Source organism: Collinsella tanakaei (assembly GCF_030373545.1).
Classification (GTDB): domain Bacteria; phylum Actinomycetota; class Coriobacteriia; order Coriobacteriales; family Coriobacteriaceae; genus Collinsella; species Collinsella tanakaei_C.
Window position 1 is genome coordinate 112106 of record NZ_JAUDCO010000005.1, and the last position, 57671, is coordinate 169776.

General features: G+C 58.3%; 37 protein-coding genes (2 of these 37 running past the window's edge). 29 read left to right on the forward strand and 8 right to left on the reverse strand.

Annotated elements, in window-relative coordinates:
* Nucleotides 1-153, forward strand: the 3' end of a protein-coding gene (locus tag QUW00_RS05860; protein ID WP_289613450.1) for a zinc ribbon domain-containing protein. The gene continues 1185 nt to the left of window position 1, outside the view; the window shows 153 of its 1338 coding nt (coding positions 1186-1338); the start codon falls outside the window, past its left edge; the stop codon is at nucleotides 151-153.
* A 139-nt stretch (nucleotides 154-292) separates the two neighbouring features.
* Here the strand turns inward: QUW00_RS05860 and QUW00_RS05865 are convergent, their stop codons facing one another.
* Nucleotides 293-1249: a lactate/malate family dehydrogenase gene (locus tag QUW00_RS05865; protein ID WP_289613451.1), complete on the reverse strand. Its 957-nt coding sequence runs from the start codon at nucleotides 1247-1249 to the stop codon at nucleotides 293-295.
* 130 nt (nucleotides 1250-1379) lie between these two features.
* Between QUW00_RS05865 and metA the strand changes: the two genes are divergently transcribed.
* Nucleotides 1380-2303, forward strand: coding sequence for a homoserine O-acetyltransferase MetA (gene metA / locus QUW00_RS05870; protein ID WP_289613452.1), 924 nt, complete (start codon nucleotides 1380-1382; stop codon nucleotides 2301-2303).
* 309 nt (nucleotides 2304-2612) lie between these two features.
* On the opposite strand, the gene QUW00_RS09370 is transcribed toward metA, so the two are convergent.
* Nucleotides 2613-3725, reverse strand: coding sequence for a 5-formyltetrahydrofolate cyclo-ligase (locus QUW00_RS09370; protein ID WP_354003407.1), 1113 nt, complete (start codon nucleotides 3723-3725; stop codon nucleotides 2613-2615).
* A gap of 99 nt (nucleotides 3726-3824) precedes the next feature.
* A complete protein-coding gene (locus QUW00_RS05885) occupies nucleotides 3825-6854 on the reverse strand; it encodes an insulinase family protein (RefSeq protein WP_289613453.1) in 3030 nt (1009 codons plus the stop codon).
* 558 nt (nucleotides 6855-7412) lie between these two features.
* Here QUW00_RS05885 and QUW00_RS05890 point away from each other — a divergent pair.
* From QUW00_RS05890 to wecB, 17 genes are all read left to right on the forward strand, one after another.
* The gene (locus QUW00_RS05890; RefSeq protein WP_289613454.1) at nucleotides 7413-8396 is read left to right on the forward strand and encodes a DMT family transporter; all 984 of its coding nucleotides are present in this window, start codon (nucleotides 7413-7415) and stop codon (nucleotides 8394-8396) included.
* Nucleotides 8397-9055: 659 nt separating this feature from the next.
* Nucleotides 9056-9562, forward strand: coding sequence for an antiterminator LoaP (gene loaP, locus QUW00_RS05895; protein WP_289613525.1), 507 nt, complete (start codon nucleotides 9056-9058; stop codon nucleotides 9560-9562).
* A gap of 54 nt (nucleotides 9563-9616) precedes the next feature.
* Nucleotides 9617-11965 carry a glycosyltransferase gene (locus QUW00_RS05900; protein WP_289613455.1) on the forward strand — a complete coding sequence of 783 codons (2349 nt, stop codon included), beginning with the start codon at nucleotides 9617-9619 and terminating at the stop codon, nucleotides 11963-11965.
* Nucleotides 11966-12015: 50 nt separating this feature from the next.
* Nucleotides 12016-13563 (forward strand): heparinase II/III family protein, encoded by a 1548-nt coding sequence (locus QUW00_RS05905; RefSeq protein WP_289613456.1) that lies wholly within the window; start codon nucleotides 12016-12018, stop codon nucleotides 13561-13563.
* A 46-nt stretch (nucleotides 13564-13609) separates the two neighbouring features.
* A complete protein-coding gene (locus QUW00_RS05910) occupies nucleotides 13610-14551 on the forward strand; it encodes a glycosyltransferase family 4 protein (protein ID WP_289613457.1) in 942 nt (313 codons plus the stop codon).
* Between the two features lie 72 nt (nucleotides 14552-14623).
* Complete coding sequence (locus QUW00_RS05915; RefSeq protein ID WP_289613458.1) at nucleotides 14624-15841, forward strand: nucleotide sugar dehydrogenase; 1218 nt, start codon at nucleotides 14624-14626, stop codon at nucleotides 15839-15841.
* A 41-nt stretch (nucleotides 15842-15882) separates the two neighbouring features.
* On the forward strand, nucleotides 15883-17055 hold the full coding sequence (locus QUW00_RS05920) for a glycosyltransferase (RefSeq protein WP_289613459.1): 1173 nt from the start codon (nucleotides 15883-15885) through the stop codon (nucleotides 17053-17055).
* Nucleotides 17056-17110: 55 nt separating this feature from the next.
* Entirely contained in the window at nucleotides 17111-18484 is a 1374-nt protein-coding gene (locus QUW00_RS05925) for a hypothetical protein (protein ID WP_289613460.1), read from the forward strand.
* A gap of 29 nt (nucleotides 18485-18513) precedes the next feature.
* Complete coding sequence (locus QUW00_RS05930) at nucleotides 18514-19614, forward strand: glycosyltransferase (RefSeq protein WP_289613461.1); 1101 nt, start codon at nucleotides 18514-18516, stop codon at nucleotides 19612-19614.
* A gap of 12 nt (nucleotides 19615-19626) precedes the next feature.
* On the forward strand, nucleotides 19627-20517 hold the full coding sequence (locus QUW00_RS05935) for an ATP-grasp fold amidoligase family protein (RefSeq protein ID WP_289613462.1): 891 nt from the start codon (nucleotides 19627-19629) through the stop codon (nucleotides 20515-20517).
* Between the two features lie 198 nt (nucleotides 20518-20715).
* Nucleotides 20716-20973, forward strand: coding sequence for an ATP-grasp fold amidoligase family protein (locus QUW00_RS09375; protein WP_354003411.1), 258 nt, complete (start codon nucleotides 20716-20718; stop codon nucleotides 20971-20973).
* On the forward strand, nucleotides 20958-22406 hold the full coding sequence (locus tag QUW00_RS05940; RefSeq protein WP_289613463.1) for a lipopolysaccharide biosynthesis protein: 1449 nt from the start codon (nucleotides 20958-20960) through the stop codon (nucleotides 22404-22406). Before QUW00_RS09375 ends, QUW00_RS05940 begins: the two co-directional genes overlap by 16 nt.
* A gap of 141 nt (nucleotides 22407-22547) precedes the next feature.
* The gene (locus QUW00_RS09380; RefSeq protein WP_354003412.1) at nucleotides 22548-22952 is read left to right on the forward strand and encodes a serine O-acetyltransferase; all 405 of its coding nucleotides are present in this window, start codon (nucleotides 22548-22550) and stop codon (nucleotides 22950-22952) included.
* Nucleotides 22953-23077: 125 nt separating this feature from the next.
* Nucleotides 23078-24103, forward strand: a complete 1026-nt coding sequence (locus QUW00_RS05945; RefSeq protein WP_289613464.1) for an NAD-dependent epimerase/dehydratase family protein — start codon at nucleotides 23078-23080, stop codon at nucleotides 24101-24103.
* Between the two features lie 40 nt (nucleotides 24104-24143).
* The gene (locus QUW00_RS05950) at nucleotides 24144-27206 is read left to right on the forward strand and encodes a metallophosphoesterase (RefSeq protein ID WP_289613465.1); all 3063 of its coding nucleotides are present in this window, start codon (nucleotides 24144-24146) and stop codon (nucleotides 27204-27206) included.
* 69 nt (nucleotides 27207-27275) lie between these two features.
* Nucleotides 27276-28535 carry a nucleotide sugar dehydrogenase gene (locus tag QUW00_RS05955; RefSeq protein ID WP_289613466.1) on the forward strand — a complete coding sequence of 420 codons (1260 nt, stop codon included), beginning with the start codon at nucleotides 27276-27278 and terminating at the stop codon, nucleotides 28533-28535.
* 29 nt (nucleotides 28536-28564) lie between these two features.
* Entirely contained in the window at nucleotides 28565-29665 is a 1101-nt protein-coding gene (gene wecB / locus QUW00_RS05960) for a non-hydrolyzing UDP-N-acetylglucosamine 2-epimerase (protein WP_354003408.1), read from the forward strand.
* 56 nt (nucleotides 29666-29721) lie between these two features.
* Here the strand turns inward: wecB and QUW00_RS05965 are convergent, their stop codons facing one another.
* The gene (locus tag QUW00_RS05965) at nucleotides 29722-30879 is read right to left on the reverse strand and encodes an AbiH family protein (RefSeq protein WP_289613467.1); all 1158 of its coding nucleotides are present in this window, start codon (nucleotides 30877-30879) and stop codon (nucleotides 29722-29724) included.
* Nucleotides 30880-31804: 925 nt separating this feature from the next.
* Here QUW00_RS05965 and rfbB point away from each other — a divergent pair.
* The 3 genes from rfbB to QUW00_RS05980 all read left to right on the forward strand — a co-directional run bounded on the left by rfbB (nucleotide 31805) and on the right by QUW00_RS05980 (nucleotide 33967).
* The gene (gene rfbB, locus QUW00_RS05970) at nucleotides 31805-32824 is read left to right on the forward strand and encodes a dTDP-glucose 4,6-dehydratase (RefSeq protein WP_289613468.1); all 1020 of its coding nucleotides are present in this window, start codon (nucleotides 31805-31807) and stop codon (nucleotides 32822-32824) included.
* Nucleotides 32825-32930: 106 nt separating this feature from the next.
* Nucleotides 32931-33443 (forward strand): Panacea domain-containing protein, encoded by a 513-nt coding sequence (locus tag QUW00_RS05975; RefSeq protein ID WP_289613469.1) that lies wholly within the window; start codon nucleotides 32931-32933, stop codon nucleotides 33441-33443.
* Nucleotides 33440-33967 (forward strand): Fic family protein, encoded by a 528-nt coding sequence (locus QUW00_RS05980; protein ID WP_289613470.1) that lies wholly within the window; start codon nucleotides 33440-33442, stop codon nucleotides 33965-33967. Before QUW00_RS05975 ends, QUW00_RS05980 begins: the two co-directional genes overlap by 4 nt.
* A 950-nt stretch (nucleotides 33968-34917) precedes the next feature.
* Here QUW00_RS05980 and QUW00_RS05990 read toward each other — a convergent pair.
* Nucleotides 34918-35964: a Fic family protein gene (locus tag QUW00_RS05990; protein WP_289613471.1), complete on the reverse strand. Its 1047-nt coding sequence runs from the start codon at nucleotides 35962-35964 to the stop codon at nucleotides 34918-34920.
* A gap of 447 nt (nucleotides 35965-36411) precedes the next feature.
* On the opposite strand from QUW00_RS05990, the gene glmM reads away from it, so the two are divergent.
* Complete coding sequence (gene glmM, locus QUW00_RS05995) at nucleotides 36412-37752, forward strand: phosphoglucosamine mutase (protein WP_289613472.1); 1341 nt, start codon at nucleotides 36412-36414, stop codon at nucleotides 37750-37752.
* A 213-nt stretch (nucleotides 37753-37965) separates the two neighbouring features.
* On the opposite strand, the gene QUW00_RS06000 is transcribed toward glmM, so the two are convergent.
* Nucleotides 37966-39498 carry a carboxypeptidase M32 gene (locus QUW00_RS06000; protein WP_289613473.1) on the reverse strand — a complete coding sequence of 511 codons (1533 nt, stop codon included), beginning with the start codon at nucleotides 39496-39498 and terminating at the stop codon, nucleotides 37966-37968.
* Nucleotides 39499-40173: 675 nt separating this feature from the next.
* Between QUW00_RS06000 and pheS the strand changes: the two genes are divergently transcribed.
* The 3 genes from pheS to QUW00_RS06015 all read left to right on the forward strand — a co-directional run bounded on the left by pheS (nucleotide 40174) and on the right by QUW00_RS06015 (nucleotide 44804).
* Nucleotides 40174-41250, forward strand: coding sequence for a phenylalanine--tRNA ligase subunit alpha (gene pheS / locus QUW00_RS06005; RefSeq protein WP_289613474.1), 1077 nt, complete (start codon nucleotides 40174-40176; stop codon nucleotides 41248-41250).
* Nucleotides 41251-41420: 170 nt separating this feature from the next.
* Nucleotides 41421-43877 (forward strand): phenylalanine--tRNA ligase subunit beta, encoded by a 2457-nt coding sequence (gene pheT, locus QUW00_RS06010; RefSeq protein WP_289613475.1) that lies wholly within the window; start codon nucleotides 41421-41423, stop codon nucleotides 43875-43877.
* 105 nt (nucleotides 43878-43982) lie between these two features.
* A complete protein-coding gene (locus QUW00_RS06015; protein ID WP_289613476.1) occupies nucleotides 43983-44804 on the forward strand; it encodes a hypothetical protein in 822 nt (273 codons plus the stop codon).
* A 470-nt stretch (nucleotides 44805-45274) separates the two neighbouring features.
* On the opposite strand, the gene QUW00_RS06020 is transcribed toward QUW00_RS06015, so the two are convergent.
* On the reverse strand, nucleotides 45275-46210 hold the full coding sequence (locus QUW00_RS06020; RefSeq protein WP_289613477.1) for a hypothetical protein: 936 nt from the start codon (nucleotides 46208-46210) through the stop codon (nucleotides 45275-45277).
* 163 nt (nucleotides 46211-46373) lie between these two features.
* On the reverse strand, nucleotides 46374-47834 hold the full coding sequence (gene pyk / locus QUW00_RS06025) for a pyruvate kinase (RefSeq protein WP_289613478.1): 1461 nt from the start codon (nucleotides 47832-47834) through the stop codon (nucleotides 46374-46376).
* Nucleotides 47835-48496: 662 nt separating this feature from the next.
* Between pyk and QUW00_RS06030 the strand changes: the two genes are divergently transcribed.
* The 3 genes from QUW00_RS06030 to QUW00_RS06040 all read left to right on the forward strand — a co-directional run.
* Nucleotides 48497-51178: a cation-translocating P-type ATPase gene (locus QUW00_RS06030; protein ID WP_289613479.1), complete on the forward strand. Its 2682-nt coding sequence runs from the start codon at nucleotides 48497-48499 to the stop codon at nucleotides 51176-51178.
* A gap of 475 nt (nucleotides 51179-51653) precedes the next feature.
* Nucleotides 51654-54920 carry a hypothetical protein gene (locus tag QUW00_RS06035; protein WP_289613480.1) on the forward strand — a complete coding sequence of 1089 codons (3267 nt, stop codon included), beginning with the start codon at nucleotides 51654-51656 and terminating at the stop codon, nucleotides 54918-54920.
* 479 nt (nucleotides 54921-55399) lie between these two features.
* Nucleotides 55400-57671, forward strand: partial view of a cation-translocating P-type ATPase gene (locus QUW00_RS06040; protein ID WP_289613481.1) — the 5' portion only. 416 nt of this gene lie beyond the right edge of the window; 2272 of the gene's 2688 nt are visible here — the first part of the coding sequence; its start codon is at nucleotides 55400-55402; its stop codon lies off the right edge, out of view.

Below are 57671 nucleotides of genomic sequence, written 5' to 3' on the forward strand. Positions count from 1 at the left end.
GTTTCCGGCACTATCACCGATGCGGGCGGCATGGAAAAGCTCGGGGTGACAAGCGACGGCAACGCGGTCATCGCCGTGCGCGGCAACGGGACCGTCGCCTACAACAGCATGGAGCTTATCGCGCAGACGCTCAAGACCATCGACATCGACTAGCTGCCGAGGATCGAACCGAAAAGCGGCGCGGGTGCATGAAGTCGCCCGCGCCGCGTGCTGTATGCAGCGTTGTGCTATCGCCGGCCGCCTTGCTTCGTCGTACTATCGCGGACCGCGCCCGCTCGCTGCATGTTCCGCCCTACCACCAGGTCAGGCGCGCGATGTTGTCGCGGATGTGCTCGCAGCTGGCGTGGAAGCCTGCGCGTTCGTCGTCGGACAGGTCCAGTTCGAGCACGCGCTCGACACCGTTGCGCCCGATGATGCACGGCAGCGACGAGAAGATCCCCTCTTCGCCGTATTGGCCGGTGAGCAGTGTGGACGCGGCAAGCACGGCGTGCTCGTCGTGGAAGATCGCCGCGACCAGCCGCGCAGCAGCGCCGGCAACGGCGTACTCGGTGCAGTGCTTGCCAGCCATGGTCACATAGCCGCCGCGCCGTGCGAGCTCCTCGACCTCAGCCAGGTCAAACCCGAAGTGCTCAGGATCGGCCGCCGCAAGCTCGGAGAGCAGCACGCCGGAGATGCTCGCGGACTTCCAAGCCGCAATCTGCGAAAAGCCGTGCTCGCCAATCATGTAGGTGTCGATGGACTTGGGGTCCAGTCCGCCGCAAGCAAGCGAGATCTGCGAGCGCAGGCGCGCCGAGTCAAGGCCCGTGCCGCTGCCGATAATGCGCGCAGGGTCGTAGCCGGTCAAATGCCAGATCTCGGTCGCCACTACGTCGCAGGGATTGGCGATAGTGACCCAGATGCCCTGGAAGCCCGCATCGACCACACGGTTAGCGAAGGTCCGGCAAGCGTCCGTGGTGTAGAACAGCTCGCCGTCGCGGTTGGTGGCAGACAGCGAGACGTCGCCCGCGGCGTTGACGATGATGTCGCAGCCGGCGAGCTTCTCGTAGGTGTCGCCGCAGTTCACGATCGCGGCGTTATAGGGGCAAAAGGCCAGCGAGTCGCGTAGGTCCTGGACCTCGGAGGCAAGCTTCTGCGCATCGATGTCGCACAGGTAGAGCTCGTCGACGAGCCCCTGCAACAGCAGGGTGTTAGCCACATGGGCCCCCACGTGCCCCAGTCCGATGATGCCGACCGTCCTCGCGTCGCTCATGATGCCGCCTTTCCTTCGAGTTCTACCTGCTCCCATTTTAGCGCGGTACAATGGACAAACCGAACGCTTCGTCCGTCCGACTCGTTCAGGCGACCGCTCGCCGCCGCGTCGGGCACAAGGAGATCCGCACATGCCGATTCGCATTCCCGACGCGCTGCCCGCCACCGAGACACTCAAAGGCGAGAACATCTTCGTCATGACGGAGTACCGGGCCATTCATCAGGATATTCGCCCGCTGCATGTGCTCATCTTGAACCTCATGCCCACCAAAATCGCCACCGAGACCCAGATCATGCGCAAGCTGTCCAACACGCCGCTGCAGATCGAGGTCGAGCTCATGCGCACCAAGAGCCACGAGGCCACGCACGTCGCGGCGAGCCACCTGGAGACGTTCTACCGCACCTTCGATGAGGTGCGCGACCGCCATTACGACGGCCTCATCATCACGGGCGCGCCGGTCGAGCAGATGCCGTTCGAGCAGGTCGACTACTGGCCCGAGCTGTGCGACATCATGGAGTGGTCGACGACCAACGTGCACTCCACGCTGCACATCTGCTGGGGTGCGCAGGCGGGATTGTACTACCACTACGGGATCGACAAGTACGACCTGCCGGCCAAGGCGTCCGGTGTGTTCGAGCATCGGCTGGTCAAGTCGTCGAGCCCGCTCGTGCGTGGACTGGATGACCGCTTCTGGGCGGTGCATTCGCGCAACACCGGCGTGCGTCGCGAGGACGTGGAGGCCGTGCCCGAACTCGAGGTCATCGCGGTGTCCGACGAGGTCGGGCTGTATATCGTCAAGTCGACGGACAGCCGGCGGTTCTTCATCTTCGGCCATCCCGAGTACGATGCCGACACGCTGCGGCTCGAGTACGAGCGCGACGTCAAGCGCGGCATCGACCCCGAGATCCCGGTCAACTATTTCCCCAACGACGACCCGGCACAACCGCCGCTCAACGTCTGGCGCGCGCAGGCGCAGCTGCTCTACACCAACTGGCTGAACTACTACGTCTACCAGACCACGCCCTACGACATCCGCCAGGCCGGCGGCGCGTAACGGCAGCGGCGGACGACGCCGCGAGCGCGTTTTGCGCGCCGGCGCGGCTCTAGGTGGACAATTTGTTCAGATATGAAGGTTTGGGCGGCCATAATCTGGCAGGATCAGGGCCTTCGAAAGCTGTCGCTTCAGGATGCTATCGTTTTGTGACGTGATGACAATATAAAATCTGTCCGGTGCCTGCGTTCGCCAGTCTGTCGGCGCTTCAGCATGTCTGGGCGCCCCGATTTCCGCGGCCCAAACCTTCATATCTGAACAAATTGTCCCGCTTGGGGTCGATACGATGCGTGGCGGGGCCCGAATCAGGCGTTACGCGCTGATGATGCGCAGGAGCGGGCGGTCGTGCGGCTCGGTGGGAACTTCGGGCACGCGTTGAGCCTCGAAGGCGACGCCGGCAACGATGCAATTGGTACGCAGCTGCGGCAGGTAGCGGTCGTAGTTCCCACCGCCGTAGCCAAGCCGGTTGCCCGAGTCGTCATAGGCGACGAGCGGCACGGCGACAAGGTCGATATCCTGCGGGGCAACCAACGGGAAGCGCTGGGCATCCGGGCCTGTGGGTACGAAGGAGGCGACGGGCCGGTTGATAAACGGGACGTTGCCTGCAAGGTGGTCGTCCTCGGTGACAGCGCGCATGACCATGGTCTGGCGTCCGTCGGCGGCGCGTTGCATGCAGGGGAACGCCACACGGCAGCCGCGTCCGTAAGCGGCGCGGACAAACTCGTCCAGATTGACCTCGGAGCGCATGGCAGCGTAGACGGCGACGGTTGCAGGAGAAGCCAGGCGTCCGAGTTCACAGGTCAGCTGCGTGCAGATTTCTGCTGAGCGGCGCGTGCGCTCGCCGGGATCGATGGCATCGCGAGCCGACAGCGCGGCCGCGCGGATTGCCTGTTTATCGTGTTGCAGCAGGTGGGCCTGACGCAACGGCGTAAACGCGGGAGCATATGCCGCAACCAGGTCGTCCAGACGCATGCGCGCGTTGGCAGGACTTGTAGACGGCAGGCCGACCAGCTCGATGCCCCGTTCATGCAAAAGCTTGCCGTTGAAGCGGCGGCACAGGCGCTCCGCGGTGCCCCCGGTGCAGATAACCCGCTCGATGGGCGCGGCGTCCAAGATGCGCGTCAGGTCGTTGGGCACAGGGTCGGAGATGCTCGCGTCCGACGCGCCCTCGATTGCACAGGAGGCCAGCACGTCCCACAGGGCGATATGCCGCTCCAGCAGAAACGCCGTGCGCGCGTCGTTATCCACCAGCGTGTGATCTTCCAGCCCGAACAGGCGCTCCATAACGCGCCAGAAGCGGTTTTGCGGGTGCCCGTAGTAAAACCCGACCTCGCGCGAGGCGGGCGAGGGCATCGTGCCCAGCACGAGCACGCGCGACGATGCGTCGAACACCGGCTCGATGGTATGGGTGACAACCTCGCTCATGGGGCGCCTTTCAGGAAAACGCAGATGGGGTCGGGCGACAAGTTTGTACCCGGCCCCATCTTGTCGGGCGACAGGTTTGAACCCGGCCCCATCTTGTCGCTATGCCAGCAGGTCGACGGGAGTCAGGCCGGCGCGGCTGCGATCGATGACCTCGCGGCCGCCGAAGACGCAGACCGGCGCCTCCTGCGCCACGCGCGAGATGTCGTCGCCAAGCGCCCGCAGCTTGTCGGGCGTGGCGGCGAGCATATCCGCGCGCAGCTGCTCGCGCCAGTGGACGGGACGCTTGGTGAAAAACTCCGCGTTCTGGCGACGGGTGAGCGCGTACGGCTTGAGCGGGGCATCGTGGCCGGCGACGCACGACACGATGAAGCCCTCGAAATCCTGAGGGTCGGGCTCAAAGCTGCTCAGCCAGCTTCCCGCCTCGGCAATCCGCTCGATCGAGGGATCGATCGCCGGGTCGCGATAGGTGTAAAAGCTCAGCTGGCGGTCGGCGACGGCGCGGAACCCGCAGCCGTAGGCGCCGCCCTTCACGCGGATCTCGTTCCACAGGTAGTCGTACGAAAGCACGGTCGAGGCGACGCCCCACGTGCCGTCCATGGAGATGCCCAAGGCGCGCGGGTCGGCCGCCTTCGCCACGAAGCAGATGTCGCTGGGGATGATGAATGCCTCGCGTTTGGGCTCGGGCATGGGAACGTAGAGCTCCTTGCCCGCGTCGCCGCGCTCGGCAAGCCCCATCGTGCCGGCGGCCGCCCAGAAGCGGTCGTAGTCCTCGTCCGATCCGGTGAAGCTCGCCACCGTGCGGGTGGAGGTGAAGATGCGCTGCTGCAGGTCGCGCAGCTTGGCGCACAGGTCGCCTGCGCGCTCGTCGAAGTGCTCGAGCAGGTCGCGCAGGAAACGGTAGAAGTCCACGCCGCCGAGCATCTCCTTCACCACGCCGGCGGGCGACACGTACGACCACGAGCGGGCAAGCGCCGCCTGGTGTCCCGCGTTCAGGAACGCCTGCTCCATGCCGATGCGCATCTGGGTGAGCACGTCGCGGATGCGGTCGGTGTCCTCAAAGACGGTCTCGCCCCACACCTCGGTGGGGATGGCGGCAAGCATGTCGATCTTCTCGGACAGGGCGCCGGCAGCCACGGTGAGCACGGGGTGGGCGAGCTTCCAGCCGGGCTGCGGCATGACCTCGGGGGCAAATGCCAAAAAGCCCAGGTTGGAGCCGATATAGCTGTCGAGCTCGGAGGCGGAGCGGCGCGCGGTGCCCAGCTGCTTCATGAGGCGGGCGAGCACCGTCACGTAGGGCAGCTCGGCGTAGCTCACGTGCGTCAGGTCGAAGTACACCATGAGGTAGGCGAGCCGATGCGTGGGGATGTCGTGCTTCAGGCACGGCAGCGGCGCAAGGGTGTCCAGCGTGAGCGCGGGCTCGGGGCGCGCCGGCCCGATGTCCGACACGTGCAGGCGCGGCAGGGTCGCCTTGGCCTCGGGCGTGTCGGGGGCCTCCTGCACGGCGCGCAGGGCGGCCACGTTGGCGGCCACCTCATCGCGGGAGGGCAGCTCGTCGGCGGGCAGGCGCACGATGCTCGGATCGTCGTCGGCACCGGCCTCGCGGGGCACGAGCTCCACCAGGGCGCGGTGCTCGCTGCAAAGCACGAGCTCGCGCAGCAGGTCCTCAAAGTAGGAGCCGCCGAGCTCCTCGCGCAGCTCGGCGTAGACCGGGCCGTACTTGAGCGCGAGCGTGGCGGCATCGTCGTCGTACAGCCAGGTGGTGAGCGCGTCGCAGGCGATGGCGACGCCGTCGGCCATGCCGTAGTCGCGCTGGCGCAGGTCGTACTCGTTGCTCGAGATCACGGCCTCCAGGCGGTCGCGGGGGATGCCCTCGTCGGCCAGGCGGCGGCATTCGTCCTCGATGACGCGGCGGAACTCGCGCGCGACCTCGGGCTTGGCGTTCTGCAGGATGATGAGCTCATAGGGCTGCAGGCACGACGCGTCGGTGTAGCTCACCACGTTGCCGCCAATGCCGGCGGCCATGATGGCCTTCTTGACAGGTGCCTCGTTGGAGCCGAGCAGGGCCTCGAACAGGATGTCCGCCGCGATGACGCGCTTGCGATCCAGGGCGCTGCCCAGCACGTAGGCCATGCCGACCAAAGCGTTCTCGGGCGTCGTCACCATGTCGACGCGCTTATAGTCGCAGATCACGGGCGCCTGAGCCGCGAGCGGGTTGGGCTCGCCGGGCGTCTCCACGAGCGTGCCGGCCCCGCGCTTGGCGGCAGCCGCGGCCGCGCGCGCCTCGTCGGACAGGTAGCGCTCGTCCAGAAACGCGAGCACGCGGTCGACGTCCATGTCGCCGTAGAGCACGATGTAGCTGTTGGCCAGGTTGTAGTGGCGCGCATGCGTGTCCAGGAACTGCTCGTAGGTGAGGTTGGGAATCGCACGCGGGTTGCCGCCCGACTCGCAGGCGTACGCGGTGTCGGGGAACAGCGCGCGGCCCATGGCGTTGTCAAGCACGTCCATGGGGTCGGACAGCGCGCCTTTCATCTCGTTGAACACGACGCCGTTGTAGCGCAGACCGGAGCCCGCGGCGGCGTTCGCGTTGCCGTCGGCCGCGTAGCCGTCGGCTGCCTCCTCGTCGAGCTCCATGTGCCATCCTTCCTGCTCAAAGATGGCACGCTTGAGGTAGATGGCGGGGTTGAGCACCGCGTCCATGTACACGTCCATGAGGTTGAGCAGGTCCTGCTCATTGGTGGACGCCACGGGGTAGACGGTCTTGTCCGGGTAGGTCATGGCGTTCAAAAACGTCTGCATGGAGGTCTTGATCAGGTCGACGAACGGCTCTTTGACCGGGAACTTCAGCGAGCCGTTGAGCACCGAGTGCTCCAGGATGTGGAACACGCCCGTGTCGTCGACCGGTGGGGTCTTGAAGCCGATCGCAAAGGCCTTGTTCTCGTCCTCGCAGGCCAGGTAGAGCAGACGCGCGCCGGACGCGGCGTGATGCATCACGTAGGCGTCGGCGTCGAGCTCGGGAACGTCCTCGCTGCGGGTAAGGTCAAAACCGTGCAGGTTCGCGCCGGGAACAAGGCGCTCGGCGGCGCGCTCGCGCGCGGAGGATGCGACGGATGGGGAGGCGGATTCGCTCATAGGGGTCCTTTCCGAAACAGTGCATGCACAAGGTTATACCCCTCGGGGCGGCGCGGAGTCGACACCGTCGGGCGAAAACGGGACGCTTGCCGGGTGTTTGCCGCGCGCGATGGGGGATGCGGGGGAGGGCGGAAGGGCCCGTCTGTCGCGCCCCGGATCGTGCTGCCTCGCGAAGTGTGTGCTAGAAATCGGAAGTGCTTTGTATATCTTGGTGGTAGCAATTTCTGTACCTGGGGTTCTGTGCATCGAGCATACGGCTCTACTCCGGAATTCCGAAGCGAAGCACTCACTTCGTGAGCTGAGGGGGTCAGGGACGAGCGGAGCGGTCCATTTGCCGCGCCCACAGACCGTCCGCGACGCGCGCGAAGCCCCGCATCGCCTCCGCCCCGAGCCCCGCCCCGTCCATGATTCGCCTACAAGTCCGCGCGTGCACCGCCGTTTGCCAAGGGCGTGCTCCGGCTTGCCGCAGTGACTTTGCTTTTATGCAAAAACACGCTACAACCAGCAAAAAGTATGCGCTAAGGTAGTCGGCGGAATCACGACGCACCAGGGGGATATATGTCCGAGGACATGGCCAAGATCATGCGCGAGAACGTGCCGCACGGCGCCGACGCCACCAGCCGCGCCAAGCGCCGCGCGTGGCGCGACCGCCTGAACAACCAGGCGACGCGCAGGCTGCTGATCGGCGCGTTGGCAGCGCTGCTCGGTGGCGCGTTCTGGGGCTTCTCGGGCACGGCGGCCAGCGCCCTGTTTGACGTGTACCACGTCGACACCATGTGGCTCATGAGCGTGCGTCAGCTGCTCGCGGGCGGGCTGTTCATGATCATCATCCTGCTGTTTGACCGCAAGCGCTTCGTCCAGCTGTGGACCACGCGCGAGCATCGCCGCATCCAGCTGGTGTTTACGTTTTTCGGACTGCTGGCCAACCAGTTTTTCTATCTCAGCGCGGTGCGCCTGACCAACGCGGGCACCGCGACGGTCCTGCAGTGCCTGCAGCTCGTGTTCATCATGGGGTACGCCTGCGTGAGCGGGCACCGTCGTCCGCGCAAGCGCGAAATTGCCGGCCTGCTCATGGCATTTGCAGGCACGGTGCTCATCTCGACGGGCGGCGACCTTACCAAGCTGTCCATTCCGCCTATGGGCCTGGCGATGGGCCTGCTCACCGCCCTGGGTGCGGCGCTTATCACCATTCTGCCTGTCAAGATCCTGCCGGTGTACGGCTCGACGATCGTGACGGGTTCGGCCATGTTCCTCTCGGGCATCGTGACGTCGATTTTCGTGCAGCCGTGGAACAACGCGCCTGCACTGGACATGGCGGGTATCGAGACCCTTGCCGTCTTCGTGCTGCTCGGTTCGTTTTTGGCCTACCTGCTGTACATGCAGGGCGTCAAGGACATCGGCAGCATGCGCGCCGGCCTCATCGGCACGGTGGAGCCCGTGTCGGCAACCATCACGAGCGCGCTCATGTTGGGCACCGCCTTTGCCCCGACCGACATCGCCGGCTTCGTGCTCATCATCGGGATGATGTTCCTCACGGTGTAGGTGAGTTCCGGGGGATGACGCTGGCAGGAGAGCGTTGGACGCTCATTTTCGTTGGTCCGCGGCGATAGCGCATTGGAAGTATTACCAACAGGGACAAACCGGCCCTTACTTCCTCCTTACAAACGTGTCTTATTTGTGATGCGGGGGGAGGGCGTCTTGGAATACCTTTACGAATCTTTTTCCTGCTTGGAATACATGCAGATAAAAGACGGTGGATTAAGGACACCCGGCGCTTTTCGGGTGCGCGCGACCCCTGTATGCCCAACCTTACGTCAACCTTAAGATGATATAGTGTTGATGCGTTTCGTCATGCGGGCACACGCTTGCCGCAGCATACGAAACATCCTGTTGAGACGCTAAAAAGCGCCTGAACAGGATGCACATATCCGAACGGACGGGCAATCGTCGCTGAGCGCGCGTTGGCTATGCCGTCGGAGGTTAAGCGGTCGGGCGTGCGGCCTTGGCAACGAGGCCGCACGATTTTCCGTACACAGGGCCAGATGCGCACGGGCGCGTCTGGGCTTTTGCGTGTTCCGACCCGGCGGTAGGCGTCACCCGCGCCGCGCCGACCCGATGGCAAGACCTCCGACGTGCACGATAAAGCCGAGCCCTGAGCGCCTCGTCCGCAGCATGAGCCAAGGACCGATGCTCGCGTGAACATGTACGTACTGCAGGTGCCCGGTGGGCGCGAGCGCGCGGCGTGCGAGCTGCTGCAAAGGTTGATGGGCGACATGGTGGGCGAGTGCTTCGTCCCGCTGTACGAGTCTATGAGGCGTGAGCAGGGTACGTGGTGCCGCGAGGTGCGCCGGCTCTTTCCGGGATATGTGTTTGTGAGTACGCCGAATATCGAGGGCATCGCCCAGCGTTTGGGCGAGTTGCCCTTTTTTGTTCGCGTGGTCGGCGGGCACGACGAGCAGTATGTGCCGCTTACGCGCGAGGAGGTTGCCTGGCTGCTGGCGCTCACCAACGCGGAGACCCACACGGTGGAGTTCTCCGAGGGTGTGATCGAAGGCGACGAGGTCAAGGTGACCAAGGGCCCACTGAAGGGCCAGGAGGCAAAGATCGTCAAGGTAGATCGCCACAAGCGTCTGGCTTGGCTTGAGATGCATATGTTTGGCCGCACCAAAGTCGTAAAGGTGGGGTTGGAGATTGTAAGCAAGTCGTAGGGGACTTGCTGGTCGGGGGATTGAAACTGTTGAAAAACACGAAGGACGGCTGTCGTGAGTAATTGGGTTGTCGTTGCGCTTGTTGCTATCGTAGCATGCCTCATCGCCTTGTTTTGCACTCCATTGAGTATGAAGCTGGCGCTTAAAGTCGGCGCGGTTGATGCTCCTGGCGGCAGGCATATCCATGAAAATCCGACTCCACGTATGGGCGGCGTGGCTATTTTTCTGGGGGTTATGATTCCCCTCTGCATAGCCTTTCTTTTGATGGGAAAACAGTCGTTCGGGGTAAGCAATAAGATTTCTCTTGTCGGACTTTTCCTTTCTTTGGTCGTTGTCTTCGTCGCGGGATGCATCGATGACACCAGGCAGCTCAATCCCAAAGTCAAGCTTGCCTTTCAGGTGATTGCAGCCATCATTGCGGCGGCATCGGGTGCCCTTGTGGATGATATTCGGTCGTACGGCGGCCAGGTGGTTTTTGAGATGGGCGCCTTGTCATGGCCGGCAACGGTTGTCTACTTGGTTGCGTTCTGCAACATCATCAATCTCATTGACGGCCTCGACGGCCTTTCTGCTGGAATCGTCTGCATTGCCTCGTTGGGCCTAATTGGCGTGTCGTGGCAGACCGGCAATTTGGCTTCTGCCCTCATTTGTGCAGGCCTTGCAGGTTCGACGCTCGGTTTCCTTCGCTGGAACTTTCATCCCGCCAAAACGTTTATGGGCGATTCCGGTTCGCTGTTCTTGGGATTTGCCCTTGGCCTTGCATCCCTTGTGGGAACGATGAAAGTCTCAACCATTACTTCTATCGCCGTCCCGATTATCATCGCCGGTGTTCCCGTGTTGGACACCCTTGCGGCGATTATCAGGCGCCTGCGCGGCCATGTCTCATTTGACACTCCGGATGCGGGGCATATTCATCACAGCCTACTGAAGTTGGGGTATGATCAAAAGCACGTGGTGCTTACCATCTATGCTGTGAGCTCTATCTTCGCGTTTACCGGAGTGCTAATCGCGAATTCCGGGTTTGCTCTTAGACTTGCATGCGTCGCCGCCGATTTTGTTGTGGCGCTATGGCTTGTTTGGAAGCTGGAACTGTTCGAGCCAGTGCTCATGAGGTTGTATCCTCAGGGGCACGGAAAATTGTTCGGCAGACCTTTGCCTGGTTCTGGCCAGGTTCCTCAGCGTGTTCTGATCGTTTGCGAGCATTTTCCTCCTGCGCTCGACGCATGCGCGAAGCGCATGGGGGTCATGGCCAAAGAACTGTTGAAGCGCGGGTATGATGTACATGTCCTTGCTTCAGAGACCAGTCTCGATAATGCGAAGGAATACTCCGAGCTTCCGTCGTATTTGCATCTGTATCCCGCTTTTCGCATGGGGAAGAAAACGGTTATCAACCGTTTGCGTAATAACTTGAGCGAAAAGAACGGCTCGCTTCGCATTGCTGCGACGCTTGGTCGATTTGACGTCGTTGTAGTCACATCGCCACCGCTGCTGCTTGCGCTCAGTGGAATGACCATCGCTCGCAAAGCGCATGCTCGTTTAGTTTTTGATGTTCGCGACATTTGGCCTGAAGTTGCATATCAGATGGGTAGTTTCACGGAAGGGAGCATTTACGGAAAAGTGTTCCGCGCCATTGCGGATAGGGCATATAAAGCTGCAAGCTTGATTACGACTGTCACTCCCACTAAGGTTGCAGCGATCAAATCGTTGCTTCCGACAGCAAGTGCTGACAAGGTCGTTCTTGCTCAAAACGGGCTCGATCTCGATTTTCTCGATCTTGCTGAGCGAGAAGAGCTGGTTGCGCAGTATGAGCTCGATCAAGATCCGCCATGTGTCTATATCGGAAATCTTGGACTTGCGCAGGGCTTATCCTCACTTCTCGACATGGCTTCTCGTTTTCCGCACATTCGCTTCCTGTTGTTTGGAAGCGGCGCAGAAGAGCAGCTTCTTCGTGACCGTATAGGCAAGAAAGGTTTGACTAACGTGTGCCTATGCGGTCGTGTCGACGACCGGGGTGCAAAAACGCTATTGCGCCATGCGCGTTGCGCGTTCGTGTCGCTTAAGAACTCGGATATGGTGGATAGCATTCCCACGAAGCTATATGAAGCATTGGGTTGCGGTTGTCCAGTTGTGCTTGCAGCGGCGGGGGATTCTGTTGACGTGCTTAACGATTGTGAGTTGGGCTTTGCTGCGGCACCGGAGAACCTTGACGCAATTGCACAGGCTTTCTCGGATGTTGTTTCCTGTGAGTGGACTCGGGAAGAGAGACTTCATTCCGAGTTGGTGGTTCGCGATCGTTACTCCCGACAGGCTGCTGCCATTTCTTTTGCGGATGCTATCGAAATGCTGTTTTCGGAAACTTCTGAGCGCGTTACTCCGCATATGGTCGAAAAGGGTATGGCATGAGAGCGTCCTTACTCTTATATGCTCGTACCATCCGGCGCATGAAGCCGAGCATGGTAATCGCGCGTCTTCGCAGGCGCCGCCGCGTATCCAAGGATGTTGTTAAACGGATAGGTGCTTTTCGGCATTTGGATATTGCTGTTCCGCAGCTCGATCTCGAAGAGGGATATGTGTCCCGTTTCGATGTCGACGCTCTGCTGCGAGATGAATTCCTACTGATCAATGAGCGTCATCATGTTGACCTCGAGGTCTGGAACGTTTCCGATGCATCGCATCTCTGGAACTTCAACCTTCACTACTTTGAGTATTGTGTTGCCCTCGCCGCTGCTTGGCGGCGTGCCGGCGATGCTAAGTATCTCGAGTGCTTTAAGAGGCTTGTGCGGTCCTGGCTGCACGCATGTCCTTATGCCGATGGGGATGCGTGGCATCCGTATACTATTTCGCTTCGCCTTGTAAACTGGCTGATCTGCATCGATTTGTTCGGTTCTGCGCTGAGCGAAGACGATGCCTTTATGGATGCCCTTACAAAGAGCATGTATGTTCAGTACAGGCATCTACTAATCAATCAGGAGACGCATCTTCGCGCTAACCATTACTGGGAGAATCTTAAAACGTTGCTCATCTGTGCGGCGGCATTCGATGAGCAAGATGTGTATCGACGCGTTATGCGTGGTTTTGAGCGTCAACTCGACGAGCAGATTCTTCCAGATGGGGTTCACTTCGAGCGAAGCCTTATGTACCACAAGCTCGTACTTGAGGGCATGCTGCGCGTTTGGCTTACTGCGAAACAGACTGGGTACCCGCTACCGAAGATCTTTTTGCCAAAGGTCCAGGCAATGCTCAATGCCATGGCATCTTTGGAAAAGGGGATGGGGAAAACCCCGTTTTTCAACGACGCGGCAGATGGCGTTGCGAAGACCTGCGGTCAGCTTGTCGTTGCTTGCAAACGTCTCCTTGGGATGAATGCAGATGATTCAATAACTGCCTTTCCTAATGCGGGCTACTACAAGCTGTACGATGGCGATATTGCCGTGATGTTTGACGCGGGGGAGCCGGGTCCGAGTTACATGCTTGGCCATGCACACTGCGACTGCCTATCCTTTGAGCTTTCCTACAAAGGCGAACCGGTGATTGTCAACTCGGGTACCTATGCGTACCAAAGCGAGCTGCGCCCTTACTTTCGCTCGACCGCTGCGCATAACACTGTGGTGGTTGACGGTGAAGAGCAGATGGAGTGCTGGGGAGAGCATCGGGTGGGAACGGCATACCGACATTCGAGCGCTAGGCGGCTCTCAGACAATTGCTTGATTGGCGAGATGGTTCTTCATGATGGCAAGAGTATACGCAGGAGCATATCTCTAAAAGAAGACGTGGTTACGATATCGGACGCTCTGCTCAGCGATGGGAAAGACGCCGTTACTGTCCTGTTCCACCTCTTTCCGGGCATCAACACCGTTGCCCTTTCAACTGATGGTGACCTGTCGACGGATGAATACCTCTATTCACCAGAATTTGGAGTTCTAAACAGTGCGCAGGTTTTCAAGGTTGCCGCGTTTGGAACCGTTACATCAAGGCTTGAGATCGGGCAGCTTGATGAATAGGTTGGCGTACATTGGTAGCTTCCCTCCGCCATATGGAGGCGTTACCGTGAAAAATTCCCTCTTATTTGACAGCATTTCTTCCAGGATGGGGATTACAAGAGTCGATCTTTCGATGGTGAAGCGCTTTCGGCTCGTCGATCTTTCTCGTTTCATAAAAGAGATGGCAAGCCCTTCAGGGGGTCTTGTTATCGGTACATCTGATTCGTGGCGCCGTCGAATCACGATGGCTCTTAACCGGACTAATCGTGGCAAAATGCGTCGGTCTGTCGTGTTCGTAATGGGCGGGTCAAGCTTGGATGATCCACGTTATGCTCATGCGCTTTCGAACTATAAGGCAGTTTATGTAGAGACGGAAGGCATGAAGCGCAACTACGAAGCCATGGGGCTGCTCAATGTACGCGTTTTTCCAAATTGTAGGAAGCGCCGAGAGGCAGATATTGTCATCGGTGGTCATCAAGGCAGGCTTTCCTGTGTCTACTTCTCTCTTATCAGTGAGGAAAAAGGTGCCCCGCTGATTCTCGATGTTGCGAGCATGCTGCCCAGCGTCGATTTCCATATGTACGGGAGAATCGACCCTGCAATCGAAGATGGCTTCCTGAAGTGTTGCGATGAGCTTGATAACGTGCATTATCACGGGGTTTTTGACTCCGTCGAAGGTTATGCCATCGCGGAGCTTTCTCAGTACGACATCCATCTATTCCCTTCGCTATGTCCTAACGAGGGAGTCCCAGGCGTTCTCGTGGAAACGAAAATGGCAGGCGTGCCGACAATCGCGTCTGATAGGTGTTTCAACGGTGAGCTCGTTCAAGATGGCGAGACGGGATTTGTTCTTACCGACATCTCAGCCGAATCATTTGCTTCTGCAATCCGCAAGTTTGATTCCGATAGGCAAATGCTTATGGGCATGAAATACGCCTCGCTGAGGTCTGCTGAACGGTTTTATATCGAAAAGTACATCGATGACATCGTAAGTACTCTTGCGGACTAAGCATGCGGAAGCTGTTGAATGCTGTGACGACATCACGATCCTAGATTAGCTTTGCGATAGTTTGGAGTATTGATGGTTAACGTAATCGGTCTTGGTTATATCGGTCTCCCCACCGCGCTCATGATGGCGTCCCATGGTGTGGAGGTGGTCGGTACCGACTATAACAAGGAACTCGTCGCCACGCTCAATGCTGGTAAGACGACGTTCAAAGAGGACGGTCTTGACGAGTTATTTGCTTCGGCGGTGGAAGCCGGCATTGTCTTTACCAGCGAGTACCAGGTCTGTGACACCTATATCGTGAGCGTTCCGACACCTTACGACAAGATTGATAAGAAGATCGATCCCTCCTACGTGGTTGCAGCATGCAAGACCGTGCTCGACATTGCTCCTCAAGACGCAACGCTCGTCGTTGAGTCGACGATTTCGCCGAATACGATCGACCGCTTTGTGAGGCCTTTGCTTGAAGAGGCGGGACGTCAGGATATCGCGCTCGTTCATGCTCCCGAGCGCATCATTCCTGGCAACATGGTTTACGAGTTGGTGCATAACAATCGCACCATTGGTGCCGATGATGCCGAAGTGGGGAAGCGCGTTGCCTCGCTTTATGCAAGCTTCTGCGAGGGAGAGATTTCGGTTACCGATATTCGTACGGCTGAGATGACCAAGGTTGTCGAGAATACGTTTCGTGCCGTGAATATCGCCTTTGCGAACGAGCTTGCGAAAGTTTGTCGCATCGGCGGTATGGATGTTTACGAGGTCATCCGCATCGCGAATAAGCATCCGCGTGTGAACATCCTGCAGCCCGGGCCTGGTGTCGGTGGACACTGCATTCCTGTCGATCCATGGTTCTTGGTGGGTGATTATCCCGAGACGGCGAACTTCATCCGCCTTGCTCTTCAGACAAACTTCTCGATGCCCGAGTATGTACTGCAGCGGGCTTATGGGGCGATGAAGGAGCACGGCATTACCGATACCGTTAAGGTGGGCATCTACGGTCTCACGTACAAGGAGGACGTCGACGACGTTCGCGAATCTCCGACTCTGCAGATGCTCGAAGCCCAGGCAGAGCATTTGGGCGGTGCCCAGATGAAGGTCTATGATCCGTGGGTCGAGGCCGATGTGGCCCCGAATCAGGTTCACTCCATGGAGGAGTTTCTTGAGGGGCTGGAGATGGTCATCGTGATGGTTGGCCATTCGCAGGTGAAGGGAAAGCCGGAGCTTTTTGGCAATCGGATCCTTATCGATCCTCGAAATGTCATGGGCGAGGGCAATAGCGTATATAAGCTGTAGAACGAGCCGAGAATCGCATGATATAAAGAAAGTACGCAAATATGGATGCACAGTATAACGACGGTTCCGCAGCGCATTGCTTACCTGAATGTAATAGCGTTTTACCAGCACACAATCGAATCAGGGTGGCCATCGTTCTGATGTATTTCGGAAACGGCGGTGCGGAGCGTATGGTTTCAGAACTTGTTTCCCACCTTGATTTGTCACGTTTTGAAGTAAGAGCGTTTTGTATATTTGGTGACCCGCTAAATAATAATATGGAGCAGGCAGTTCTTCGCCACGGAGTTCCAATCACCTTTATTCGTAAAAGACTTGGTTTTTCGCTGAGGCATTTTTTGAGGCTTTGGCGGGAGCTGTCGGCGTTTAAACCAGATGTAGTTCATACTCATCTGAACGCTTGCATGTATTGCGCCCCTTGGATACTAGCGCATAACGTTCCGATGCTACATACGATTCATGCGGAGCCAGCGTTCGAAGCCAAGTCAACGCTTCGAAGACATGTTATGGCGTTTTTGTACAGATCTGCCAAGGCGCTGCCGGTTGCCATCAGCGAGCTAAATCGTGAACTTATTTCCTCCTTTTATAAGATTCCAGCTAATGAAGTAGAGGTGATTGTAAATCCTGTTGATATTGATGCGTTTCGCATGGAATGTCCAACGCCCCTTCGTGAACGCGTCTATGACTATATTTGTGTTGCGAGGTTTGAGGAAGAAAAAAATCATCGTGTGCTGCTTTCAGCGTTTTCTAAAATCGTGCATGAGCAGCCCCATTCAGATCTCAGGCTTGCTCTTGTTGGAACGGGGTCTCTTCTCGATACGATAAAGGCGCAGTCTGCTGAATCTGGAATAACAGACAACGTTGTTTTTCTTGGCTGGAGGGACGACATTTCCGAACTCTTGCACAGGGCAAAGAGTTTCGTCCTGCCAAGCAACTACGAAGGCCTGCCGATGTCTGTACTTGAGGCAATGGCTGCTGGTTTGCCCGTAGTTGCTACCGATGTCGGGGGTATTCCTGAACTCATTGACGGCAACGGTATTCTGATCAAGCGTGGAAGTGTTGATGAGCTAAAACACGCCATGGAGACAGTGCTGCAAAGCGATCAAGTTTGGAGGGAAATGTCAAACCGCTCACTTGAACTGGTTCAAACATATGATGTTAAAACCGTTGCGAGAACATATGAGGCTTTATATGAGAGGGCTGCAAGCATAGCTTAGACGATTTGCAATCGCGCCCAACAACTACGGTCTTTCGGCGTAGGGGGAAATGACAATGCCATTTAAGGAGTGCTCAAGTGGGGCATCCGCCAGTCGGCTTGCATCGGTTGAGAGTTTTGAGTTTGGCGGTACGGGAAATACGGACATCATGCAGCGATTACTGCTCAAGGTGGTTCCAGTCTTTGTTTTCCTTAACCTATTGTTTGGAGACTATTGCGATTATTTCGACCGGATATACAATCCGTTTCCCGTTCCATTTGAGTTGTTAGCACCTGTGTTACTGGGGCTAAAGATCGTGATAGCAATTTGCCTGGCGATCTGTCTGACTCGAAGGGGGATGCGACAGGCGAAGATGCCTGCGTTCCTGATCCTATTCCTATCTTTCGCCGTCGTCCTATCAGTTGTCCATAGCCTGTATCCCGAACGGCTTATCGAGGGAAGCTATGTAGAGTTTGGTGCTCAGGGAATGGGAAATCAGGGGGTATTGCTGCATCCAAGCAATCTAGTCAATTATGTTTCTAGAAATGTTGATCTTTTAGTACTAGTGGCTGCGGGATCAGTTGTTTTCGATAGGGCAAATATGTTGCGTGCTGTTTGCTTAGCTACGTTATTTACGCTGCCCTTCCATCTGATTAACGGGGCGCTTCAATTCTCGGGATTCTTCATTACAAGTCTGGAAAGCAGCAAGGCGGTTTTCTTTTCTACCTCATCTGAATATGTTTCGATCGGTCAGAGAGTGACCGGGCTATTTGTCAGTCCGTTCTATTTTTCCATCTATCTAGCTCTTGTTCAGTATCTTTTATATCTAACTGATTTTAGATATAAGCACTATCTATCAGTCCTATTGCTTGTTTTCCATGTGATGAGCCTTACAAGAACGGGCATCGTATTATGGTTCGTTGTCGAATGCTTTTGTCTCACGGACTATTGGGAGCAACGGGATTGGCGATACATAGCGCTGTTCAGCTGTCTGGGAGCAATGATTCTGCTCTTTGTTTTTGCATTCTTTGATGTAAGGACGGGAATATTCCAGCGCCTCTTCCAGCCCCTCAATGCTGAACAAAACTTTTCTTTTTTATCTCGAACGACCGTTCCGTTCATAAATCTTGGGGAAATGCTGTTCCATGAGCCGCTTCTTCTGCTATTTGGCGTAGGGAATGTCACAACCATTGGTGCGGACAGCAATTTGGTCTCCAGCCTGTATCAAGAAGGTGCTCTGTATACCATCTCCTATTATGGGATGCTGATCGTTATGGCTAGGCGCTGCCCCAAACGTTCAAATCCGATATTAGCGATACTCATTATTTCTGCAGTCCTGTTTTCTGGGAGCAACCAAACCATCACCTTTGTAGCATACTTCCTTCTTTCGCTTTTCTTTTACGATGATTGCGAGCAGCCGGGTGTGAGCGTTGCGGCAGCACGGAGATAGGCTGCGGTGAGATTCATATGGAGCATGATATGAGGATAATAGTGTTAGTTGATGCCCCAACAGGAGGGGCAGGAAATATAGCCCAGCTATTAGCGGGGGAGCTTGCAAAGGAAGGTAATGAAGTAACCCTGTTGTTTACATCGCAGCATACGATGGATAAACGATACAGTATGCCAAATGTGACATGCGGTATTGTAAATCTGAGTGTCTCTGGTTTCGGGAAGCTTCGAAGAACCAAGATTCAGGTGGATAAGCTCAGAAAGTCTCTTCAAGAGTATCGACCAGAACTAGTTATTTGTTTTCTTGGCCAGCTTGTTGCCTTTGCCGGCATGGCGTCTATCGGCGCGCCATGGAGACTGATTGCTTGCGAAAGGAATGATCCGAAACGTGAACCTCTCCGTCTTTCTGCGAACATAATGCGTTTTATAGGATATTGCAGGTCGGATAGTGTTAGCGTCCAATTCAAGCACTACGGGGAAATATACGGCTCTCTGTTCAAGAAAAAGTGTTGCGTAACCCCAAATTACATCAACACGCCAACGCGTACAAAAAGCTATGAACCTAAAGAGTCATCGAGAAAGATTCGCTTTATCTCATTAGGGCGAATCGTTCCACAGAAGAATTTTGAGTCGATGGTTGATTTGTTCCAGAGGGTTCATTCCCTTAGGCGGGAAACAGAGCTCCATATTTATGGGGATGGATCACTTGGCGGCTCTACTGAGCGGAAGCTTGTCGATCTGATTAAGAAAAAGGCTATAGATGATGCAGTCGTTCTCCACGGTCCAACTAAGGCACCGTACGACGTGCTTGCAGATTCGGATATTTACCTTATGACTTCAAAGTATGAAGGTTTTCCGAATGCGCTTTGCGAGGCAATGGCCGTTGGTCTTCCTTGTGTCGCGTTTGAATGCCATAAGGGGTTACATGAGATTGTCGATAATCGAGTCAATGGGTTCCTAATTGATCGGAATGATCAGGAGGCGTTCGTCAACTGTTGTATCGAACTGATTGATGATGCGACGCTGCGGAAGACCATGGGCGAGCAGGCGAAGAATCTGCCCAATCGCTTTTCGAAGTCCGCTGTCACGCAAAGTTGGAAAGACTGCATCAGACATGCAATGGGCTATTGACGGGCGGATACCATGACGTTATTAGAGCGAGTTTACCTGGCGCTTTCTAGGCGAGGGCTATGCCATCTGGTTCCAGATAAGATTCACCTATCCATCAAGTATCATGCCCTTCTCGGGCAGAAACTAAATTGGAATAACCCAATTGGCTTTAATGAAAAGCTTCAGTGGCTTAAAGTCCACGATCGAAATCCCCTTTATAACGTGCTTGTTGATAAGTATGCGGTAAAGGAGTGGGTTGCCGAGCGAATCGGCTCTGAGTACGTAACTAAAACGTATGCTCGTTGGGATCAAGTTGATGATATCAACTTCGACCAGTTACCTGAGAAGTTTGTACTAAAAACTAACCATGATTGCGGTGGAATTGTAATCTGCCGCGATCGGACAACTTTCGATATGGATGCAGCAAAAGCGAAATTAGCCCATCATCTAAAGCGGAATTATTTCTGGGAGGGGCGGGAGTGGCCGTATAAAGCGGTGAAACCTTGCATTTTTGCAGAGGAGTACCTCGACTCTGGCGCATCGGGGTTGACTGATTATAAGTTTATGTGTTTTGACGGCAAGGCCCGCTGCGTATTTACGTGTACAGGCCGCAGCGATAATGATCTTCGGGTGGATTTCTTTGATCTTGAGTGGAAGCATCTGCCGTTTACGCGGCATTATCCAAACGCTGAAGTACCGCCCTCTGTTCCAGAGAAATTCAAGGAGATGGTCTTGCTTTCCGAGCGTCTGGCACAGGCGATTCCGTTTGTTCGTGTTGACTTCTATGAAATTGCGGGCAGCCTATACTTTGGTGAGCTGACGTTCTACCCCGGTTCCGGTTTTGAAGAGTTCGATCCGCGGGTATGGGATACGACGCTCGGCTCTTGGATTGAGCTTCCTCGGGGGCTTGCTTCTCGTGAATAGTTCTTGGGTAATCTGGGCGCATGAGCTCGAAAGACAGGCTGCTTCTACAGAGCTTATAGACTACAAGTTTCATTGTTTTAACGGGGAGTTTCGCTTCCTGTACGTCTCCCAGGGACTTGAGAATCACGACGCTGCTCGCATTAGCTTCCTAACTCTCGATTGGGAATTTGTTCCGTTTGCTCGTGATGATCACCCCGCATCGATGAGCTTCCGGAAAAGCCTGCAAGCTTTGAGAAAATGATCGATTTTGCGCGCAGCATATCTGAGGGCATACCGTTTGTACGGGTTGATTTCTATGACGTCGAAGGCAAGCCGCAGTTTTCTGAGATGACGCTTCATCCTTGTTTCGGCTTTATGCCATTTAATCCTAAGGAGTGGAATCGGTACGTTGGGGAGATGCTTTCTCTCAAAGGCATGTCTGCATCACGAAGGGGAGGGAAATGCCGAACAGCTTAAATCGTCGCGCAGCATCGGCTGCCAAGTGGTCTATTGCCACTGAAGTTCTTGTTAAAGTAGTTTCGCCGATAACGCAGCTTGTCCTCGCACGCATTCTTGCGCCCGAGGCATTCGGTATGGTTGCCACCGTCACCATGGTAACGAGCTTTGCTGACATGTTCTCTGATTCCGGTTTTCAGAAATATCTAGTCCAACACGAATTTGAAAACAATGATGATCTATACCATAGCGCTGATGTGGCTTTTTGGACTAACATCGGTATTTCTTTCGGTTTGTGGGCGGGTTTCGCTTTGTTTCGCGATGAAATCGCCGCTCTTGTGGGGAGTCCGGGTCTTGGTTTTCCTATAGCAGTGGCATGTGCATCTCTTCCGCTCACTTCGTTCTCTAGCATACAACTTGCGCTATATCGTCGTCGGCTTGATTTCAAGACCATCATGCCTGTTCGTGTGGCGACGGCGTTGGTGCCGTTTATCGTTACCGTGCCACTCGCTCTAGCGGGCGCTGGGTTTTGGTCGCTCATCTGCGGTACGATTGCGGGTAATGTTGTTACTGCGCTTGCATTAACCGCTTTGTCACCCTGGAAGCCTCGCTCATATTACTCCCGTGCTCTCTTGCAGGAGATGTTTGCTTTCAGTGGATGGTCGCTGCTTGAAGCGATAGCAATTTGGGCGACCTCTTGGGCTGGTACATTTGTCGTTGGAAACTTGCTAGACGCTTACCATTTAGGGCTATATCGACAGCCTATGACGCTTGTCAATTCGGCTTTTAATTTGATTACGAACGCCACGACACCTGTGCTTTTTTCATCGCTGTCGCGGCTTCAGGATTCTATGGAGGAGTTTCGATCGTTCTTTTATCGCTTCCAGTTTAACGTTGCCATGTTCGTTCTCCCTCTCGGTTTCGGAATATACTGTTTCAGAGATTTCTTAATCGACTTGCTGCTTGGTAGCCAATGGCATGATGCAGCCCTCATGCTTGGATGTTGGGGGCTGTCTACAGGTATTATGGTGGTGTTCGGGCATTATTGCAGCGAAGTATTTCGCGCTGTTGGCAAGCCTAGGACGTCTCTGCTGTGCCAGTGCGTTTATATGTGCGCCATGGTTCCGACCTTATATGTTTCTGCATCCGCTGGTTTTAACCAATTGGTCGTTGCTAATTCTGCGGTTAGGTTTGTGGGCGTATTGGTTGATCAAATCATGGTGGGGCGTATTGCAGATATTCGATTCAGCCGGATTCTCTTGGGCGTTCGCACTCCTTTGATTGGGTCGTTCATAATGGGTGCTGTCGGTCTTTTGTTTGTTGCGTGGGCGGGTGGTTCTTGGCTCTTCAATTCGATGGCGATTATCGCTTGCGTCATTGTTTACGTTTTGGTGACCCTGCTTTTTCCGGAGGGAAGGGCTTTCTTGAAAAAAAACGTACTGGGTAGGCTATAACGGCTTTTGTCCTGCGCAACCTAGGCTTTGTGGGAGATATATATGAACGATGAGGAAGCTGTTGCAATGTATTTTGATGCCCGGGAGGTTCTTTTGGCATCCGGAAGTGGCTTGATAGCGAGGCTTTCCGCACGCGTGCGAATGAGATGGGTTTTAAATAAATATCCCTGTTGCAGCATTCCTTTGTCTGTGTCTATCTCTCCGTTTACAGCGCCGCATGGGTTTCACGGTGTCTTTATTTCTTCCGGTGCCTCAGTTGGAGGGAGGTGCGTTATTTTTCAGGATGTAACCATCGGTTCCGTAACGACGAATGGAAGCCGTCATCCCGGTGCGCCTCGTATAGGCGATAACTGCGTGATTGGTTCAGGAGCAAGGGTTATCGGCGGCATTACTGTTGGAGACGGATGCAGAATTGGTGCTAACTGCGTTGTGTGCGAGGACGTGCCTCCTAATTCGACAGTCGTTCTCGAAAAGCCACGGGTTTTAGTCCGAAATAATCCGATGCGAAACGGACACTCAAGTTGGAGTGAGTATGAATCTCGGTAATCAGTTTGCGCGACGGATAAATCGACTTCTTCGTTTTTCTGTCGATAAGCCATCGGCCCGCGTTTTTGCAGGTCGAAGTTCAATACTAATGCAATGGATCAATAATGAATTGTTGAAGGGAAGCCATGTATAAGAACGTCCTTGTGACTGGGGCTGCGGGTTTCATCGGAGCGTTTCTGTCACAAAAACTAGCTTGCGAAGGCGTTTGCGTTGTTGGGCTTGATAACTTGAATGCTTACTATGACCCCGATATCAAAGAGAATCGGTTGCATATGCTCGGTGAGGCTGATGCGTGTGGACATTTCAAATTTGTTCGAGGCGACCTTACTGATGCTGCTCTCGTCGAGCGCCTCTTTGCGGAGAACGAGTTTGATGTTGTTGTAAATCTTGCCGCTCAGGCGGGCGTGCGCTACTCGATCGACAACCCCAAGGCGTACATCGACTCCAATCTCATCGGCTTCTACAACATTCTCGAAGCATGCCGCCACCATCCGGTGAAGCATCTTGTTTTTGCCTCGTCTTCTTCGGTCTACGGTGGCAACGAGAAGGTTCCGTTTTCGGAGGCAGATCAGGTAGACCACCCCGTGTCGTTGTACGCTGCTACTAAGAAGGCTAACGAGCTCATGGCCCATGCATACTCCAAGCTCTACGGCATACCTTGTACGGGTTTGCGCTTCTTCACGGTTTACGGCCCTATGGGCCGTCCTGACATGGCTTATTTCAAGTTTGCCAACACGCTTCGTGCGGGAGGAACAATCCAGATCTACAACATGGGCGATTGTCGGCGCGACTTTACCTACATAGACGATATCGTCGAGGGCGTCGCGCGCGTCATGGACCGCGCTCCTGAGGATTGCGGTACGGGCGCGAGGTACAAGGTCTATAACATCGGCAATTCAGAGCCGGTGCAGCTTCTCGAGTTCGTTGATACGCTTCAGCATGTGCTCGTGGAGGAGGGCATTCTTCCGGAGGACTATAACTTTGACGCCCATAAGGAGCTCGTTCCCATGCAGCCGGGCGATGTGGTGGAGACATACGCTGACTGCTCAGTACTTCAGCGAGATTTTGGATACAAGCCTGCTACAAAGCTCGAGGATGGCCTCCGCGCCTTTGCCAAGTGGTATCGGGAGTATTACCTCGCTAGGCTGTAGGGGTTTGTAGAAGCATTTGCCCGCAAGGGAGGAGGGACGCTTGAAGTCGGTTTTCAGCATATTACATATTACTGATTTCCACATTTCCGATCAGCTGCCCAACAGTTACGAGCAAAGAATAGTACACGCTGTTGAAGCCGCGATGACAGCGGTCGATAGTGGGCTATTATTCATCGTCGTCTCTGGGGATATCGCATTTTCTGGCGCTGCAGCAGAATACGATGAGGCGGCAAAACTCTTCTCATGTCTCCGCGATACCATCGGAGGTCAATATAAGGGCAGCGTTGAGCTAGTCATAGTCCCTGGGAATCACGACGTTGACAATCCTCCTGAGTCCATTCCTACAAAGCGGGGGGCGGCAGGGTGGGAGGAGCAGCTCTCGAAGATGGATAGCTTCTTCTGCTTTGCCTGCTGTATGGATATGGACTGGGAGGATAGGGGCGCTCTGGCCGTCAGATTCTCTCTTCCGACTGAATCCGGCTTTTCTGGAGTCCGCTTTTGTTGCCTGAATACCGCCCCCTTCTCAACTAGGACTTTTGACAAGGGTATTCATATCCTTTCACAAAGCGCGTTTTCATCACTGAGGAAGGACTCTCCCTTGGAACTGTCCGTCGTAGTTGCGCACCACGGACCAGAGTGGCTCGATGACGCACCAAGACTTGAGTTTATTGCCGAAGCATCAAAATCCACTGATTTGCTTTTGTTCGGCCACGAGCACCGTGGCGATACGATTGTTGAGTGCGGACTTTCTGGGAACAAACTGCCCATGTTCAAAGGCGGTACGTTTTCGCTTGGTGAGGAGGGGGAATGCACGTTCACTGTGCTCAATGTGGGCCGTTTGAAAAATGGGAAATACCCGGTCGACGAAACCAGGTTCCAGTGGGACTCCTCCTCTCGGAGCTTTAATAAGCGTTTGAGCGGGAGTTTGAACGCTAGGCTAAAGACACAGGTTCCGAGGCCAAAGGAGGAGTATCTAGAAGGTCTTTCCAACGATATGGAAAGAGGAGATTTCTTTAATGAGTCGTTCTCGTTTCCGAGGCTCAGGAGCGAGGGACTGTTATTACCGGAGGGTGACGGCCTGGCAGCGAGCCGGTCCGTTGAGATACAGTCTGCAGAGGACTTCTTCTCCTATCTTGAAGAGTGGGATTTCGTGGAGGTTGCTGGTCCTGCCGGGTCGGGAAAGAGCTGCCTTGCGAAGGACATCTATATCGAATGTACGCGTCGTGGTCTCATCCCCGTGCTGATTCATCCGAACAATTCAACTCATGCATTTAAGACGACTCTCACCGCCTTGGTGGCAGAACAATATGGCGAGGAGCCAACGACAGTCGCAGCGTTTCGGCAGGCGCCCAGGGAGAAGCGGATTATAATCGCGGACGATTTCCATAGGATAAAAAAGCAAAAACAAAACAATCCTGAACGACTTGTATTGGAGATGCTCGAATCGTTTGGCAAGGTTGTCATCACGGTGCCTGATGATAACGATACGGTCGTGCGAGCTTTGCTGGAAGGTGATGCGAGCGAATACGTGGCATGCGGAAGGGTCCGACTTTGCGCATGCACCAAGCAGGTACGCGAGCCGTTAGTGACGAGGCTCTGTCACGCCGCTGGGCTCGATGGTAAGGATACAAAGAGGATGATTAAGGCCGTGGACAGGGCCGTCAGCGCTCACGCTGGACTTTTTATGCTTACTCCTGCTTTTGTGACGCAATACGTGAACTATTTCTTGGCGCATCGGATTGAGATGCTCTCGCAGGAGGAGCTTCCCTTCAAATATATCTTTGATGCCAATATTCGCGAGGAGATGGGCAGGAAGGCAAAATCTAGCAGCAAAAAGCGTTGGGACGCTCAAACTATTGACGCTGCGATTGCGGCGCTTCAGGACGTTGCGCTGCGGATGCATCGCGGTCGAAGGTCCGTGATGGATGTCAATGAGTTGAGTGCTGCGATAGTCTCCTATGCGGAATCGCACGAAGTCAATATCGTGCCCCGCGATGTCATCGAAGCGGCCAAGGAGGCAAGAATCCTGACGCTTCTCGAGGACGGTAGCAGCTATATGTTCTCGAGCCTGTACATGCACGCGTACTTCGTTGCTAAGCGCATCGATGACGCCCTCGATTTGGGCGAGCCTGATACTGATGGTCAAATCGATCGACTGCTGGATGAAATCTGTTTCCCAGTAAATCGGGAAATAATCGTATTCCTTGCCCATCTTAGGCTGAGTTCTGATTTTCCGACGAGGCTTATTGAACGTGCACGGCGTATTGTGGGGGATGGGGCGCCACAGGATTTGCTCGATCCCGGAAAGCATCTATCCCTGCAACCGCTCCTTGGATTAAAGGTTTCCATGATGAACAGGGAGAGATCGCAGAAGGTAGCCCTGTTCGAGGATTGCATCGAGGATGATGGGAACGCGAGGATTGGGAGCATTGAGTACGCTGATTACTACGACAACGACCTTAGGGAGCTGAAGATACCAATTGTGCGCGCGCTCATGGCGGTGAAGTATGCCGAATTGGCAGCTGGATACTTGGTCAAGCATTTTGCGCGGATGCCGGGGGAGGCGAAGAGGGAAATCAGGAAAGCCGTTTTTCAGATTCCTCAGGGTGCTGCCGCTCTCGCAATTACGGATATAGATGATCGATTTGATGGATTGGTCAGTGGCATCAATAAATCTATATCGGACGGAATAAAGAGTCGTTCGGATGCAATGACGCGGTCCCGTAGATTTGTCTCTGCTGTTTCGATAAGTATAATATACGGCTTCATGGGCTCTGTTGTCTCGCATGCCGCTGATGGTCGGGCAACCGTGGATTATCTATTTGGTATCGAGGACGAATCGTTCGGATGCTGCTTGGGCGAGTTGTTTGCCCTGCTCGCTATTGGTGAGTCTGAAAGTTTCGTCGATCTTGCGGTCAAACTGGCTGGTCGAGAGCGCAGGGCAAATCATCAAATAGAGCTCATTTTGATTAAGGTACTGGTAAATCAATATCTACATGAGAATGATAGTATTGGCGTGGGTGCCAAACACAGGCTATTGCGCGAGGTCTTTGGCTTGCCTGGAGACTCATCGAATGCGCTCCTGGGTCTTCGGAGTCCCTAGTTGAGTTGGTGCGCATTCAGCGAACATCAGGAGAGATAGATTCAAGTTCTTTGAAAATTGGAGACTGAGATGAAGATTGCCGTTGCCGGAACTGGTTATGTAGGTCTTTCGCTTGCTGTTCTGCTTGCGCAGCATAACGAAGTGCACGCGTTGGATATTGTGCCTGAAAAAGTTGAGATGCTCAACCGTTTTGTGTCACCTATTCGCGACGCAGAAATTGAGCGTTTTTTTGCAGAAACCAAGGCGGGTGACCGGACGCTTGATATTAAGGCAACAACTGATGTGGCAACGACATATGCCGATGCGGAATTCGTTGTGGTTGCAACGCCGACCAATTACGATTCCGCGCGGAACTTTTTCGATACCTCTTCCGTTGAGTCGGCAATCGATGCGGTCCGTTCTGTGAATCTCCATGCATGGGTGGTGATCAAGTCGACCATCCCTGTAGGATACACTTCGCGTCTCCGCGAGGAGAGGGGAGATGGTAGAATCATCTTCTCGCCGGAGTTCTTACGCGAGGGACATGCGCTCTATGACAATCTTCATCCTAGCCGTATAGTAGTGGGGGCCCCCACGGATGACGACGAGGCTCGCGCTGCCGCGGAGCGCTTCGCGGCTCTGCTTGCCGAGGGTGCCGATCCTGCAGAGCATGATCGCGTGAACGAGGATGGTTCGACTGGTATTCCCAAGCTCGTACTCGGTCTCACGGAGGCCGAGGCGGTCAAGCTCTTCGCTAACACTTATCTGGCGCTGCGCGTCTCCTACTTCAACGAGCTCGATACCTATTGCGAGGTGCGTGGACTTTCCACCACTGATGTCATCCGCGGCGTGTGCCTCGAACCGCGTATTGGGTCGTTCTACAACAATCCGTCCTTCGGCTACGGTGGCTACTGCTTGCCCAAGGACACCAAGCAGCTACTCGCCAACTACAAGGACGTGCCCCAGAACCTCATCGAGGCGATTGTGGACTCCAACCGTACGCGCAAAGACCACGTGGCAGACGAGGTGCTCACGCGTGTGAACGAGCTTGTGTACGCGGGCGTTTCCGCGCCGACCGTGGGTGTGTACCGTCTCACCATGAAGAGCGGATCGGACAACTTCCGTGCGTCTTCTGTCCAGGGCATTATGAAGCGCGTGAAGGCCAAGGGCGTTCCCGTGGTGGTCTATGAACCGACGCTGGACGATGCGACGTTCTTTGGTTCTGAGGTGATGCACGATCTCGCAAAGTTTAAGGAGCGCTGCGACTTGATTATCGCTAACCGCTGGAGCGATGAGCTTTCGGACGTGGCGGAGAAGGTGTATACCCGCGATCTGTTCCGTAGGGACTGAGTTAGTTTGATCGTGCGAATGGAGAGCCGATGTCTGTTATGAAAATACTGCTTGTCTTTGGCACTCGCCCAGAGGCAATCAAGATGTGCCCACTTGTAAACGAGCTCAAGCGGCGTCCTGAGCAGTTCGAAACTGTCGTTTGCGTAACCGGTCAGCATCGCGAGATGCTCGATCAGGTGCTTCGCGTCTTTGACGTTAAACCGGATCATGATCTCGCGATTATGAAGCCCGGCCAGACGCTTTTTGATGTGACGAGCGATGTATTGCTCAAGATCAAAGAGGTCTTAGAACTTGAGAAGCCCGATCTAGTGCTGGTTCACGGCGATACGACGACCTCGTTTGCGGCGGCGTTGGCAGCGTTTTATTTGCAGATCCCTGTCGGCCATGTCGAAGCTGGCTTGCGTACAAACAACCTGTATTCACCTTGGCCGGAGGAGTTTAACCGTCAGGCCGTGGACGTCATCTCGCATTGGTACTTTGCTCCGACGGATACTGCCAAGGAAAACTTGTTGTCCGAGGGCAAAGACGCTGCGCGTATTTTTGTGACGGGTAACACGGGTATCGATGCGCTTGGTACTACGGTCGATGAGGGTTATCAGAATCCGGAACTCGATTGGGCGGGAGATTCCCGTCTGATCCTTATCACCGCCCATCGCCGTGAGAATCTGGGTGAGCCCATGCACCGGATGTTCCGGGCGATCCGTCGCGTTATGGAGGAGCATCCGGACACAAAGGCGATCTATCCCATTCACATGAATCCCCAGGTTAGGAAAGCTGCACACGAGGAGCTTGATGGTTTTGACCGTTTGCGCATCATCGATCCTCTTGAAGTCGTAGATTTTCACAACTTCATGGCTGTGTCCCATCTTATTCTCACCGATTCCGGCGGTATCCAAGAGGAGGCACCCTCGCTGGGAAAGCCCGTACTGGTGATGCGTGATACGACCGAGCGCCCCGAGGGCGTGGCTGCCGGAACGCTTAGACTTGTGGGGACCGAAGAAGAGACGATTTATCGCGAATTCACGCGCTTGCTCGACGACCCGGCTGAGTACGAGGCGATGTCGCATGCGTCCAATCCGTACGGTGACGGCCACGCAAGCGAGCGGATCGCGGACGTGTTGGCTCAGTAATTTGACTGACTCATTTCGCCGGTTTGACAAAGCCCACGTCTCCGATGGACGTGGGCTTATTCTTGACTACGACGTCCGTGATCAAGGTGCCACCAGGAATTGCTGTCGGAATCCTTGGAATTCTCCGAAAGATCTATGCCAAGATCGAAAACCTTAGAGTTCCTAGAAATGGCGATTCGCGACTCAAGGCGCGACCTTATATCGTTGTCGGAAATGCCAGCTCCGTTAAAGAAGCGAGCAAGTGCGGCGGCGTTCGCCCGTTGATTGTCACGAGGCAGGATGTCCGCATTGTTGCCCCATGCGTTAATCGCGAGGATGCGCTCCTCCTTGTCACTGTCGAGCCATTCCGCAATTGCCTTCCACCACGTAGCATCTGTTTTGCCCATTGCCATGCCGTAGATGCAAATGATGTCCGATTGAGCGATGAGCTGCAGCGTCTCGTTTTCAACGAGATCCCCACGTTCCAAGTTGAGGCGTGGCTTCACAATCGTATCGAGCGCCTCGGGGTTATCTCGGTATTCCGGAACAACAATTTGCGATGCATCGTCAACGCCGGTGATGATGCCATGGCTATCGGCTAAATTGCCGTGAATATGCAGAACGCTGGAATCCAGTCTGCGCCCAAAGCTGCTGTATCCGAATGAAACAGAGTGCGAAAACTTGCCTGACTTGGATGCAGCAAGGAGCGCGCGATCGAGCAGTGTGGTGTAGTTGAAATTGACATAGCGTATAGACCAATTGTCCTTGGCGTGGGCGGCAAGAACCTTCTGCATCTTTGCGCGCTGATCGCCGCGCATGCCATCTCGCATGCAGTTGATGGCCGAACGGTAGAATCGCTCTTCAAGCGCTGGCGTGATTTGAAGTGCGTCGATACGCTGGTTGATCTTAGTGATATATACGTGTAAATGGCGCGTGAAGTGCTCAATGGCCCACGCATACTGCTCAGAGTCGATGCCTGCGTTCGCACAAGCTTCTGCGAGTTTGCTGCCAAGCGCTGTCTCGAAATCGCCCCATGACTCGTAATCACTCGTGATGGCGGACTGAATGGTCGAGAGAAGTTTTGCCAAAACAGAATTGGGACCATTTTTGAGCGTTTCGGCCGACAGCTCTTTACTGACTTCCTGTAGGTAGCTATCAATAATGCTAAGCGGTTTTGTTGGGAGTTTGGCTTGCAGGTCAAAACCGTTGCCAACAAGATAAGTGATTCTAAGCATACAGACATCACGCTCCATACGTCGAAGTTTTCCGGAGCCACTATACACAAGTACATCTGTTCGGTGTCAAGATATCTTGTATTTCTCTGCGAACGGTAACACTATATATTGTGTTAGTTAAGATATGCCAGCTGCGCAAAAATGGAATACGGAGTAAACAAGAGCGCTATATGTTGTATGGGTTATTTAAGAAAGTCCGCTTACCGAGTAGTCGCCAATATGGAGGGCGTCGATCGATCGGATTTGATTTCTAGCCGATGGGTTTTGGATGCCCTGTAGCGATGACCCCTGCATCGTGCTACGGCGCCTCTAAAGCGTTTCGCATCCCTGCCATGGGCACCTAAACCAGATATCTGGTTTAGGTGCCCATGGCAGGGATGCGAAAGGATAGCAAAAACGCTGCATAGCTGTGCTTTTTGCAACTTTATCCCTTTGCAAAGGATGACCAATTTTGGCCAACTGCACCAGAAAACCGTGTTAGCAATTGATATCCGGGAGGCTTTAACGTTCGTTTCCGGCGGACGAATGCTCAAAACATCGTTCCCATTGGCGAAGGCGTGGGGGATAGGTCGGGCATCGCGGCTGCTTCCAAGCGTTGTTCTTCCCAATTTGCCCACAAAGATATATGCCCACGAAGCCGTATTATCCTATTATTTTCGGCAAATACACAGCATGAATTCGGTGCTTTTCATTGCATGCAGGTGCCCGCTCTCTGTCCCCTCACTCACTTCTCTCGCTTGCAGTGATAGAGAGAAGCGAGAGATAGGGATAAGTGATAACAGAAGGAGAGTCTAGAGCTGCCTTCGAGCATTTGCAGAAAGGGGCGAGGGCGACTGCGCATCTAAACAGATCGCCGAGATCAGCGTTCACCCGCCCCAGGCAGTACAATGGCCACAGGTTTCAACATCCGAGGCAGGAATTCGCCATGACGAGCACCTTCAACCCTAGCCGTATTCTCGTCACCGGCGGCTGCGGCTTCATCGGGTCCAACTTCGTGCGCTGGGTTGCCCGGGAGCACCCCGGCGTGCACGTGACCGTGCTCGACAAGCTCACCTACGCCGGCAATCCCGCCAACATCGCCGGCCTGCCCGCCGACCGCGTGGAGCTCGTCGTGGGCGACGTCTGCGACGTCGCGCTTGTCGACCGGCTGGTTGCCAGCACCGACGCCGTGGTGCACTTCGCCGCGGAGTCGCACAACGACAATTCCATCGCCGACCCGGAGCCCTTCGTGCGCACCAACGTGCACGGCACCTTCGCCCTTATCGAGGCGTGCCGAAAGCACGGCGTGCGCTACCACCACATCTCGACCGACGAGGTCTACGGCGACCTCGCGCTCGACGACCCCGTCCGCTTCACCGAGGAGACGCCGTACCGGCCGAGCTCGCCCTACTCGAGCACCAAGGCGGCGTCTGACATGCTTGTGCGCGCTTGGGTGCGCACCTACGGTCTCGCCGCCACCATCTCCAACTGCTCCAACAATTACGGGCCCTACCAGCACGTGGAGAAGTTCATCCCCCGGCAGGTCACCAATGTCTTGTGCGGCATCCGGCCTGTGCTCTACGGCGACGGCCGCAACGTGCGCGACTGGATCCACGTGGACGACCACAGCTCCGCGGTGTGGGGGATCCTCACGCGCGGCCGCATCGGCGAGACCTACCTTATCGGCGCCGACGGCGAGCGCTCGAACATCGACGTGCTCCGCGCGATCCTGCGGGCAATGGGTCGCGCCGAGGACGACTTCGACCGGGTGCGCGACCGCCCCGGCCACGACCGCCGCTACGCAATCGACCCCACGAAGCTCCGGCGCGAGCTGGGCTGGAGGCCCGTCCACACCGACTTCGAAGCGGGCCTCGCCGAGACGATCCGGTGGTACCGCGACCACGAGTCCTGGTGGCGGCCCGCCAAGGAAGCGACCGAGGCCCGGTACCGCGCACAGGGGCAATAGAGCATATGTCTCTCTGCGTTTGCTGCGCATGTTGAAAGAGAGGGGAATAGCCGGCCGGCACCGGGTATACTCGAATCACTATTGAGCGAAGATGGGGAGGGGCGAAATGGTCAAGTCATTTGATGTAGCATATGCTTTCATTATTTGTCATGGCGATCTCGCCTTGACAAATCTAAAACTCAACAAGCTGGTTTACTTCGCACAGGTCGAGTCGCTCCGGCAAAGAGGCGTTGAGCTTTTCGACGATACGGTTGAGGCGTGGGAATACGGCCCTGTCGAGCCTGCGGTCTATCACGAGTTCAAGCGCTTTGGAAAAAGCGTGATTCGCGACTGCGGGCGTGGGGCACAGCTCACTGATGAGGAGATGCAGGTCGTCGACTATGTTGCCCGGAGCTACGGCACGATGACCGCATTCGATCTCGTCTCCCTGTCCCATCGTGACGGCGGCGCCTGGAGCCGGGTGTTCGATCCTCATGCCGACCGGATAATTAGCTCGAAGGACATCATCGATTCTGTTGACTTTAAGGGCATCGGCGGGGTATCCGGGACATTCGAGGCCGGAATGAGGGGCGTGATGCGGGCGATACCGAACGCGCTCAAGATGCTGGAGAACTCGTGACAGAGGAAGAGGCGCGGTCGCTCGGTTGCATCACACTTGGCGGTGAAGACATCATCGCCGCCATGGCGGAAACCATCTTCGTCACCCATAAGGTGGTTGCCGGGATGAGCAAGTGCTTCGACCCGCCTTCCAACGCTTCTCAGGAGACGGTGGATGTTGCTATCGGGAGGATTGCGAGTGCCGTCAATGCCTGTTTCGGCGTAATCTTTGGCGTCGGCCCCAGCGAGCGATACGAAGGAGATCTTTTTCTTCAGGTCACTTCGTTTTGTGAAATGCTGGCGCGGGACCACATATTCCCCGATGGGAACAAGCGCACCGCTTTGGTCGTATCGCTTGCGATCATGAACACGAAAGGGGTTGTCGTCGAGCTTCCCGACCCGAGAGATCCATCCAAAAACGAAGCGTACCGATGGATTCAGGATGTTGTTTCGGGAAAAAGGGGGAGGAATGAGATGGCCGTCGCCCTGAGAGCGATGGCGTCGTTTGGTTCGTACGAGCTTCGTTCCAATGCTCCGGATGAATAGATGTACGGCGAGCCCCGGTTTTACCTGGGCTCGCCGTTTTGGGATTGCGACCGAGCAGTGCAATGGTCATAGGATTTAACGCCCGAGGCGGGTATTCGTCACGACGAGTGCCTTCAGCCCCGGTCACGACCACCGCTACGCGATCGACCCCACGAAGCTCCGGCGCGAGCTGGGCTGGAGGCCCGCCCACACCGACTTCGACGCGGGCCTCGCCCAGACGATCCGGTGGTACCGCGACCACGAGTCCTGGTGGCGCCCCGCCAAGGAAGCGACCGAGGCCCGGTACCGCGAGCAGGGGCAGTAGGCTGTTTCTGGGAATTCATTCGGCTTAATTCGACAATAGGCAATGAGTGCCTACCGGTATGAAGGGCCTCCATTCCGCGTTCGCTGTTAAGGGCCTGCTTGCAGGGCGATGCCCTTGACGGTACTTCATGCGCAAAGATGTTGCGCATGAAGTAAAAGCGCAATAATAGTGCGCTTTTGCGTGAGGTGCATGCGATGCGAATCGAACGATTCAGGCGTTCTCAGTACAGTGTGTGTGACCGTCCATCGAACGCCCGCCGCCCCGAGGAATGCCCCGGCAAATAGGGACGCCATAGGGGTATATTCAGCACAAGCAGAAGGTTTATACCCCTCCTGTGGATATGCTGAAGTGGGCAACGCCCACATCGAACAGTCGTCTCCCCAAAGGCGGCTGTTCTCCTATGCAGGCATTACCCGCCGTATATTAGCCGATTACGAGAATCAGAATAACGGCGAACGCGAGAAGCGTTGCTGCTGCAAGAAGCAGCGCGGTGAGCCTGGCCATGAGATCCCTCCTGTTCTCTCTGTTGGACTCGGAGGGCACCGCCCGCTCGCTAGAGATATCGTAGCATAGTATAGGAACATATGTTCGATATAGAATCATCAGAAATGATCCTCTTTCTTGCGTAGGAAGCTTCGTTCAGGTTCTACTGCTTTCGTCTATATCGCGTTGCCCGGGCTGCTCCTAGTTTTTCGATATAGTCTTCTATCTGCAGCTTCAGTAAAACGCGTTCTACGGTTTTCTGGCTTAATGTCGGGTTTGCGTCCATGATGTCTCGCTTGCTCGCCCCGCCGATCAAGGAGTCAAAGTAGCTCTTGAGGACATCTTCGCTCGAGGTGCCGGACAGGAGGGCGGAGGCTCTTTCGTCCAGCGTTTTGTAGCAAGCTTCAATTACTCCGAGCATATAGGTTACAAACGGCGCATAGTCGTTCAGTCCGTCCACCCAGCCAGCTGAGCTCGCACGAAGCGCTTCGTAGTACGTTCGTTTCGTTCTCTCAATTTCCGCTTCAATGGACACGTATTTTCCGACTGTATAGCCGTTGCGATAAAGCAAGAGAAGGGTTATGAGTCGGCTCATTCTGCCGTTTCCATCGTTGAAGGGATGGATGCTCACGAAGTCAAAGACGAAAACAAGGCTTATGAGCAGGGGGTCATGCACACCGCTTTCGATTTCGCGGTTATATTCCTCACAGATCCGTTGCATGGCATCGGGCGCCAACGCGGCTGGCGTCGGTTTGAATCGGGTGACAAGCTCACCGGAAGGCAGCCTTTCCGCAATCGTGTTGTCGGCATCTTTCCACTTGCCAGCAAATGAAGTGTCAAGATAACGATAGAGGTCTCGATGAAGCTGGAGTATGACTCCAGGGGTCACGGGTATGTCATCGTGTCGTTCGTGGATCATATCGAGCACAAAGCGATATCCGGCGATTTCGCGCTCATTGCGGTTTCTGGGCTCAGCATCTTGTTCTACGAGCTCGCGAAGGCGCTTGTCGGAGGTCGAAATGTTCTCGATGCGATTGGACGCACCCGTACTTTGGATTTTTGCCACTTCGCAGAGCTTGTTGAAGACATCGGGTTTTGTGGCGGTATAAAGCGATTGCCGTCCCTTATGCTCGCGCACGCCGCCCAACGCGGATACGATTTCCGGTTTCATGAGACCGTTGAGTTTTGTGCGGTAGTCGAGCGGAATCATGGACGTCTCCAAGGTATCTTAGTCATTTGCCGAATAATGACTAAGATGCTATCAAAGTGACTAGGATACGCAAGTAATTGCGATGGCTGCATGATGGAACAAGCAGTGCGCGCATTCGATAGGACGGTGCCTTAACGGCTGCTGCAACGAGAAGGTCTCGATGCTTTTCAGGCAGATGTCCTGGCATGGCTTTTCGATCGGTGCATATGCGCTATCATCCCAATACAACGAAAAACGGCTTGCCGTTTTGCAAAGGGGGGTCTCTCAAAGAGGGAAACCCCTTATTTTTTGATTGTCTGCGCGCCGCCCCCCAATTGCACGGATACTGTCCCTTTTTGATGCCCTGCGCCCCTAGAAGGTACAATAGTGCTCGCCGGCTGGCGCAGACCAGCCCGCGGGGGCGGCAGGGGGCCGCCCGGGGTGCAAACTGTGTCCGAAAGGATTCCCATGAAATACTTTGGTACCGACGGCTTCCGTGGCGAGGCGAACAAGGGCCTTACCGTCGACCACGCCTTCAAGATCGGCCGCTACGTGGGCTGGTACTACGGCGCGCGTCAGGACCGCAAGGCGCGCGTGGTGGTGGGCAAGGACACCCGCCGCTCCAGCTACATGTTCGAGTCCGCGCTCGTGGCGGGTCTCGTCGCTTCCGGCGCCGATGCCTACATGCTGCACGTCATCCCCACGCCGGGCGTTGCCTACGAGACGGTTGACGGCCGCTTCGACTGCGGCATCATGATCTCCGCCTCGCACAACCCGTACACCGACAACGGCATCAAGCTTGTCAACAGCGAGGGCTACAAGATGGACGAGGACGTCCTCGAGCTCATCGAGGCCTATATCGACGGTGAGGTCGAGGTGCCGCTGGCCACGGGCGACCATATCGGTGCCACGGTGGACTACATGCAGGGCCGCAATCGCTACATCGCCCACCTGATCGCCAGCGCCAACTTCTCGCTGCAGGGAGTGAAGGTCGGCCTGGACTGCGCTAACGGATCCGCGTCGTCAGTTGCCAAGCCGGTGTTCGATGCGCTGGGCGCCGACGTCCGCGTTATCAACAATGCGCCCGACGGCTTTAACATCAATGTGGACTGCGGCTCCACCCACCTCGACCGACTGCGCCGCCATGTGGTGGAGCAGGGCCTGGACGTGGGCTTTGCCTACGACGGCGATGCGGATCGCTGCCTTGCCGTGGACGAGCGCGGCAACGTGGTCGACGGCGACCTGATCCTGTACGTGTGCGGCGTGTACCTCAACAAGCACGGCCGTCTGACCGGCGGCACCGTGGTGCCCACCGTCATGAGCAACTACGGCCTGTTCAAGGCCTTCGACGAGGCGAGCCTGTCCTACGAGACCACCGCGGTGGGCGACAAGAACGTCTACGCCTGCATGCGCGCCAACGGCTACAGCCTGGGCGGCGAGCAGTCCGGCCACATCATCTTCGGCGATATCGAGTGCACCGGCGACGGCATCATGACCTCCCTGCGCATCATGGAGGTGCTGCGCGCCGAGCGCGAGACGCTCTCCCAGCTGTGCGCTCCGGTGAAGCTGTACCCGCAGCTGCTGACCAACGTGCGCGTGACCGATCGCGACGCCGCCATGGCCGACGAGGCCGTGCTCGCCTCCGTGAAGGAGGCCGAGGAGTTCCTAGGCGACCGCGGCCGCGTGCTCGTGCGCGCGAGCGGCACCGAGCCGCTGGTTCGCGTGCTTGCCGAGGCTCCGACCGACGAGCTGTGCCGCGAGGCGAGCGAGTTTACCCTGAAGGCGCTGGAGCCGTTCCGCGTGGAGTAGGGTGGTTGCCCGCCGGCGACCGGCGGTTTTACCTGCGGTGTGTGCGCCCCGACCGGTCTGGTGCCGGTCGGGGTGCTTTGCGCTGGAGGCGGGCGCGGGGATGCGCTGCCGTGAAGGCGCGCGTGGGCACGCTGCCGTGAGGGCCTGATAAGACTGCGCCCCCTGTGCCGTGGATGGCACAGGGGGCGCAGCGCTTTTGCTGTTGGATGCAGGTTACAACGCGTAGAGGGCGCCGAACTTCTTGGCGAGGTAGCTGCAGTAGTACGTGGCGTCAAACGGCTCACCGCACGCGCCTTCGATCAGCTCGGGCGCATCCTTGGAGCGGCCCCAGCGCCAGATCTTGTCGCCCAGCCAAGCGCGCACCGGTGCGAGGTCGCCCGAGGCGCATGCCTCGCCGAAGTCGACCCTTTCTGCCACCATGGCACGAAGCAGCTGCGAACCGTAGGCGCTGCCGAGCGCGTAGGTGGGGAAGTAGCCGAAGTCGCCGCCCGACCAGTGCGTATCCTGCAGGCAGCCGTGCGTGTCATCAGGTACCTCGATGCCCAGGTACTTGGCCGTGAGGTCGCTCCACATGCCCGGGATGTCGTGCGCGGTCGCCTCGCCGGCGAACAGGGCGCGCTCGATCTCGTAGCGAATCATGACGTGCAGCGGGTAGGTGAGCTCGTCGGCCTCCGTGCGGATGAGCGAGGGCTGCGCGATGTTGACGGCGCGGTACAGCTCGTCTTCTGAGACGTCGCCGTACACGCCGGGCACGCGGCGACGCAGCACCTTGAGCAGCGGACCCATGAACGGACGGCTGCGGCCGACGATGTTTTCGAAGAAGCGCGACTGGCTCTCGTGGATGCCCATGGAGGTGCCGCCGGCAAGGCAGGTGTAGGCATACGCCGGGTCGACGCCAAGCTCGTAGATGGCATGGCCCGCCTCGTGGATGATCGAGTACACGTTGGAGATCAGGTTGTCCTCGTAGATGTGCGTGGCGATGCGCGCGTCACCGGGCGCGAAGCCCTCCGAGAACGGGTGCTCGGTGAAGGCGAGCGTGGTGTCGGCGCGGTCGATGCCCACGAGGTCGATCAGGTCAAACGACAGCTGCTTCTGCACGTGCTCGGGAACGCGCTCGGCCAGGAAGGGGGCGTCGGGCTGGTAGCCGCGCTGCACGATGCCGTGGACGAGCGGCACGACGGTCTCGCGGACCTGGTCGCAGAAGGCGTCGAAATCGGCCATGGTGAGGCCGCGCTCGTACTGGTCGAGCAGTACGTCGTAGGGGTCCTTCGTGCTGTCCAGGCAGGTGGCGCGTCGCTTGCAAGCCTCGACGATGCGATCTACGTAGGGCTCGAAGGACGCCCAGTCGTTTGCCGCCTTGGCCTTGTGCCACACGGCGTCTGCCTCGCAGGTCAGGCGCGTCCAGGCCTCTTCCTCCTCGGCGGGGATGGCGCTTGCCTCGCGCTGGTCGCGTGCGAGCACGCGGACCTCGGCGGCGAGCTGTTTGTCGCCGATCTTGCCCTTGGCCGCGGCCTTGTGCAGGTCGTGCACGAGCTCGACGGCGTCGTCGCTCGTCAGCAGGCGATGGTAGCCGCCCGCGAGCGCCGCCAGGGCCTCGCCGCGCGCTGCGGCGCCGTTCTCGGGCGCGATGGTCGCGCCGTCGAACTGGGTGACTTTCATCAGGTAGTCATAGGTGCTCAGCTTGCGCTCGAGCCCGCGCAGCTTTTTGCCGAGCTTCTTGGCGCCGGCGTCCTTCTTCTTGCCCACGGTCTCCTCCTTGGGGTGAATCGTCTTGCGCCTTCCAGTGTAGCGGGTCGGGCGGATGCGGCGCGGCAAAACCGACAAGATGCGTCGGGTTCTCCGCGGTAGGCGCGGCGCGGGGTTCGGGTGGAGCGGGGCGGTCGCCGTTGTCCCCATCGGCCCGTTGTCCGGCCCATCCTGCCCGGTCCATCTTCACCATCCCCATCGGCCCGCCCTGTCCGGTCCATCTTCACCATCCCCATCGGCCGTCCTGTCCGGCCCGCCCTTGCCGTCTGCGCGAGGTTGCTGCCCACCCTCTCCATCTTGCCAATACCATGGACACCCTTGCTGCAGCATGCATGCGTCAGCCCGGTGTGCTATCCTAGCTCGCAACGCGTTGACGGAGAGGGTTGTGTCCGCCGCGTCCCGGCAAGAGAGGGAAGGTCACCGGCTGTAAGCCTTCCTGCGTGGACAAGGGCACAGCGTTCACTCCCGAGCAGCGACCTGAACGGCGCCGCGTGCAGCACAAGCTGCCCGCGCTCAGTAGGGAAGCCGTCCGCCCGAGCGACAGAGGGCAAAAGAGGGCATGCCGGGCCTGACATCCGGCAGCCAAACAAGGTGGTACCGCGGATTTATCCGTCCTTGGCGCGAGGGACAGCCCCGAGCGCGAAGGACGGTTTTTTGTTAGAGAAGGGATGATTCATGAGTCTGATCGAAGACCTTGAGCAGCTTGAAGCCAAGGCCAAGGAGATGATCGAGGGCGCGAGCACGCCTGAGGCGCTCGAGCAGGCGCGCGTGGCGCTGCTCGGCCGCAAGGGAGAGATCACCTCGGTGATGCACATGATGGGCAAGGTCGCCCCCGAGGAGCGCCCCGTGCTGGGCAAGCGCGCCAACGAGCTGCGTCGCCTGGCCGAGAGCCTCGTCGAGCACCGCGGCAGCGCCCTCAAGCGCGCGGCTATGCGCGACCTCATGGCCACCGAGGCCGTGGACGTCACCCTGCCGGGCGCTCGCCCCAAGATCGGCCATCAGCACCTCATCAACCAGATCATCGAGGAGATGGAGGACGTCTTCTGCGGCATCGGCTATACGGTCGAGGACGGTCCGCACGTGGAGACGACCTACTACAACTTCACCGCGCTGAACGCCCCCATGGATCATCCGAGCCGCAGCGCGCGCGACACGTTCTACGTCGTGGACAACGCGCCGGGCACCTGCGCCCACTCCGAGGCGCACGCGCACGGCGAGTCCGACGTCCTGCTGCGCACCCAGACCTCCGGCGTGCAGGTGCACATCATGGAGAGCCAGAAGCCGCCCATCTACATGATCGCGCCGGGCACGGTGTACCGTCCCGACACCCCCGATGCCTGCCATCTGCCCCAGTTCAATCAGGTCGAGGGCCTCGTGGTCGACGAGGGCATCACCTTCGGCGACCTCAAGGGCACGCTCGACTACTTCGTCAAGTGCATGTTCGGCTCCGAGCGCAAGACGCGCTACCGTCCGCACTTCTTCCCGTTCACCGAGCCCTCCTGCGAGGTCGACGTGAGCTGCGGCGTGTGCCACGGCGAGGGCTGCAGCTTCTGCAAGCATTCCGGTTGGATCGAGATTCTGGGCTGCGGCATGGTCGACCCCAACGTGCTCGTCAACTGCGGCATCGACCCCGAGCGCTACAGCGGCTTCGCCTTCGGCATCGGCGTCGAGCGCGTGGCGGCCCTGCGCTACGACCTGCCCGATCTGAGGACGCTGATGACGGGAGACATGCGCTTCCTCAATCAGTTCTAGTCCCTGCGGCTTTCCCGGGCACCCGACCTTGAGGTTCAATCGTCGGGCACCGCACGCTAGGCGTGCGCCCTCCTCTTTCACCCCAATCTCGGGCACCTGGAAAAGCCGGCTCCGTTGCAGATGTAAGAAAACCCCTAGGGTTATTTCACATATCGAGAGGAGAAGACGCGATGCGCGTTCCGTATAGTTGGCTCGGCGAGATGATCGAGCTGCCGAGCGACCCGGCTGAGCTGGTCGCAGAGTTCATTCGCACGGGCACCGAGGTGGAGTCCGTCGACACCGTGGGCGAGTCGTTCGACCATGTGGTCACCGCTCAGGTGCTGTCCAAGGAGCCCCATCCCGATTCCGACCACATGTGGGTCACCAAGGTCGATGTGGGCCAGTTCAACGTGGGCGAGGACGGCGAGCCCGAGCCGCTGCAGATCGTCTGCGGCGCCCAGAACTTCAACGAGGGCGACCACATCGTGACCGCCATGATCGGCGCCGAGCTGCCCGGCGGCATCAAGATCAAGAAGTCCAAGCTGCGCGGCGTGTTGTCCTGCGGCATGAACTGCTCCGCGCGCGAGCTGGGGCTTTCCGGCGATCACTCGGGCATCATGATCCTGCCGCCCGACGCGCCGGTGGGCGTGCCGTTCGCGCAGTATCAGGGTACCTCCGAGACCGTTCTCGACTGCGAGATCACGCCCAACCGTCCCGACTGCCTGTCCATGGTGGGTATCGCCCGCGAGGTCGGCGCCATCTACGACCGCGATTACCATGTGGACTATCCCCAGATCAAGGAGGAGAAGGGCACCCCGACCGCCGATGAGCTCACGGTCGCCTTCGACGGCGAGGGCATGTGTGACCGCTACGTGGCGCGCATCGTGCGCAACGTGAAGGTCGGCTCGAGCCCCGACTGGATGGTCCAGCGCCTGACCGCGCTCGGCATCCGCCCGCACAACAACATCGTCGACATCACCAACTACGTGATGATGCTCACCGGTCAGCCGCTGCACGCCTTTGACCTCTCCACCTTCGCTGCGCGCGACGGTAAGCGTTCCGTCGTGGTCCGCGCCGCGCAGGAGGGCGAGACCTTCACGACCCTCGACGGCGTCGAGCGTACGCTTTCTGCGGGCATGACGCTCATCACCGACGGCGAGCGCCCCGTGGCGCTGGCCGGCGTCATGGGCGGCATGGATTCCGAGATCGAGGACGACACCGTCGACGTCATGGTCGAGAGCGCCTGCTTCGATGCCGGCCGCACCTCGCACACGAGCCGCGACCTGTCGCTCATCTCCGACGCCTCCATCCGCTTCGAGCGCCAGGTCGACGAGACCGGCTGCGTGGACGTCGCCAACATCACCTGCGCCCTGATCGAGGAGCTCGCCGGCGGCGAGGTCGCGCCCGGCTACGTGGACCTGTACCCCGCGCCCAAGCAGCAGCCTGAGCTGACGCTGCGCCTGTCGCGCGTGCACGCCATCTGCGGCGCCGACATCGAGGCCGATTTCGTCGAGCGCGCGCTGACGCGCCTCGGCTGCACGGTCTCGCGCATCGACGACGACACCTTCCATGTCGTGACCCCGAGCTTCCGCCCCGACCTTCCGCGCGAGATCGACCTCATCGAGGAGATCCTGCGCCTGTGGGGCATGGATCGCGTCGAGGCGACGATCCCCGCTGCGCGTAACCACATCGGTGGCCTCACGCGCGAGCAGCACCTCACGCGCAAGATCGGCCAGATCCTGCGCGCCTGCGGGCTCAACGAGACGACGACCTTTGGTTTTGCCGCCGCTGACGACCTCAAGAAGATCGGCATGTCCGAGGAGGGCCGCGGCTGTCCCGTGGTCCTCATGGATCCGCTGATCGCCGACCAGACCGAGATGCGCCGCTCGCTCATTCCGGGCCTGCTGCGCTCCGTTGCGTACAACGAGGCCCACGGCACCGCCAACGTGCAGCTGTACGAGATCGGCCGTCTGTTCCACGGCCGCGAGAACGCGAGCAAGCCCAAGGAGCGCATGAGCCTCGCCGGCGTCCTGTCCGGCGCCATGGACGACGTGACCTGGCTGCAGAAGTACCGTCCGCTGCGCTTCTTCGACGGCAAGGGCGTCGTGGAGGAGCTGCTGGCCCAGCTGCGTATCGAGAAGGTGCGCTTCCGTCCCGCCGAGGGCGAGGGCTACGCCTTCCTGCAGCCCGGCCGCGGTGCCGAGGTCCTTTCGGGCGGCACGGTGCTCGGTTGGGTCGGCGAGATCCATCCCGATGCGCGCGAGGCCATGGACATCGACCTGCCGGTCGTGGCGTTCGAGCTCAACTTCGATGCGCTGCTCTCCGGCGCACGCGGCCAGGAGGCCTATCACGAGTTCTCGAGCTTCCCGAGCGTCGAGCACGACCTGGCCATCGTGGTCGACGAGAGCGTGACCTGCGAGGATCTGGAGCGTCGCATCACGAGCGCGGGTGGCAAGCTGCTCTCCGGCGTGCGCCTGTTCGACGTGTACCGCGATCCGGTGCGCGTGGGCGAGGGCAAGAAGTCGATGGCGTTCGCGCTGACGTATCGCTCGGACGACCACACGCTGACCTCGGAAGAGGTCGAGCGCGCCCACTCCAAGCTGGTGACCAAGGTGTGCAAGGCCACGGGCGGCGAGGTGCGTTCGTAGCGTTTCCGGGCGCTATCGTTTACCTGCGGCTTACCGACTGAGTCGTATACTTGTGGGGGTCTGCGCGCTGCGCGGACCCCCATCGTGTTGGAAGGGATGTGGCGGATGCCCAGCTGGAACATACATATCGCCCAAACCGAGCGCCTGCTTGCGCGCGGCGGTGCAGTTGCGCATACGGTGCGCGATGCCAATGCGTTTCTGTTCGGCAACCTCGTGCCCGATATCCAGGTCGGCTATATGGTGCCTGGGATCGAGGAGCCCATCCCGTACCGCATCACGCACTGCGCCGAGCCCGCGCCCATCCCCAAGCCGCGCGAGCGCGAGTTTTGGGATGAATTCGTGGCTCCGTTGGCTGCTCAGATGGGTGAAGCCGACCGTACCTGCACGGTTGTCGAGCCCGGAGATATCCGCCGCGAGATCGATCGCGTGAATCGCATTCACTTCGCGCATCGGTATCGCGACCAGGAACCCGTCGCTGCGGACGAGTGCGGTGCGAGCGGGGATGCGCCCGCGCCGCGGGACGAGCGCTCCCGGTTTGATCTGGTCCTTGGAGCATGGGCGCATCTCATGGCCGATAACCTGTGGAACACCCGTGTCAACGAGTTTCTGGACGCGCACGGCGGAAAACCGAGCGAGCAGTTTCGCATCAAGAAGCAAAACGACTTTGACGGGTTCGGTAAGACGCTCGAGATCCATGCGCTCCCGCGTGAGACGAGCGCCCTGGTGGCGGCCGCTGCGGAGTTTCCGCAGTATGCCATAGGCCGCATGCAGGTGCATGACGCACTGGTCGTTGCGCACGAGATTGTGCGCACCAACGGCGTGGCGGAGCATGCGCCGTATATGCTACTGACCGAGGAGTTCTTTACGTCGGTGTTCGAGGAAGTGCTCGACGTGACCGAGCAGGCCCTCGAAGAGCGTTTGGGCTAGGCGCGGGCTCGCGATCATTCTCACAGCTCCGGCGCTTACGCGCCGGAGCTGTGATTTTTCTCGGGCGTGCCGCGCGCCCTGTGCAAAGGAATCGAGAGGGCTCGTCGTCCTTGCCGCGTCGTCAATGGATGCCGATGGCGTGGTGGAGCCTAATTTAGACGGCTTTGGCAGCTTCGATTACACGTTGCATATTTCCGCCGCTTTCCGCCGGGCATTTGCATAGCTTTTCATTCAATGTGCTCGCGTCAAAACCTGTATCGTCCTGGGGCGCGGTTTTTCGGTGACGAACTCCCATCGTCCGGAGGCCGTCCGCAAAAGCCCAGTTGTTTCCTGCGACGTTATGACGAGGTATCGCCATAGGTTTGAATTCCCACCCGAAAACCGCGCCCCAGGACGATACAGGTTTCTCCGATGGGGTCATGAGCGCGATTGTATTCATGGGCAAGAAAACTTATCTGCGAGAACGGCGTTTAGTATACGAACTCTGTTTCCAGCAGCTTCTTGCGCAATTCAAGCCGCTCATGAGTCGGTCCCATCGTCTTGGGATCGAGCGGGAAACCCACGTGATGTGCGATGCGCTGAACGATTCCCTCGAATCGCTCAAAGTTCTTGAGGCGACTGGGTGTGACGAACATCACGTGGTAGCCCATCATCTCAAGATCGTCGCGTCGCTCCTCATCCTCGTCGGAAGTGCCTGCATATTCATGGAACAGGCGACTCTGATATTCAATGATAAGGTGCGCGGATCGGTACACGAGGTCCCCGTAGCGCACGCCTTCTACGCGCCTGCTTCCCAGGAGCTTAATGACCGGCAGTTCGGCATTGAGCTCGGGGAGCGGAAGCCCGTAACCGCCTGATTTCGTAGGTAGGCAAAGCAGCATGCACAATGCCGTTTCCATGGGCGAAGCGGATTTGTCGCAGACGTACCGGAGCGCCGAAAGCGCTTTGCCTGAACCCCTGACGCCGCGATTCACCTCTGCGTATTCCCGGATGCTCGCCTTTGTGCTGAGGGGCGCGAGACCGTACCGCGTGATTCTATCGTGCTCATTCGGGCCGAGCGCATATGTGCCGCAGAGCTCCATGGCGCATTGGACATGGTCTGCCAGCTCTCCGCTTTGACATATATATAAGTACGTGAGCTCCGGTATGGTGCAGGCGCATGCGTCGTCAATGCTGACGAAGCTCGGTGCCGTGAGGCCCTCAGGAAGCACGCGGCATATCGCGTTTTTCGAGGACCGACGCGATCGCTTGTCCGGCACAAGGATGCAGTAGGGCGGCGTGACGAGCAAGGGGCTGGAGGCCCGCTCGACCTCTTTGATTTGCCGGGCATGTATCGCGGCGTCATCGAGGTCGTTCGTGCCGAGCAGCATGGCCTCGTACGGTCGCGGGAAGGTGTCGGTCCGCATGAGCTGAAGGGCGCTTTGTCCTGTGAGATATAACTTCGACATACTGTGAATATATCATAGAAATATAACTAAAATACAAAATGCAACTAGCGCAGAATAAAAAAGCACCGCCCGAGGTATCTCGGGCGGTGCTGATGAGCGCTATGCGGCGCGGACGGTGCGCTTAGCGAACCTGGGCGACGTAGGCCACGTTCGTAGAGGTAGCCTTGCCGTCGAGGTGAATGGACATGCGCGGATCGCCGGCGGTGGCGACGGTGAGCTCACCCTCCTTGACGTAGCCGAGCTCCTTGGCCGTCTCGATGGCCTTGATGATGGTGCCGTTGACGGTACCCTGGGTGATGGCGGCCAGGTGCGGCTCGACGCCCCAGTACATGATCATCTGCTGCACGGCCCACTCGTGGCGGGAGAAGGCGCAGATGGGCACGTTGGGACGGAAGTGCGAAATCAGACGCGCGGTGCGGCCGGTGGTCGTGGGCACGGTGATGCACTTGGCGCCGACGACGGTGGCCATGTTCACGGCGGACATGCCGACGACGTTGTTGATCACGCGGGTGCCGTGCGCGTTCTCGGGCGCGTCGAGCGGCGCGTGAACGGGCAGGTGCTTCTCGGTCTCGTGCGCGATGTGGGCCTGCATCTTCACAGCCTCGACCGGGTACTGGCCGGCAGCGGTCTCGCCAGAGAGCATGACGGCGTCGGTGCCATCGTAGATGGCGTTCGCGACGTCAGCGACCTCGGCGCGCGTCGGGCGCGGGTTGTGCTGCATGGAGTCGAGCATCTGGGTCGCGGTGATGACGGGCTTGTAGGCCGCGTTGCACTTGGCGATGATGTCCTTCTGGATGTGGGGAACGAGTTCGGGAGCGATCTCGATGCCCAGGTCGCCGCGGGCGACCATGATGCCGTCGGAGACCTCGAGGATGGCGTCGAAGTTCTGGACGCCCAGCGCGCACTCGATCTTCGGGAAGATCGTGACGTGCTCGCCACCGTTCAGGCGGCAGAGGTTACGGATCTCCTCGACGGCGGCGGCGTTGCGGATGAAGGAGGCAGCGATGTAGTCGATGTTCTCCTTGATGCCGAACAGGATGTCCTCGCGGTCGCGGTCGGTGATGGCGGGCAGGGAGATGTCAACGTTGGGGATGTTGACGCCCTTGCGCTCGCCGATCTCGCCGGTGTTCTTGACGATGCAGTGCATGTCCTGGCCGTCGACGGACTCGACCTCGAGGGCAACCAGGCCGTCGTCGATCAGGATGAGGGAGCCGGCCTCGGCCTCGGAGGGGAGCTCGAGGTAGTCGAGGGAGATGTGGGTCTCGTCGCCGAGCCAGTCCTCGCTGGTGGGCTGCGCGGTCACGATGATCTTGTCGCCCTCGTGGACGGTGATCTTGGCGTGATCCTTGAGCAGGCCGGTGCGGACCTCGGGGCCCTTGGTGTCGAGCAGGATGCCCACGGGGATGCCGAGCTCACGGGAGATGCGGCGGACGCGCTCGATGCGCTCGTGATGCTCCTCGTAAGAGCCGTGCGAGAAGTTGAAGCGGGCGACGTTCATGCCCGCCTTGATCATCTCGCGGAGGGTATCGTCGCTGTCGCAGGCGGGACCCATGGTGCATACGATCTTAGTGCGCTTGTACATTCAGACCTCCATCTGACGTCGACTTTGCGCTGATAAAACGATTTGCCAACGCCGTTATTATAGGCAATCGGATAACAGGGCAATGTAATGTCGCGATTATTGCTCAGTCTTTTCACAGATTCAGAGCAGATTTACATATCTCATAGGTATGTTGATGCCTGCGTGCGCGCATGGCAATGGTATCGAGTCCACATCTGGCGGGAGATCGCTTGTGCTCGCCCGACAAGTTGGTGCCAGGTACAAACTTGTCGCCCGACAAGATGGTGCCAGGTACAAACTTGTCGGGGCGGGGATGTAAACGTGGCGCACTCCGCCGGCCACACTCCACCGGCGGGGCGGCATCGGACGGTGCTCCCGACAGCCTCGGGCAAAAGTGTTCTCAAAGTGTTTTCGCACGGTAGCGACGGTGAACGCAGCGTGCGAGCTGCAGGCGCGCGCGGGCGCGAGCAGCGGTGACGTGGCGTTTCGTGACACGTGTACCACTTTGACCGCCTACGGATATAAAGGGAGATTCTATGTAGATTTACGGTATGATTTTTGCCATTGCAAGCCGCTGCCCGGCGCGTAGCCTCAAGAGGCCCTTGCCCCGCTTGCGGGGAATTAAGATCGGGCAAATCCCCGTGCCGCCGGCCAGCATACATCCCAAAAGGGGGAGGCAAAGTATGCAGAAGGAATACTTGGCTTCAGCCGAGGAGGTGCTCGAGGACCAATCCTCGAACGCCGAGACAGGCCTTTCTGCCGACGTTGCGCAGCAGCGTCTGGCCGAGTTCGGCCCCAACAAGCTGGATGAGGAGGAGAAGACCCCGCTGTGGATCCGCTTCTTCCAGCAGATGGCCGACCCGATGGTTATCATGCTCATCTGCGCGGCCGTCATCTCGGCCGTGACCGGCATGATCCAGGGCGAGTCCGAGTGGGCCGACGTCGTCATCATCATGACGGTCGTCATCATTAACTCCGCGCTCGGCGTCATCCAGGAGGCGAAGTCCGAGGAGGCGCTCGAGGCGCTGCAGGAGATGAGCGCGGCGCAGTCCAAGGTCATCCGCGACGGCAAGATGGTCTCGCTCCATTCCTCCGAGCTCGTGCCGGGCGACATCGTCCTGCTCGAGGCCGGTGACTCCGTGCCCGCGGACTGCCGCGTGCTCGAGAGCGCTTCCATGAAGATCGAGGAGGCCGCCCTCACCGGCGAGTCCGTCCCCGTCGAGAAGCACACCAACCCGATCTCGCTCGATGGCGCTGACGACGTGCCGCTGGGCGACCGCAAGAACATGTGCTACATGGGCTCCACCGTGGTCTACGGCCGCGGTCGCGCCGTCGTGGTCGGCACCGGCATGAAGACCGAGATGGGTAAGATCGCCGGCGCTCTGAATGAGGCGAAAGAGGAGCTCACCCCGCTGCAGATGAAGCTCGCCGAGCTCTCCCGGATCCTGACCATCATGGTCATCGTGATCTGCGTGGTCATCTTCGCGGTCGACCTGCTGCGCTCCGGCATCGGCAACGTCATGGCCGAGCCGCACATGCTGCTCGACACCTTCATGGTCGCCGTGTCGCTGGCTGTCGCCGCCATCCCCGAGGGCCTGGTCGCCGTCGTGACGATCGTCCTTTCCATCGGCGTCACCAAGATGGCCAAGCGCCAGGCCATCATTCGCAACCTGTCCGCCGTCGAGACCCTCGGCTGCACCCAGGTCATCTGCTCCGATAAGACCGGTACCCTCACCCAGAACAAGATGACGGTCGTCAAGCACGAGCTCGCCTCCTCCGAGGAGAAGCTGCTGGCCGGCATGGCCCTGTGCTCCGACGCCAAGTGGGACGAGCAGGCCGGCGAGGCTGTGGGCGAGCCCACCGAGTGCGCCCTGGTCAACGATGCGGGCAAGGCCGGCATGCAGGGTCTGGACGTCGAGCACCCGCGCGTGGGCGAGGCTCCGTTCGACTCCGGCCGCAAGATGATGTCCGTCGTGGTCGAGGAGGCCGACGGCTCGTTCGAGCAGTACACCAAGGGCGCGCCCGACGTCATCCTGAACCTGTGCACGCAGGTCTACGAGGACGGCAAGATCGTTCCCATGACCGACGCCAAGCGCGACGAGCTGCTCGCCGCCAACAAGGCCATGGCCGACGAGGCGCTGCGCGTGCTTGCGCTCGCCAGCCGCACCTATGACACCAAGCCGACCGACTTCTCCGCCGAGGCGCTCGAGAACAACCTCGTGTTCTGCGGCCTGTCCGGCATGATCGACCCCGAGCGTCCCGAGGTGGCCCCGGCCATCAAGGAGGCTCACGGCGCCGGCATCCGCACCGTCATGATCACGGGCGACCACATCGACACCGCCGTGGCCATCGCCAAGAACCTCGGTATCGTCGAGAGCCGCGACCAGGCCATCACCGGTGCCGAGATCGACAAGATGTCTGACGCCGAGCTCGATCGTCAGATCGAGAAGTACGGCGTGTACGCGCGTGTCCAGCCTGAGCACAAGACGCGCATCGTCGAGGCGTGGAAGTCCAAGAACAAGGTCGTCGCCATGACCGGCGACGGTGTGAACGACGCCCCGTCCATCAAGCACGCCAACATCGGCGTGGGCATGGGCATCACCGGCACCGACGTCACCAAGAACGTCGCCGACATGGTGCTTGCCGACGACAACTTCGCCACCATCATCGGCGCGTGCGAAGAGGGTCGCCGCATCTACGACAACATCCGCAAGGTCATCCAGTTCCTGCTGTCCGCAAACCTGGCCGAGGTCTTCTCGGTGTTCGCCGCCACGCTCATGGGCTTCACGCTGTTCCAGCCCATTCAGCTTTTGTGGGTCAACCTCGTCACCGACTGCTTCCCGGCGCTCGCGCTGGGCATGGAGGAGGCCGAGGGCGACATCATGAAGCGCAAGCCGCGCAACGCCACCGACGGCGTGTTCGCCAACAACATGGGCCTCGACACCATCATCCAGGGTCTCATCATCACCGTGCTGGTGCTTGCGAGCTTCTTCTGCGGCGTGTACTACGATCTGGGCACCATCGACCTCTCCCAGCTCGCCACCACCATGGCTGACGAAGAGGGCGTCATGATGGCGTTCATCACGCTCAACATGGTCGAGATCTTCCACTGCTTCAACATGCGCAGCCGCCGCGCCTCCATCTTCCACATGAAGAAGCAGAACAAGTGGCTGTGGGGCGCTGCGATCCTCGCGCTCATCCTGACGCTCATCGTGGTCGAGGTCGACGCCCTGTCCATGATCTTCTTCGGCGTCGAGCATCTCGAGCCCAAGGGCATGATCACCGCGCTCGTGCTCGGCTTCCTGATCATCCCGCTGGTGGAGATCTACAAGGCCATCATGCGCGCCGTGGAGAAGGACAAGTAACCGACAAGTTGGAGCCAGGTACAAACCTGTCTCAGGGCCCGTCTCGGAGCTGTTCCGGGGCGGGCCCTTTCGTTGTCTGGCCTGGATGCGACCTGTTGCGCGGGAGCCCCGGGTTAAAACACCCTAGGGATTATTTTGCATTGTGTATTCGAAAGAATATACAATGCAAAATAATCCCTAGGGTGTTTTAACCCGGGGGCTCCCGCGGAGCGACAGGATTGGGCTTGGCGCCAACTTGTCGCGGGCGACACCGGGGAATTGCTTTCGTACCAAGACTGACATTCATTCCCGTGGGGTTGTTCAACATACCCGATGTGGTTACTTTTAGCGCTTTGACCTTGACTTTTCGTGCAGGGGGGGGTACGCTCAAAAGGCTTTTTTTGTTGGCGACGTGTTGGATGATTCCCCGCATCGGGTCGGGGTGCACGTCGCTCCGACCCGATGCGCTTGTGTCGGAAGATGGAGGGAGTTCGGTATGGAAACGGTAAGGAGGAGTCCTGCGGCGCTGATTGCCTGTCTGCTCACGTTTGTGCTGGCGCTTGCCGTAGCGCCTGCCGCGTACGCCTATGATTTGGACGACGGGGTGAACGTTGTCAGCCAGGGGGCGACGGGCGAGACTTTCGAGATTGGTGACGGCAAGGCCGTGATGATCTCCGGTCAGCATGCGTCGGCTGACAACCCCATTGTCTTTAAGGACTGCGTGTTCAACCTTGCAGGTGGGACGGTCAAGATTTCCGGTGCCCAGCAGGATGCTGAAGGCGATTCCATTTCCTATAACAATGGCGAGGTGGTAACCAAGCTGTGGATCAGCGGCAACGTTCAGTTTGAGAACTGCAAGTTCGTTACGGCCGAGGGCGCCACAAAGACTACGACCGCTGGCTACGATGCTGCGATTTACTTCTATAGCGGCGACATCGACCTTGCGAACTGCAAGCTCAGTGCCACCGGCTACAACGGTCAGTTTCTCGGTCTGTATGGTTCTGACGGCTCGGTGACGTTCGATGGGTGCGACATATCGACCACGAACAACAAGAACGGCTGGAGCTACGCCATGTACGCAGGCTCCGTGCTGAGGCTCGTGAACCACTCCACGATGAGCGCGACCGGATCGACGACGGACAGCGGCAACATCAACTGCTTCTACTCCGGCGACAACAAGACGGGCTATGACGCCATCTTCGTTGAAGATTCCACGATCGACTTCCAGGACAACGCCGCCGGCGGCTTCGCCATCAACAACGTCAACATTCATGTTGCGAACTCCGACATCCTGGTAAACAACAACAAGGGTAACGCGTGCAACTCGGGCTACTGGATTGTCAATAATTCGACGATTCAAATGAATGGCAACAAGGGCGGTCACGCGCTTTCGTGCATCGGCTTCGAGATGACCGATACTAAGCTTGAAGTTCTTCATAACGGTTATGCCGGCGTCTACATCCAGTCAACGGATTCCTCGCTGACGAACTGCACGGTCGACCTCCGCTGTAATGGCGAGAAACTGCTCTCCTACTCTGCGGGCGACCTGTGGCTCAACGGTCACAAGCTTACTGTTTCCGGCGGTGCCTCTGAGGCGCAGCCCGGCTCTCCGTGGCTTGGCGGTGTTGGTAGGAAGGGCACGGTTGAGACGATTGGGGATACGACGGTCGTCGCCTACGATCTCAATTCGAACGCCGCAGATAATCTCAAGAGCAACACGGAGCCCGTGCTCACGAACGCGACGCTTGCGCTGAATGAAGATGACCAGGATGGCCACACGCTGTTCCTCAATCCCTTCATGACGTCGGACTACGCGCGCGGCAACGCCGAGAAAGGCAAGAGCAATAACGACGCCGACCTGTTTGACGACGATAAGGTTGACGGAACTTCGGCGGACCGCAACTACGTCATCGGAGGCGAGACCGCCAAGATTGGCACGCTTACTACCGCGCAGCTCTCCCATCACAAGTATGACTGGGAAAACAGCAAGGTGACCGACCCGGCGACGTCTGACACCTATGGTGTGAAGCGTTACGAGTGCACCGACGTCTGCTCGACCTATACCGATAACCTTGTCGAGCATCCCAACAGCTTCGACTGCGAGGGCACGTACGTCTATGCGCCGCTTGTGGGCGTCACGTTCGACAAGAACGTTCCTGAGGACGAGGCGGACCAGGTCACCGGCATGCCCGACGACCAGACCGCGATCGAGTACGAAGGCACCGCCGAGCAGCCCACCGCCGACCCGAAGCGCGGATCGACTGACCCTGACACGAAGTGGGTCTTTGCCGGTTGGTTTGCCGACAAGGAGTGCACCGAGCGCTTTGACTTCAGCCAGTCTCTGACCGCCAACTGGACCGTCGTCTACGCCGGCTGGATCGAGGCAGGCGTCGCCAGCATCCAGCCTGCGGACATCACCATCTACATGGGTGGCGATCAGGGCTACGAGGGTGTCATCAACGGCGCGGACGGAAGTTACGTCTCTGAGAACTCACTGCCTGACCCCGGCTTCTACTTTACGCTCCCTGACGAGGTGAACGATGTTCTCGAGGAGGCCGGAATCGCGAATGCGGATGCCGGCGCCGATCTGAGCGATTGTCTGACGATTTACACGGTAGATGGCCAGTCCACTTGGAAGGTAACCCGGTACGGCGAGGAGAATTCTTCGGTTGTCGATGGCGGTTCCCGCAAGTTCCTCTATCGCATCGATCCCGATCCGCAGTTCGAGGGAACCAAGCCGCTTCGCCTGCAGTTCACCGATACCGAGACCGGTGAGACCTATCTTTCCGACGAGTTTGATCCTGCGGCCGAGGACGCTCTGTTCAAGCAGTACAAGATGCTTATCTACACCGGTGAGCTCAACCGCGACAACATCATCCTTCAGATTGACGTGCCGGATGTCGCTGAGCCCATTCTCTGCGTGCTGGCCGCTCCTGAAGAGGGCGCGGGAGGCAATCTTACCGTCCGCTATGTCACCGCTGATAATCCGCAGGATGTCGTGACCGACGCCATCGAGATGGAAGAGGGCATGACGAGCGATGACCTCAACAGCGAGCTCGCTGCCATGCGCGCCGACAATCCTGATCTCGGCATTGCCGTGACCCAGCCGGGAACCACGTACTTCGTGAACGAGAGCGGCATTGATGTGACGGTTGATAACCAGAACGTCAATCCGTCGCTGCTCTTTGACCGCATCGTGAGTGACGAGACGGGCGAGGAGACGTCTGCTTTCGACGAGCTGCTCCTTGACCAGGCGGTCAATACCATCGCCACCGAGGATGCGTCCTTTACGGTTGACGGTCACGAAGCGCGCTACATCGACCTCGTTGACGCCAACAACGGCAACGCGTGGCTGACCACCGACAAGCCCGTTGACGTCTACTGGCCGTATCCCGAGGGCACCGACGAGAACACTGAGTTCCGCCTTGTGCACTTCCAGGGTTTGGACCGTGAGATGGCAAACGAGGACATCGAATCTGAGGTCCAGAACTCCACGAAAGAGTACGTGGAGGTAGAGAACACCGAGCATGGAATCCGATTTACCGCAGAGAATGGCTTCTCGCCCTTCGTGCTCGTCTGGGGCACCACCGTGTCCGAGCCGGATACCCCGGGCACTCCGGACGAGCCGACGGATACCGATAAGCCCGGTGAGTCGATTCCGCAAACCGGCGACGCCACCGTCGCTCTCGTGGGCGGCACCGCGCTCGCTGCGGGTACTGCGATCGGCTACGGTGTCTGGCTGCGCAAGCGCACGTGTGAGTAGCCTTCCAGCAGATAGTTGGCTCAAGGGCCCGTCTCGGAGCTGCTCCGGGGCGGGCCCTTTCGTTGTCTGGCCTGGATGCGACCCGTTGTGCGGGAGCCCCCGTGTTAAAACACCCTAGGGATTATTTTGCATTGTGTATTCAAGAATACACAATGCAAAATAATCCCTAGGGTGTTTTAACACGGGGGCTCCCAGTGAAGACGGTCAAGCCGACAAGATTGAGCTTGTCGCCAACTTGTCGCCAATGGTCTGCAGCACATCTGGCGTGCGCTCGGGCGACCGTTTTCCCACGATTTGTAACATAGTGCAAAAGAACACGAACAAATATGCTTAGTAGCGTCGTTATAGGGTACTATTGCAGACATGCAAGACGCCAGCTGACATGGCAGCCTTGATGAGCCCTTGCCCCGCTCCTGGGGAATTATGATCGGGCATCAACCTGTTGGTTGGTACAAACCCCAGGAGGAGGAAGCGAAAGTATGCAAAAAGAATACTTGGCTTCGGCCGAGGAGGTGCTCGAGGACCAATCCTCGAACGCCGAGACCGGTCTTTCCGCCAGCGCGGCTCAGCAGCGCTTGGCGGAATTCGGCCCCAACAAGCTCGACGAGGAAGAGAAGACCCCGCTGTGGAAGCGCTTCTTCGAGCAGATGGCCGACCCCATGGTCATCATGCTTATCGTGGCTGCGGTCATCTCCGCTGTCACCGGCATGATCCAGGGCGAGTCGGAGTGGGCCGACGTCATCATCATCATGGCCGTCGTCATCATCAACTCCGTGCTCGGCGTGGTCCAGGAGGCCAAGTCCGAGCAGGCGCTCGCGGCGCTGCAGGAGATGAGCGCCGCGCAGTCCAAGGTCATCCGCGACGGCAAGATGGTTCACCTGCCGAGCGCCGAGCTCGTGCCGGGCGACATCGTCCTGCTGGAGGCCGGCGATTCCGTGCCCGCCGACTGCCGCATCCTGGAGAGCGCGTCCATGAAGATCGAGGAGGCCGCCTTGACCGGCGAGTCCGTCCCCGTCGAGAAGCACGTCAATGCCATTGAGCTCGCCGAGGGCACCGACGACGTGCCGCTGGGTGACCGCAAGAACATGTGCTACATGGGCTCAACCGTGGTCTACGGCCGCGGCACCGCCGTCGTGGTCGCCACCGGCATGAAGACCGAGATGGGCAAGATCGCCGACGCGCTGACCACCGCCAAGAAGGAGCTCACGCCGCTGCAGATCAAGCTGAACGAGCTCTCTGGCATCCTGACCAAGCTCGTGCTCGGCATCTGCGTGGTCATCTTCGCCGTCGACCTCATCCGTCACGGCGGTGAGCTCGGGTCCAACCCCGAGATGATCCTCGACACCTTCATGGTCGCCGTGTCGCTCGCCGTCGCGGCCATCCCCGAGGGCCTTGTCGCCGTCGTTACCATCGTGCTGTCCATGGGCGTCACCAAGATGTCCCGCCGCCAGGCCATCATCCGCAAGATGACCGCCGTCGAGACCCTCGGCTGCACCCAGATCATCTGCTCCGATAAGACCGGCACCCTCACCCAGAACAAGATGACCGTCGTCAAGCACGAGGTCGAGGGCCCCGACGCCCTGCATGTGCGCGCCATGGCGCTGTGCTCCGACGCCAAGTGGGATCCCGAGGCCGGCGAGTCCGTGGGCGAGCCCACCGAGTGCGCCCTGGTCAACGACGCTGCCAAACTCGGCTTCTACGAGGGCGGCAACGCCGAGAAGTACCCGCGTGTGGGCGAGGCTCCGTTCGACTCCGGCCGTAAGATGATGTCCGTCGTGGTGAAGACCCCCGAGGGCACCTTCGAGCAGTACACCAAGGGCGGCCCCGACGTCGTGCTCGGCCGCTGCACCACCGTCATGAACGCCGACGGCTCCGTCGAGCCGCTGACCGACGAGCGCCGCGAGAAGATCATGGCCGCCAACAAGGACATGGCCAACCAGGCGCTGCGCGTGCTCGCCTCCGCCATCCGTCTGCACGACGAGCAGCCCGCTGACTGCAGCCCCGAGGCGCTCGAGCATGACCTCACCTTCGTGGGCCTCTCCGGCATGATCGATCCCGAGCGTCCCGAGGTCGCCCCGGCCATCGTCGAGGCCAAGGGCGCCGGCATCCGCCCCGTCATGATCACCGGCGACCACATCGACACCGCTGTCGCCATCGCCAAGAACCTCGGCATCTGCGAGGACGCCAGCCAGGCCATCACCGGCGCCGAGCTCGACAAGATCTCCGACGAGGACTTCAAGGAGAAGGTCACCGAGTACAGCGTCTACGCGCGCGTCCAGCCCGAGCACAAGGCCCGCATCGTCGACGCGTGGAAGAGCCGCGACAAGATCGTCGCCATGACCGGCGACGGCGTCAACGACGCGCCTTCCATCAAGCGCGCTGACATCGGCGTGGGCATGGGCATCACCGGCACCGACGTCACCAAGAACGTCGCCGACATGGTCCTTGCCGACGATAACTTCGCCACCATCATCCATGCGGTGGAGGAAGGCCGTCGTATCTACGACAACATCCGCAAGGTCATCCAGTTCCTGCTGTCCGCCAACATCGCCGAGGTGCTCTCGGTGTTCGTGGCGACGCTCGTGGGCTTCACCATCTTCCAGCCCGTCCAGCTGCTGTGGATCAACCTGATCACGGACTGCTTCCCGGCGCTCGCGCTCGGCATGGAGGAGGCCGAGGGCGACATCATGAAGCGCAAGCCGCGCAACGCCACTGACGGCGTGTTCGCGGGCGGCATGGGCGTGGACATCC

Excerpts from the sequence above, each read along its gene's own strand:
- QUW00_RS05865 (WP_289613451.1), bottom strand. The coding sequence starts at position 1,249 with ATGAGCGACGCGAGGACGGTCGGCATCATCGGACTGGGGCACGTGGGG.
- metA (WP_289613452.1), top strand. The coding sequence starts at position 1,380 with ATGCCGATTCGCATTCCCGACGCGCTGCCCGCCACCGAGACACTCAAA.
- QUW00_RS09370 (WP_354003407.1), bottom strand. The coding sequence starts at position 3,725 with ATGAGCGAGGTTGTCACCCATACCATCGAGCCGGTGTTCGACGCATCG.
- QUW00_RS05885 (WP_289613453.1), bottom strand. The coding sequence starts at position 6,854 with ATGAGCGAATCCGCCTCCCCATCCGTCGCATCCTCCGCGCGCGAGCGC.
- QUW00_RS05890 (WP_289613454.1), top strand. The coding sequence starts at position 7,413 with ATGTCCGAGGACATGGCCAAGATCATGCGCGAGAACGTGCCGCACGGC.
- loaP (WP_289613525.1), top strand. The coding sequence starts at position 9,056 with ATGTACGTACTGCAGGTGCCCGGTGGGCGCGAGCGCGCGGCGTGCGAG.
- QUW00_RS05905 (WP_289613456.1), top strand. The coding sequence starts at position 12,016 with ATGGTAATCGCGCGTCTTCGCAGGCGCCGCCGCGTATCCAAGGATGTT.
- QUW00_RS05915 (WP_289613458.1), top strand. The coding sequence starts at position 14,624 with ATGGTTAACGTAATCGGTCTTGGTTATATCGGTCTCCCCACCGCGCTC.
- QUW00_RS05920 (WP_289613459.1), top strand. The coding sequence starts at position 15,883 with ATGGATGCACAGTATAACGACGGTTCCGCAGCGCATTGCTTACCTGAA.
- QUW00_RS05925 (WP_289613460.1), top strand. The coding sequence starts at position 17,111 with ATGCCATTTAAGGAGTGCTCAAGTGGGGCATCCGCCAGTCGGCTTGCA.
- QUW00_RS05930 (WP_289613461.1), top strand. The coding sequence starts at position 18,514 with ATGAGGATAATAGTGTTAGTTGATGCCCCAACAGGAGGGGCAGGAAAT.
- QUW00_RS05935 (WP_289613462.1), top strand. The coding sequence starts at position 19,627 with ATGACGTTATTAGAGCGAGTTTACCTGGCGCTTTCTAGGCGAGGGCTA.
- QUW00_RS05940 (WP_289613463.1), top strand. The coding sequence starts at position 20,958 with ATGCCGAACAGCTTAAATCGTCGCGCAGCATCGGCTGCCAAGTGGTCT.
- QUW00_RS09380 (WP_354003412.1), top strand. The coding sequence starts at position 22,548 with ATGAGATGGGTTTTAAATAAATATCCCTGTTGCAGCATTCCTTTGTCT.
- QUW00_RS05945 (WP_289613464.1), top strand. The coding sequence starts at position 23,078 with ATGTATAAGAACGTCCTTGTGACTGGGGCTGCGGGTTTCATCGGAGCG.
- QUW00_RS05955 (WP_289613466.1), top strand. The coding sequence starts at position 27,276 with ATGAAGATTGCCGTTGCCGGAACTGGTTATGTAGGTCTTTCGCTTGCT.
- wecB (WP_354003408.1), top strand. The coding sequence starts at position 28,565 with ATGTCTGTTATGAAAATACTGCTTGTCTTTGGCACTCGCCCAGAGGCA.
- QUW00_RS05965 (WP_289613467.1), bottom strand. The coding sequence starts at position 30,879 with ATGCTTAGAATCACTTATCTTGTTGGCAACGGTTTTGACCTGCAAGCC.
- rfbB (WP_289613468.1), top strand. The coding sequence starts at position 31,805 with ATGACGAGCACCTTCAACCCTAGCCGTATTCTCGTCACCGGCGGCTGC.
- QUW00_RS05975 (WP_289613469.1), top strand. The coding sequence starts at position 32,931 with ATGGTCAAGTCATTTGATGTAGCATATGCTTTCATTATTTGTCATGGC.
- QUW00_RS05990 (WP_289613471.1), bottom strand. The coding sequence starts at position 35,964 with ATGATTCCGCTCGACTACCGCACAAAACTCAACGGTCTCATGAAACCG.
- glmM (WP_289613472.1), top strand. The coding sequence starts at position 36,412 with ATGAAATACTTTGGTACCGACGGCTTCCGTGGCGAGGCGAACAAGGGC.
- pheS (WP_289613474.1), top strand. The coding sequence starts at position 40,174 with ATGAGTCTGATCGAAGACCTTGAGCAGCTTGAAGCCAAGGCCAAGGAG.
- pheT (WP_289613475.1), top strand. The coding sequence starts at position 41,421 with ATGCGCGTTCCGTATAGTTGGCTCGGCGAGATGATCGAGCTGCCGAGC.
- QUW00_RS06015 (WP_289613476.1), top strand. The coding sequence starts at position 43,983 with ATGCCCAGCTGGAACATACATATCGCCCAAACCGAGCGCCTGCTTGCG.
- QUW00_RS06020 (WP_289613477.1), bottom strand. The coding sequence starts at position 46,210 with ATGCGGACCGACACCTTCCCGCGACCGTACGAGGCCATGCTGCTCGGC.
- pyk (WP_289613478.1), bottom strand. The coding sequence starts at position 47,834 with ATGTACAAGCGCACTAAGATCGTATGCACCATGGGTCCCGCCTGCGAC.
- QUW00_RS06030 (WP_289613479.1), top strand. The coding sequence starts at position 48,497 with ATGCAGAAGGAATACTTGGCTTCAGCCGAGGAGGTGCTCGAGGACCAA.
- QUW00_RS06035 (WP_289613480.1), top strand. The coding sequence starts at position 51,654 with ATGGAAACGGTAAGGAGGAGTCCTGCGGCGCTGATTGCCTGTCTGCTC.